54 protein-coding genes and 1 pseudogene (2 of these 55 cut by a window edge) are annotated in these 56,932 nt (G+C 63.4%); 37 read left to right on the top strand and 18 right to left on the bottom strand.

The annotated features are described in order from the left end of the window. A protein-coding gene (locus ACVWZA_RS13615; protein WP_457311774.1) for a TonB-dependent receptor crosses the window boundary here: on the bottom strand, window positions 1-750 show its start. 1,560 nt of this gene lie to the left of the window's left edge; the window shows 750 of its 2,310 coding nt (coding positions 1-750); its start codon is at window positions 748-750; its stop codon lies beyond the left edge, outside the window. A 163-nt stretch (window positions 751-913) separates the two neighbouring features. Between ACVWZA_RS13615 and ACVWZA_RS13610 the strand changes: the two genes are divergently transcribed. After that, complete coding sequence (locus ACVWZA_RS13610; RefSeq protein WP_457311773.1) at window positions 914-1,669, top strand: FadR/GntR family transcriptional regulator; 756 nt, start codon at window positions 914-916, stop codon at window positions 1,667-1,669. A 42-nt stretch (window positions 1,670-1,711) separates the two neighbouring features. Next, window positions 1,712-3,670, top strand: a complete 1,959-nt coding sequence (uidA, locus tag ACVWZA_RS13605; RefSeq protein ID WP_457311772.1) for a beta-glucuronidase — start codon at window positions 1,712-1,714, stop codon at window positions 3,668-3,670. 50 nt (window positions 3,671-3,720) lie between these two features. On the opposite strand, the gene ACVWZA_RS13600 is transcribed toward uidA, so the two are convergent. Further along, on the bottom strand, window positions 3,721-5,097 hold the full coding sequence (locus ACVWZA_RS13600; RefSeq protein ID WP_457311771.1) for a methyl-accepting chemotaxis protein: 1,377 nt from the start codon (window positions 5,095-5,097) through the stop codon (window positions 3,721-3,723). Between the two features lie 188 nt (window positions 5,098-5,285). After that, complete coding sequence (locus tag ACVWZA_RS13595) at window positions 5,286-6,188, bottom strand: cyclase family protein (protein WP_457311770.1); 903 nt, start codon at window positions 6,186-6,188, stop codon at window positions 5,286-5,288. A 369-nt stretch (window positions 6,189-6,557) separates the two neighbouring features. On the opposite strand from ACVWZA_RS13595, the gene ACVWZA_RS13590 reads away from it, so the two are divergent. Together ACVWZA_RS13590 and ACVWZA_RS13585 are read left to right on the top strand one after the other, a co-directional pair. Then, the gene (locus ACVWZA_RS13590) at window positions 6,558-8,441 is read left to right on the top strand and encodes a DUF5681 domain-containing protein (protein WP_457311769.1); all 1,884 of its coding nucleotides are present in this window, start codon (window positions 6,558-6,560) and stop codon (window positions 8,439-8,441) included. 78 nt (window positions 8,442-8,519) lie between these two features. Continuing rightward, entirely contained in the window at window positions 8,520-11,909 is a 3,390-nt protein-coding gene (locus tag ACVWZA_RS13585) for a class I SAM-dependent DNA methyltransferase (protein ID WP_457311768.1), read from the top strand. A gap of 471 nt (window positions 11,910-12,380) precedes the next feature. On the opposite strand, the gene ACVWZA_RS13580 is transcribed toward ACVWZA_RS13585, so the two are convergent. Next, window positions 12,381-12,569, bottom strand: coding sequence for a hypothetical protein (locus ACVWZA_RS13580; protein ID WP_457311767.1), 189 nt, complete (start codon window positions 12,567-12,569; stop codon window positions 12,381-12,383). Window positions 12,570-12,708: 139 nt separating this feature from the next. On the opposite strand from ACVWZA_RS13580, the gene ACVWZA_RS13575 reads away from it, so the two are divergent. From ACVWZA_RS13575 to ACVWZA_RS13490, 18 genes are all read left to right on the top strand, one after another. Next, window positions 12,709-12,981: a hypothetical protein gene (locus tag ACVWZA_RS13575; RefSeq protein WP_457311766.1), complete on the top strand. Its 273-nt coding sequence runs from the start codon at window positions 12,709-12,711 to the stop codon at window positions 12,979-12,981. Window positions 12,982-13,526: 545 nt separating this feature from the next. After that, on the top strand, window positions 13,527-13,766 hold the full coding sequence (locus ACVWZA_RS13570) for a hypothetical protein (protein ID WP_457311765.1): 240 nt from the start codon (window positions 13,527-13,529) through the stop codon (window positions 13,764-13,766). Between the two features lie 259 nt (window positions 13,767-14,025). Then, complete coding sequence (locus ACVWZA_RS13565; protein ID WP_457311764.1) at window positions 14,026-15,417, top strand: exopolysaccharide biosynthesis polyprenyl glycosylphosphotransferase; 1,392 nt, start codon at window positions 14,026-14,028, stop codon at window positions 15,415-15,417. Window positions 15,418-15,603: 186 nt separating this feature from the next. Then, window positions 15,604-15,762 carry a hypothetical protein gene (locus ACVWZA_RS13560; protein ID WP_457311763.1) on the top strand — a complete coding sequence of 53 codons (159 nt, stop codon included), beginning with the start codon at window positions 15,604-15,606 and terminating at the stop codon, window positions 15,760-15,762. Window positions 15,763-16,082: 320 nt separating this feature from the next. Continuing rightward, window positions 16,083-17,207 (top strand): hypothetical protein, encoded by a 1,125-nt coding sequence (locus ACVWZA_RS13555; protein ID WP_457311762.1) that lies wholly within the window; start codon window positions 16,083-16,085, stop codon window positions 17,205-17,207. Window positions 17,208-17,209: 2 nt separating this feature from the next. After that, window positions 17,210-18,034 (top strand): polysaccharide biosynthesis/export family protein, encoded by an 825-nt coding sequence (locus ACVWZA_RS13550; protein WP_457311761.1) that lies wholly within the window; start codon window positions 17,210-17,212, stop codon window positions 18,032-18,034. A 2-nt stretch (window positions 18,035-18,036) separates the two neighbouring features. After that, window positions 18,037-19,449 (top strand): ATP-binding protein, encoded by a 1,413-nt coding sequence (locus tag ACVWZA_RS13545; RefSeq protein WP_457311760.1) that lies wholly within the window; start codon window positions 18,037-18,039, stop codon window positions 19,447-19,449. Next, complete coding sequence (locus tag ACVWZA_RS13540; protein ID WP_457311759.1) at window positions 19,446-20,807, top strand: GNVR domain-containing protein; 1,362 nt, start codon at window positions 19,446-19,448, stop codon at window positions 20,805-20,807. Before ACVWZA_RS13545 ends, ACVWZA_RS13540 begins: the two co-directional genes overlap by 4 nt. Next, window positions 20,804-21,706: a capsular biosynthesis protein gene (locus tag ACVWZA_RS13535; RefSeq protein ID WP_457311758.1), complete on the top strand. Its 903-nt coding sequence runs from the start codon at window positions 20,804-20,806 to the stop codon at window positions 21,704-21,706. The genes ACVWZA_RS13540 and ACVWZA_RS13535 overlap by 4 nt, the downstream gene beginning before the upstream one ends. Further along, window positions 21,703-22,548 (top strand): WecB/TagA/CpsF family glycosyltransferase, encoded by an 846-nt coding sequence (locus tag ACVWZA_RS13530; protein ID WP_457311757.1) that lies wholly within the window; start codon window positions 21,703-21,705, stop codon window positions 22,546-22,548. The genes ACVWZA_RS13535 and ACVWZA_RS13530 overlap by 4 nt, the downstream gene beginning before the upstream one ends. After that, window positions 22,541-23,818, top strand: a complete 1,278-nt coding sequence (locus tag ACVWZA_RS13525) for a polysaccharide biosynthesis protein (protein WP_457311756.1) — start codon at window positions 22,541-22,543, stop codon at window positions 23,816-23,818. The genes ACVWZA_RS13530 and ACVWZA_RS13525 overlap by 8 nt, the downstream gene beginning before the upstream one ends. A 9-nt stretch (window positions 23,819-23,827) precedes the next feature. Beyond that, window positions 23,828-25,246, top strand: a complete 1,419-nt coding sequence (locus ACVWZA_RS13520; RefSeq protein ID WP_457311874.1) for an O-antigen ligase family protein — start codon at window positions 23,828-23,830, stop codon at window positions 25,244-25,246. Continuing rightward, window positions 25,239-26,168, top strand: coding sequence for a glycosyltransferase (locus tag ACVWZA_RS13515; protein WP_457311755.1), 930 nt, complete (start codon window positions 25,239-25,241; stop codon window positions 26,166-26,168). The genes ACVWZA_RS13520 and ACVWZA_RS13515 overlap by 8 nt, the downstream gene beginning before the upstream one ends. Next, window positions 26,165-27,121 (top strand): glycosyltransferase family 2 protein, encoded by a 957-nt coding sequence (locus ACVWZA_RS13510; RefSeq protein ID WP_457311754.1) that lies wholly within the window; start codon window positions 26,165-26,167, stop codon window positions 27,119-27,121. Before ACVWZA_RS13515 ends, ACVWZA_RS13510 begins: the two co-directional genes overlap by 4 nt. Beyond that, on the top strand, window positions 27,118-28,083 hold the full coding sequence (locus tag ACVWZA_RS13505) for a glycosyltransferase family 2 protein (RefSeq protein WP_457311753.1): 966 nt from the start codon (window positions 27,118-27,120) through the stop codon (window positions 28,081-28,083). The genes ACVWZA_RS13510 and ACVWZA_RS13505 overlap by 4 nt, the downstream gene beginning before the upstream one ends. A gap of 50 nt (window positions 28,084-28,133) precedes the next feature. After that, window positions 28,134-29,225: an endo-1,4-beta-xylanase gene (locus tag ACVWZA_RS13500; RefSeq protein ID WP_457311752.1), complete on the top strand. Its 1,092-nt coding sequence runs from the start codon at window positions 28,134-28,136 to the stop codon at window positions 29,223-29,225. Continuing rightward, entirely contained in the window at window positions 29,222-30,307 is a 1,086-nt protein-coding gene (locus ACVWZA_RS13495; RefSeq protein ID WP_457311751.1) for an acyltransferase family protein, read from the top strand. Before ACVWZA_RS13500 ends, ACVWZA_RS13495 begins: the two co-directional genes overlap by 4 nt. After that, window positions 30,304-31,248, top strand: coding sequence for a glycosyltransferase family 2 protein (locus ACVWZA_RS13490; protein WP_457311750.1), 945 nt, complete (start codon window positions 30,304-30,306; stop codon window positions 31,246-31,248). The genes ACVWZA_RS13495 and ACVWZA_RS13490 overlap by 4 nt, the downstream gene beginning before the upstream one ends. Here the strand turns inward: ACVWZA_RS13490 and ACVWZA_RS13485 are convergent. The 3 genes and pseudogenes from ACVWZA_RS13485 to galU all read right to left on the bottom strand — a co-directional run. Then, window positions 31,233-32,636: a glycoside hydrolase family 16 protein gene (locus tag ACVWZA_RS13485; RefSeq protein WP_457311749.1), complete on the bottom strand. Its 1,404-nt coding sequence runs from the start codon at window positions 32,634-32,636 to the stop codon at window positions 31,233-31,235. The genes ACVWZA_RS13490 and ACVWZA_RS13485 overlap by 16 nt on opposite strands. A 132-nt stretch (window positions 32,637-32,768) precedes the next feature. After that, entirely contained in the window at window positions 32,769-34,112 is a 1,344-nt protein-coding gene (locus ACVWZA_RS13480) for a UDP-glucose dehydrogenase family protein (RefSeq protein WP_457311748.1), read from the bottom strand. Window positions 34,113-34,227: 115 nt separating this feature from the next. Beyond that, window positions 34,228-35,085 (bottom strand): annotated as a pseudogene (gene galU, locus ACVWZA_RS13475) (UTP--glucose-1-phosphate uridylyltransferase GalU); the annotation flags it as partial. A 662-nt stretch (window positions 35,086-35,747) separates the two neighbouring features. Here galU and ACVWZA_RS13470 point away from each other — a divergent pair. The 3 genes from ACVWZA_RS13470 to ACVWZA_RS13460 all read left to right on the top strand — a co-directional run bounded on the left by ACVWZA_RS13470 (window position 35,748) and on the right by ACVWZA_RS13460 (window position 37,565). Next, a complete protein-coding gene (locus ACVWZA_RS13470; protein WP_457311747.1) occupies window positions 35,748-36,569 on the top strand; it encodes a hypothetical protein in 822 nt (273 codons plus the stop codon). A 61-nt stretch (window positions 36,570-36,630) separates the two neighbouring features. After that, entirely contained in the window at window positions 36,631-37,110 is a 480-nt protein-coding gene (locus ACVWZA_RS13465; RefSeq protein ID WP_457311746.1) for a hypothetical protein, read from the top strand. Between the two features lie 62 nt (window positions 37,111-37,172). Beyond that, window positions 37,173-37,565, top strand: coding sequence for a hypothetical protein (locus ACVWZA_RS13460; RefSeq protein ID WP_457311745.1), 393 nt, complete (start codon window positions 37,173-37,175; stop codon window positions 37,563-37,565). A 252-nt stretch (window positions 37,566-37,817) separates the two neighbouring features. Here the strand turns inward: ACVWZA_RS13460 and ACVWZA_RS13455 are convergent, their stop codons facing one another. From ACVWZA_RS13455 to ACVWZA_RS13440, 4 genes are all read right to left on the bottom strand, one after another. After that, complete coding sequence (locus tag ACVWZA_RS13455) at window positions 37,818-39,167, bottom strand: phage tail tip lysozyme (RefSeq protein ID WP_457311744.1); 1,350 nt, start codon at window positions 39,165-39,167, stop codon at window positions 37,818-37,820. 71 nt (window positions 39,168-39,238) lie between these two features. Then, window positions 39,239-40,090: a hypothetical protein gene (locus tag ACVWZA_RS13450; RefSeq protein WP_457311743.1), complete on the bottom strand. Its 852-nt coding sequence runs from the start codon at window positions 40,088-40,090 to the stop codon at window positions 39,239-39,241. Window positions 40,091-40,165: 75 nt separating this feature from the next. Then, window positions 40,166-40,675, bottom strand: a complete 510-nt coding sequence (locus ACVWZA_RS13445; protein WP_457311742.1) for a hypothetical protein — start codon at window positions 40,673-40,675, stop codon at window positions 40,166-40,168. Between the two features lie 67 nt (window positions 40,676-40,742). Then, entirely contained in the window at window positions 40,743-40,964 is a 222-nt protein-coding gene (locus ACVWZA_RS13440; protein WP_457311741.1) for a hypothetical protein, read from the bottom strand. A 246-nt stretch (window positions 40,965-41,210) separates the two neighbouring features. Here ACVWZA_RS13440 and ACVWZA_RS13435 point away from each other — a divergent pair, with 246 nt between their 5' ends. Both ACVWZA_RS13435 and ACVWZA_RS13430 read left to right on the top strand, forming a co-directional pair. Continuing rightward, a complete protein-coding gene (locus ACVWZA_RS13435) occupies window positions 41,211-41,825 on the top strand; it encodes a hypothetical protein (RefSeq protein WP_457311740.1) in 615 nt (204 codons plus the stop codon). 103 nt (window positions 41,826-41,928) lie between these two features. After that, window positions 41,929-42,654: a DUF6683 family protein gene (locus tag ACVWZA_RS13430; RefSeq protein WP_457311738.1), complete on the top strand. Its 726-nt coding sequence runs from the start codon at window positions 41,929-41,931 to the stop codon at window positions 42,652-42,654. 4 nt (window positions 42,655-42,658) lie between these two features. Here the strand turns inward: ACVWZA_RS13430 and ACVWZA_RS13425 are convergent, their stop codons facing one another. From ACVWZA_RS13425 to ACVWZA_RS13395, 7 genes are all read right to left on the bottom strand, one after another. After that, window positions 42,659-42,997: a LuxR C-terminal-related transcriptional regulator gene (locus ACVWZA_RS13425; RefSeq protein WP_457311737.1), complete on the bottom strand. Its 339-nt coding sequence runs from the start codon at window positions 42,995-42,997 to the stop codon at window positions 42,659-42,661. 14 nt (window positions 42,998-43,011) lie between these two features. Further along, window positions 43,012-43,791 (bottom strand): type III secretion system export apparatus subunit SctT, encoded by a 780-nt coding sequence (gene sctT / locus ACVWZA_RS13420; RefSeq protein WP_457311736.1) that lies wholly within the window; start codon window positions 43,789-43,791, stop codon window positions 43,012-43,014. Continuing rightward, window positions 43,788-44,057: a type III secretion system export apparatus subunit SctS gene (gene sctS / locus ACVWZA_RS13415; protein ID WP_183110642.1), complete on the bottom strand. Its 270-nt coding sequence runs from the start codon at window positions 44,055-44,057 to the stop codon at window positions 43,788-43,790. The genes sctT and sctS overlap by 4 nt, the downstream gene beginning before the upstream one ends. 168 nt (window positions 44,058-44,225) lie before the next feature. Continuing rightward, window positions 44,226-44,921: a type III secretion system export apparatus subunit SctR gene (gene sctR, locus ACVWZA_RS13410; RefSeq protein WP_457311735.1), complete on the bottom strand. Its 696-nt coding sequence runs from the start codon at window positions 44,919-44,921 to the stop codon at window positions 44,226-44,228. A 5-nt stretch (window positions 44,922-44,926) separates the two neighbouring features. Further along, window positions 44,927-45,928: a FliM/FliN family flagellar motor switch protein gene (locus ACVWZA_RS13405; RefSeq protein WP_457311734.1), complete on the bottom strand. Its 1,002-nt coding sequence runs from the start codon at window positions 45,926-45,928 to the stop codon at window positions 44,927-44,929. Next, the gene (locus tag ACVWZA_RS13400; RefSeq protein WP_457311733.1) at window positions 45,925-46,263 is read right to left on the bottom strand and encodes a FliO/MopB family protein; all 339 of its coding nucleotides are present in this window, start codon (window positions 46,261-46,263) and stop codon (window positions 45,925-45,927) included. The genes ACVWZA_RS13405 and ACVWZA_RS13400 overlap by 4 nt, the downstream gene beginning before the upstream one ends. Then, window positions 46,260-47,411 carry an EscU/YscU/HrcU family type III secretion system export apparatus switch protein gene (locus ACVWZA_RS13395; RefSeq protein WP_457311732.1) on the bottom strand — a complete coding sequence of 384 codons (1,152 nt, stop codon included), beginning with the start codon at window positions 47,409-47,411 and terminating at the stop codon, window positions 46,260-46,262. Before ACVWZA_RS13395 ends, ACVWZA_RS13400 begins: the two co-directional genes overlap by 4 nt. A 456-nt stretch (window positions 47,412-47,867) precedes the next feature. Between ACVWZA_RS13395 and ACVWZA_RS13390 the strand changes: the two genes are divergently transcribed. The 10 genes in view from ACVWZA_RS13390 to ACVWZA_RS13345 are tightly spaced (at most 53 nt apart) and all read left to right on the top strand, a layout consistent with a single transcriptional unit that may run on beyond the window. Further along, a complete protein-coding gene (locus ACVWZA_RS13390; protein WP_457311731.1) occupies window positions 47,868-48,557 on the top strand; it encodes a lytic transglycosylase domain-containing protein in 690 nt (229 codons plus the stop codon). A gap of 6 nt (window positions 48,558-48,563) precedes the next feature. After that, a complete protein-coding gene (locus ACVWZA_RS13385; RefSeq protein WP_457311730.1) occupies window positions 48,564-50,552 on the top strand; it encodes an FHIPEP family type III secretion protein in 1,989 nt (662 codons plus the stop codon). Window positions 50,553-50,560: 8 nt separating this feature from the next. Further along, a complete protein-coding gene (sctC, locus tag ACVWZA_RS13380) occupies window positions 50,561-52,459 on the top strand; it encodes a type III secretion system outer membrane ring subunit SctC (RefSeq protein WP_457311729.1) in 1,899 nt (632 codons plus the stop codon). Beyond that, a complete protein-coding gene (locus ACVWZA_RS13375; RefSeq protein WP_457311728.1) occupies window positions 52,456-53,634 on the top strand; it encodes a SctD/MshK family protein in 1,179 nt (392 codons plus the stop codon). The genes sctC and ACVWZA_RS13375 overlap by 4 nt, the downstream gene beginning before the upstream one ends. A gap of 40 nt (window positions 53,635-53,674) precedes the next feature. Next, window positions 53,675-53,989, top strand: a complete 315-nt coding sequence (locus ACVWZA_RS13370) for a hypothetical protein (protein WP_457311726.1) — start codon at window positions 53,675-53,677, stop codon at window positions 53,987-53,989. A 12-nt stretch (window positions 53,990-54,001) separates the two neighbouring features. Continuing rightward, the gene (locus ACVWZA_RS13365; protein ID WP_457311725.1) at window positions 54,002-54,403 is read left to right on the top strand and encodes a hypothetical protein; all 402 of its coding nucleotides are present in this window, start codon (window positions 54,002-54,004) and stop codon (window positions 54,401-54,403) included. A gap of 53 nt (window positions 54,404-54,456) precedes the next feature. After that, complete coding sequence (gene sctJ / locus ACVWZA_RS13360; protein ID WP_457311724.1) at window positions 54,457-55,224, top strand: type III secretion system inner membrane ring lipoprotein SctJ; 768 nt, start codon at window positions 54,457-54,459, stop codon at window positions 55,222-55,224. Then, complete coding sequence (locus ACVWZA_RS13355; protein WP_457311723.1) at window positions 55,221-55,748, top strand: hypothetical protein; 528 nt, start codon at window positions 55,221-55,223, stop codon at window positions 55,746-55,748. The genes sctJ and ACVWZA_RS13355 overlap by 4 nt, the downstream gene beginning before the upstream one ends. Beyond that, the gene (locus ACVWZA_RS13350) at window positions 55,745-56,359 is read left to right on the top strand and encodes a FliH/SctL family protein (RefSeq protein WP_457311722.1); all 615 of its coding nucleotides are present in this window, start codon (window positions 55,745-55,747) and stop codon (window positions 56,357-56,359) included. The genes ACVWZA_RS13355 and ACVWZA_RS13350 overlap by 4 nt, the downstream gene beginning before the upstream one ends. Beyond that, a protein-coding gene (locus ACVWZA_RS13345) for a FliI/YscN family ATPase (RefSeq protein WP_457311721.1) crosses the window boundary here: on the top strand, window positions 56,349-56,932 show its 5' portion. Its footprint extends 745 nt past the window's final position; only the first 584 of its 1,329 coding nucleotides appear in the window; the start codon lies at window positions 56,349-56,351; the stop codon falls past the right edge of the window. Before ACVWZA_RS13350 ends, ACVWZA_RS13345 begins: the two co-directional genes overlap by 11 nt.

Here is a 56,932-nt window from a genome sequence, read left to right as displayed (position 1 = left end):
GCGGGTCGAGAAGATGCGCCGCCCGTTGACCTTGTCGCCGTTGAACAGGTTGCGGACATTGCCGTCGAACTTGTCGTAATTGGCGGTGCTGCGGAAGCCGAGTGTATTGCCGATCGGTCCCGAGACGACGACATTGCCGCCATATTCGGAATCGGTCGTGCCGAACGCGCCGACTTTCACGGTCAGCTTGTCGCTTGGGCCAGGGGTCACGATGTTGATCAGGCCGGCCGATGCCGACTTGCCATACAATGTGCTTTGCGGTCCGCGCAGCACTTCGATCCGCGAAATGTCCGATAGATCGGCGAAAGCGCGAGCCTGGAACGAGATCGGCACATCATCGACCTGCACCGCCACGCTCGGCTCGACCCCGATGCTGAAGGCGAAGGTGCCGATACCGCGTATCGATACCGACGCGTTGACCGGATTTTCGGCGGGGCGCACGACCAGCGACGGCGCGACACGGTTGAGATCGGAGAATTCGCGGACGCTTGCGGCCTGAAGCTGCTCCACGCCGACGACTTGCACCGCGAGCGGCACATCCTGCACATTCTGCGAGCGCTTCTGGGCGGTGACGATGATATCGCCTTCGCTAACGGCCGGTGCAGCGATTTCGGTCGTGGCGTCGGCCTGAACCTGCGCATCAGCGGGCGAAGCGCTGGCGTCCTGGGCTTGCGCAGCCGAGGCGGCGATCAGGCCGATGGTTCCCGCGAGCAAGCGAGCAACGGTCGCGCGGCGTGTCGATATCCTCATGAATCTTCCCTCCAGAACGGCCGCGTCACGGCGACTTCTGCAGCCTCGGTACAGATTGGTCAGGCCAGAATCAATAGGTGGCCTGACAGAAATCGTAACAATCGACGGTTGCGCGGATTAAGCCTTTGTGCAAACTGGCCTTACCAGATGTAAAGGGCTCGCGATGGAAGACAAACCCGAAGGCGGACGCCTGTATGAGCGGGTGGCGAAGGATTTATCCCGGCGCATCGCGGCGGGCGAATTCGAAATCGGCGAGCGACTGCCATCCGAACGCAATCTGGCCAATAATTTCGGCGTGTCGCGCCCGACCATCCGCGAGGCGATCATCGCGCTCGAACTCGACGGCCTGGTCGAGGTGCGCATGGGGTCGGGCGTCTATGTGGTCGCGCTGCAACCGGCCGGTGGTCAGGCGGCGGAGACCGATATCGGTCCGTTCGAACTGCTCGAGGCGCGCCGCGCGGTGGAGGGCGAGAGCTGCGCGCTGGCGGCAACGCGAATCACCGAAGAGGAGCTGACCGAACTGGCCGGGCTGGTCGCCGAGATGCAGGCGGCTAACGTCCATGACGTATCGCTGTCCGAGGATGCCGATCGGCGTTTCCACATGCTGATCGCGCGCGCGACGCAAAACAGCGCGATGGTCGCCGCGGTACAGATGTTATGGGATGCCCGGTCGCGATCGCCGCAATACAAGCTGATGAGCGACAAGGCGCATGCCGCCGGCGTCACGCCACGGATCGACGAACATGCCGCAGTGCTGAACGCGCTGCGCTCACGCCAGCCCGATGCGGCGCGCGCGGCGATGCAGGAGCATCTCACCCGCGTGCTCGAATCGCTGCTCGAGGCGACCGAGGTCCATGAACTGGAGCAGGCGCGCGCGCGGGTCGCGGCGCAACGCAGGCGATATGTCGCAGTGGCCTGACCAGATCATCGATACGACAAGAACAAAAAGGCGGGAGCGGAAATGACTGAGGATCGACGGGCGCCGACGAGGCGCGAAGCGCTGGGCATGGTCGGTGCGGCGACAATGGCAGGCGCTGCGGCGCTGCCGTTCGACGCGCGCGCGCAAAGCATGACCGAGCCAAAGCCCCTGCCCGCGACCGGCGCGCCGAGCCTGCTCTACCCGCATGAAAGCCGCACCCGCGCGACGCGCGACCTGTCGGGGCTGTGGCGCTTCCGGCTCGATCCGAAAGACCAGGGCGAGGCGGCGGGCTGGGCAAACGGGCTGAGCGAGACCCGGTCGATCCCGGTGCCGTGCAGCTGGAACGACCTGTTCGACGACGCCCGCCATTATACCGGCACCGCCTGGTATGAGACCGAGTTCAGGCTCGATCCGGCTTGGGCGGGCAAGCGGCTGGTGCTGCGTTTCGGCTCGGCGGTCTATCGCGCCAAGGTATGGCTCAATGGACGCTTGCTTGGCGAACATATCGGCGGGCATTTGCCCTTCGCCTTCGATGTAAGTGGTATCGCGCAGGCCGACAGGCCCAACCGACTGGTCGTGCTGGTCGAGAACAAGCTGACGATCGACCGTGTGCCGGGCGTTCCCGATCCGGCGAAATACCGGATGCACACGATCCATTATCCGCAGACGACCTATGACTTCTTCCCCTATTCCGGCCTGCACCGCCCGGTACTGCTCGCCGCGCTGCCGGCGACGCATGTCCATGACGTCATCGTCACCACGACCCGCTCCGGCGCGACCGGCTTGGTCGAGGTCGCCTTTGCGGTCAGCGACGGGTGGAGCGGCCCGGCGCGGCTGACGATCGGCGGCGGCAAGGCCGCGGTGACGGTCGAGGCGGCGGTGCGCGGCGGTCGCGCGACCGCGACGATCCGCGTGCCCGGCGCCCGGCTCTGGGGCCCGGACGATCCGTTCCTCTACCGCCTGTCGATCGCGCTCGGCGATGCGGAGGCGCCGCTCGACGAATATATCATGAAGGTCGGCATCCGCACGGTCGAGGTACGCGGCAGCGAATTGCTGCTCAACGGCAAGCCGGTGTTCCTGAAGGGCTTCGGCAAGCATGAGGATTTCATCCTGCATGGCCGTGGCCTGGATCTTGCCGTGCTGGTGCGCGATTTCGAACTGCTCAAATGGATCGGCGCCAACAGCTTCCGCACCTCGCATTATCCCTATGCCGAGGAAGCGCTGATGCTGGCCGATGAATATGGTTTCCTGGTGATCAGCGAATCGCCCGCGGTCAGCCTGATCCTTTCCGATTCGGGTGAGGTCATCGAGACGCGGCGCAAGCATCTGACCGGCGTGCTGACCGACCTGATCGCGCGCGATCGCAACCATCCGTCGGTGATCATGTGGTCGATCGCCAACGAGCCGCTGACCAAGCCCTTCCACACGCTGGACGACGCGCCGGCGGATTCTGCGGCGAAGGGCACGCCGTTCTTCGCCAGCCTGTTCGACCATGTCCGATCGCTCGACCGCAGCAGGCCTGTCGCGCTGGTCAGCGTCCAGGGGGGGCCGAGCGACTGGGTGGGCCTGGGCGATGTGATCTGCACCAACAGCTATAATGGCTGGTACGCGGTGTCGGGCGACCTGCCGCAAGCCGAAGTGGCGCTGGCCAAGGAGATCGAAGGCTTGCGTGCGCGGCACGGCGACAAGCCGATCTTCCTGACCGAATTCGGCGCCGACGCCGCGGCCGGGGCGCATGCGGAGCCGGCCGAGATGTGGAGCGAGGAATATCAGGCCGAACTGATCGCCCTGTATCTGCGCGTCGCCGACCGCTTCCCGTTCGTGATCGGCACCCATCCCTGGGCGTTCGCGGACTTCAAGACATCCGAGAGTATCATGCGGGTGAGCGGCATGAACTATAAGGGCGTGTTCACCCGCGATCGCCGCCCGAAAGAAGCCGCGCATTTGCTGCGCAAGGCCTGGGCGGGCAAAGCGATCGCGGTTCCCGACAAGAGCAAATAAGGGTCGGCACGCACCATCAGGGGGTGGCCGTCATGGCGCACCGACGCGATTCAGCGGCGTAACAGAACCTTGTCGGCAAAGGCCTCGGCATGTTCCTCAAGGCTGGCAAGCTGAATCGTTACGACGCCGAAACCGTTGCCCAGCGCATCGATCTCGCAGGCGACGACCTCGGTTCGCTCGTGGATCGCCGAGATCAGGTCCGATATATTTTCCGCGATGTTCGCTGTCTCATCGACCGACGCGGTGATGGCGGTCACCGTGTTCGCCTGATCGTCCATCACCAGGCTGATCCGGCTGGCCGAGGCGAGAACCTCCCCGACGGTTGCCTCTACGCCAGCGCTTGCCACCATCACGTCGCGCGCGGCGGTCTGGATCGCCGATATCTTCAACGCGATCTCGTCGGTCGCATGCGCGGTCTGGCTGGCAAGGCTCTTCACCTCCTGCGCGACGATCGCAAAGCCACGGCCCGCATCACCGGCGCGGGCGGCCTCGATCGTGGCGTTGAGCGCGAGCAAATTGGTCTGCCCGGCGACATCGCGGATCAGGCCGACGATCGAACCGATCGATTTGACCTGATCGCCAAGCAATTGCGACACGCGAACCGCGGCGCTCGCCTGACCCGCGGCGCGGGTCGAAATGTCGGCGGCGCTGATCACTTCGCGGCGCGTTTCGGAGATCGCCTGGATCAGGCCCGTGGCGGTCGACGCCGCGTCATGCATCACGACCGCCGATTGCTGCGCCGCGCTGGCGACTTCGGACGTCTGGACGAACATGCCACGCGCCGAGCTGGACGTGCGCGCCGCCTGTTCGCTCAGCGCCTCCCCCTTGCGTGAGGCGATGGCGACCGCATCGGCGATCCCGGTGCGGAATTCATCCGACAGCCGGTCGCGCTCAGCGCGCGCGCCGAATTCGATATATTCGGCATAAAGGGTCGCGTAGATATCGCATTCCAGCGAGCGCATCCGCGTGAAAACGTCGTTGATCTCGTGGCGCTCTTCCTTCGAACATTCGTGGAGCCGGCCGAGGATTTCGAGCATGACCGACGCGCCGGCCCCGGTCATGGACAGGATGACGGTCAACGGAATGTCCTTGACGATGGCGGCGGCAACGGTGCGCTCCGCGGATTCGACCCAGGCAACACGGTCGGGATGCCGGAAGCGATTGCGGAGATAATCGACGCCGCGCCGGATCACTTCGTCCGTCGCATGGCCGATAAAGGATTCACGACCTTCGCACAGGCGGGTCCATTGTTCCCAGTGCCGGGTGGCGATGCGCGGCGCCTCCGGCTCGATAATGTCCCACAAACGCGCCGCGACCTTGAGATCGGCGGCGTCGAAGTCGAAAAATTTGAGCCTGGCGGCCACATCGACGGCGCTGCTGATCTCGCCGGGGTTGGGAAGCTGGCGCGTGAAGGCGGTGGCAGACATTTGGTCGAAGCCTTTAGATTCACAAGATTCACGTCTTAGCGGCGGATGGTTAACAGATTGGCAAGGCCGGTCGGCCAGCCGTCCCGCAAACGGCTGACCGGGGCGAAACCGGGTGCTGAGTCGACCGGCGCGGAACGTTACCCATGATCCGACCGGCAAGATCGAAGGAGCCGCGCGCATGGCCCCGCCTATCCCATAAGCTGCGCATGGGCGCGCACCGGGAACGTGCCCATCTCGCTGATCTTCGGGGGCACGGCCCAGAAACGAAAACCGTCATTGGGCAGCGCGTCGAGGTTGGTCATATGTTCGACGATGGGAATGCCGGCGGCGAGCAGGATCGAGTGGACCGGTCGATCCCCGCCCGAAACATCGTCGATATTGAACGAATCGATACCGACGAGCAGCGCGCCCTGGTCCCGGAGATAGGTGGCGGCGGCGGCGGTCAGAAAGGGATGGTCCTCGAAATATTGATCCGTCCGCCAATGCCTGGCCCAGCCGGTGTGAACCAGGACGGCGCGGCCCGCGACGGCCGTTGCGGCAAATGCGGTCCAGTCGATCGCGCGTGCCGCCCCGCCCTCTACCCGCACGACGATGGCGGGCACCGCGCTGACGCGGTCGAGGTCGAGCGCGGACAGGTCATACCCATCGGCGTAGCGATGATAGGGGGTGTCGAGATAAGTGCCGGTGTTGCCGACCAGTTCGATCTTGCCGATCTGAAATTCGGTACCCTCGGCATAAAGCGTACGGGAGCGTTCGCGCGACAGGTGATCGCACATGATCGGCGCGGGAAGCCCCTTGTACGTCACCATGCCATCCTCGATCGTATGGCTGAGGTCGATGCGACGCCCCGCAACCCCTTCGGAAGGCGCGATCGCCGCGGCGTTGCGTTTGTGACGTTCCGCGATAATGCGTTTGTTCAGGATGCGGACCTCCCCGACCATGAGCAAGCGGAGATCGCCGATGATATAGGCGGCCAGCGCTTCGTCGGCGATGTCGTCGCCGTCGATGTCGAGACGGAAATCCTGCCCCTGAATCCCGCCGCCATTGGAAAAGTCGACCTCGAAGTCGAAACACACACGCTTGTCGTTCACGATCATAATGTCCTTAACCTGCCCTGCACCCTAGCGGCTTCCCCGATTTTCGCCCTGCCGACATCGAGGTCAGGCCCGGAGCGAATTCCGGAGATGCGCGGGTCGGATGTGGGGAACGATCGGCATCGCGGCAAGCGGCCCTGGTTCGCGCAGTTGGGGCACGTTTTTGCGAGGACGTGTTTTTCGGGCACCCTTGCGGGAAGCTGCGGGAAAAACTGCGGGAAAAGCGGGGCGTCGCAACGGGAAGTCTGCCGCCATTCTGCGGGAATATCGGACGGTGGCGGGACGGAAATCATAAGCTCGTCGATTCACATGGTTGGCCGAATGCGCTTTCACCGCGCACGCATGAAGCGTCGCGGAAGGGCAGACATGACGGCATCAGACAGCGAGTTGAATCACACCGGACTTGAACAGGCGACCGGAGCAGAGGCGGCGGCGGCTGAGGTCGCGGCACCGGACGACTATGCGGTGGGTCGCGGCAAGCCGCCCAAGGCGCATCAGTTTCAAAAGGGCAATCGCGCCAATCCGGGCGGCAAGAAACGCAAGGTGAAGGGGTCCGAGGAGGTGGTTCCGCAGCTGCCCAATGATTCCCTGCACGGGATGTTGATGGCGGAGACGCAACGCATGGTGCGGGTGAAGGCGGGCGGGCGCTATGTCGAGATCCCGGCGATGCAGGTGGCGTTCCGCGCGGTGGCGATGCGCGCGGCACAGGGCAACCGGCTGGCCATGGCGACGCTGGCGCGGCTGGTGATGCAGTCGGAGGCGGCGGAGGCGCGCGCGGCGGGAGCTGGCGCGGCATCAGCACCCGCGTCATCACGCCACGCGGCATGGGACACGCCCCATGTTCCGGCGAGCGCAGTGCCCGGATACGCGGCGGCGGTCGAGTATAAGGAGGTGTGGACCAGGGTGCTGACCAAGGCGGCGCTGTTGACGGCCGAGCTGGCCACACCGGTGCCGCACCCGGACGAGGTGATGATCGGGCACGTGCGGGGCACGGCAGACTGGCCGGGGGCGCAAGCCGACGACACGCTGTCGCTGGACCAGCTGGCCGCGACCCATGCCGATTTACAGGCGGAGCTGCCGGCGCGGCGGCCGGGGATCGAGGCGATGGCGGACGGGTATGACAAGGCGATCGCGTGGTGCGAATGGTTCGCGCTGGTCGATATGCGCGACCTGATCGCGGCGCATTTGCCGGCGCGTTACGCCTGGCAGATCCACGCCGATACGCGCAGTGCAGCGGAGCGGTCGCGCGACGACGCGCTGCGGTCGATGGCGCGGCACGACCAGTTTCTCCATGGGGTGAGGGCCGACCGGAAGGCGGCCGACGACGCGCGCCAGGCGGCAATGCGCGGGCCGAGCGAGGCGCGCTGGCATGGTGACGGCGGCGATGAGGGCGACGAAGATGACGGGAGCGAGGGGGCGGACAAAGAGGACGGTGATGAGGCGGGGCGCCGGGCCTTGCCCAAGGTCGAGATCACCGGAAATCCGGCGCGGGCGGTGGCGGAGGCAAGCGCATATTGCGACGCGTGGACCGAAGTGATCGAGCTGACCGAGGGCATGAAGATCAGGATCGAGCCGCCGATGCCGCCGCCCGGCGATGTGGTTATCGATGCGGATTTGCGCACGGTGGTTTACCGCGAGCCACCGGAGCCGGGGCGGCGCGCGACGTTGAAGAATTTGCGCGCCACGCTGACCGGAATGAAGGCGAAGGCGGCGGAATATAATGCCGATATAATCTGTGCCCCATTACCGCGCTTCGCGGAGATGGCGGAGGGCAAGCGCGACGATATGCTGACGATGTGCGCGGTGGTCGAATGGCATCTGGGCAAGTTTGCGGATGAGGGCCATGAGCCGGCCGCCGCGCCGCCGCCGCCAAGCGCAGCGAGCCGGGCGCGGACCGTGGCGGTGGCGAGCGCATATCGCGCGGCATGGCTGGAAATGCTGGAACAAGCCGAGATTCTGGAGGTGCAGCCGGGCAAGCCAATGCCGCCGCCCGAAGACGTGATGATCGACACCGAAGCGGTCATGGTGACGTATCGAACGCCGCCGGCGCCCGGCCAGCGCGCGACACTGACCAGCCTGCGCGCGACGCTCGCCAGGATGAAGGACCTGGCCGATGGGCATGACGGCGCCATGGCGAGCGCGCCATACCCGCAACGCATGTTCATTTACCAGCGCCGGCGGGATGAGGCGTTTCGGTATTGCGACATTATCGAGCGGCATTTGGCTGGGGTTGAGCGGAAAGACAGGTAGATCCCATCTGGATACTTCTCTCGGGAATCTCGGACCTTCGCATTGCGCCCCAGCGGATTGTGAGACAGTAATCCGCCGATGGAAGCTTCGACCGAGATCGAAAAGTTTATCGCGCGTTGGCGCGCTAACGAGGGAGGAGCAGAACGGGCGAATTACGTCCTGTTCATCACCGAGCTCTGTACGTTGCTGGATCTTCCTCAGGCCAACCCTGCGGACGCCACGCACGAACGCAACGATTATGTTTTCGAACGTGCCGTCACATTCAAGGATGAGGCCGGCAAGACCGGCCATGGTCGCATCGATCTCTACAAGCGCGGCGCCTTTGTCCTTGAGGCGAAACAGAGCCGGGAACGCGGCGGCAGAAAAGAGGTGGCGCTCCCCGCTCAACAGGTTGCGCTACCCGGCTTTTCCGAGACGCAGGTGCGCGGCAAACGCAGTGCTCAGCGCGGCTGGGACGTCCTGATGCGCAACGCGCGCGAGCAGGCCGAACAATATGCGCGTGCGTTGCCGACCGAGCATGGCTGGCCACCGTTCATCATCGTTGCCGATGTCGGCCATGCGTTCGAAATCTTTGCCGACTTTTCGGGCCAAGGAAAAAACTACCGTCAGTTCCCCGATCGCTCCGGATATCGCATCTATCTGGATGATTTGCGGGATGAAAACATCCGCGCTCGCCTGCGCGCGATGTGGCTCGATCCGCACAGCCTCGACCCCGCCAAGCACGCCGCCGCCGTAACACGCGATATCGCCAAGCGTCTCGCCAGCGTCAGCAAACTGTTGGAGGAGCGCGGTTACCAGCCGGAGCCCGTCGCCCATTTCCTGATGCGTTGCTTGTTCACCATGTTTGCGGAGGATACGGGCCTGCTCGAATGCGGCAGCTTTACCGAAGTGCTGGCCGATGCGCGCACCAATCCGGACAGCTTCGCGCCGATGCTGGAGGATTTGTGGCGTAGCATGGACACTGGCGGCTTCTCGCCTATCCTGCGCAAGCAGGTCCGCAAATTCAACGGCGGGCTGTTCGCCGAACGCACCGCCATTCCGCTAAAAAAGGAAGAAATCGGCGAATTGTACGAAGCCGCCAAGCATGTGTGGACCGAAGTCGAACCCGCGATTTTCGGCACCTTGCTCGAACAGGCACTCGACAAGGAAGAGCGCAAGCGCCTCGGCGCGCATTACACGCCGCGCGCCTATGTCGAACGACTGGTCATCGCGACGATCATCGAACCGCTGCAACGCGAATGGGAGACCGAAGTTCTCGGCACCGTCGAGCGCGAACGCGCCGCCGACCCCAAGGCCGCGATCAAGGCGGTGCATGATTTCCACGAAAAGCTGGCCAATACGAAAGTGCTCGACCCCGCCTGCGGGACGGGCAATTTCCTGTACGTATCGCTCGAACTGATGAAGCGGCTGGAAGGAGATGTGCTGGAAGTGCTCGCCGATCTTGGCGGCCAGGAAGCGCTGGCGCTGGAAACCTCGACGGTTCATCCGCGCAATTTTCTGGGTCTTGAACTCAATCTGCGTGCCGCAGCGATTGCCGAACTCGTGCTATGGCTTGGCTATCTGCAATGGCAGATGCGGAATGGCGGCAGCATCGCCGATCCGGTCCTCGAACGGCTAAGCAATATCACCTCGATGGATGCCGTGCTGAAGCATGATCCCGCGCGGATACGCGATGATGGCACGCTCGACGAGTTTCCCAATCCGCGCCGTCCCGATTGGCCGCAAGCGGATTATATCGTCGGCAATCCGCCTTTCATCGGCGGCAAGGATATCCGCTCGCGGTTGGGTGACGGATATGCAACAGCGCTGTGGAAGGCGAACCCGAAGATCAACAAATCCGCCGATTTCGTCATGTACTGGTGGGATCGCGCCGCCGAACGGCTGACCGAGAAGGGTACGCGGCTCAAACGCTTCGGCTTAGTCACTACCAATTCGATTACTCAGGAGTTCAGTCGCCGGGTGATCTCGGCGAGGTTGGAAGCGCGCATCTCAATCAGCTTGACCATGGCTATTCCTGATCATCCTTGGACGAAGGCGACCAAGGATGCTGCTGCGGTGCGGATCGCGATGACGGTGGCTGAAGCGGGTAAGCGCGAAGGCGTGCTGCACGAGGTGACGCACGAAAGCGGGCTGGACACTGACGCTCCCGTTGTCGTCACCAGGGACTTGCAAGGCCGGATTCATCCTAGTTTGACTCTCGGCGCTGACATAAGCCGCGCGACGCCCCTTCGAGCGAATGAATGGATATGCTCTCCCGGTGTCAAGCTCCACGGGGCGGGATTTATCGTGTCTCCAATTGAGGCGGAGCATCTAGGGCTGGGACGTCGCGACGGCCTTGAACAGTACATTCTTCCATATCGCAATGGCCGCGATCTAACTGCGCGTCCGCGAGGCGTGTTGGTGATAGATCTCGACGGCTTGGATGAACGATCGGTCCGAACCCGATTTCCTGAAGTTTACCAACTATTGCTCCAGCGCGTAAAACCGGAGCGCGACAAAAATAATGAAGATTACAGGCGCGCAAACTGGTGGCTGTTCGGTCGTCGCAACACGATTCTTCGCGGCTTTCTTGCAGCTATACCACGCTACATTTCCACAGCAGAGACCGCCAAATTCCGCATATTCCAGTTTCTCGATCGCAGCATCAGACCTGACAATATGCTCGTAAACTTTGGGCTAACTGGCGGCCCTGAGCTCGGAATCCTATCATCAAGGATCCATGTAACCTGGGCGATGAGATCCGGTGGATGGATGGGGATCGGTAACGACTCTCGGTATTCTAAAACGAAGACTTTCGACCCGTTCCCCTTCCCCGACGCCACCCCCGAGCAGCGCACGATTATCGGCGACCTTGCCGAGGAGCTCGACGCCACCCGCAAGGAGGTGCTCGCCGAACACGCCGACCTGACGCTGACAGGCCTCTATAATCTGCGCGATAAGCTATTGAAGGGGCAGCCCTTCTGCGATGCCGAACAAGACCAGCGCCGACGTGGTCGCATCGACATCATCGCCGAACTGCATGACCGGATCGATGCTGCCGTCGCCGAAGCCTATGGCTGGCCGCGCAAACTGTCGGACGAGGAGATTATCACTAAGCTTGTAGCACTCAACGCCGAACGCCATGCCGAGGAAAAGGCCGGCAAGATCCGCTGGCTGCGTCCCGAATATCAGTTGCCAAAAGCGGGCGTCACGGTCCTCGCGCAAAAGCCGGAGGCCGAGCAGATCGAAGCGATCCTGCCCGAAGCCGCAGCGAAAAAGCCGGCCTTTCCGCGCGACGCGATCGGCCAGACAGCGGCTGTGCTGGCGGAATTGCGCGGCGGCGCATCGCTGAGCAGCGCCGACGTCGCGCGGCGTTATGCGCAGGGTCTAAAGGTCGAGCCGCGCATCGCGGCCACACTGGCGGCGCTTGTCCGACTGGGCCATGTTGCTGGGGAAGGCGATCGGTTTACGCTGCGTCGAGCGGCGTAATAGCCGCCGATGGCGATATATTCCTTCCTTACATTCATCCGCACTTTGACGATCTCAACGGCAATCGCGTGCTGATGGTTCGTTGCGACAAGCGGCCGAAGGCGAGCTTTGCGAAAGATGGTAACGCGCAGCGCTTTTTCGTGCGCGGCGGAAATGCGACCACCGAGCTTCAGGGACCATCGGTGACCGACTATGTTAAACAGCGTTTTGGATAGGAGACCGCGCCCCTAAAATCCAGGTCGCGCCAAATACCGCAAGCGGACACAGACGGCGATATTTTCAACCAGCCGTCCTCAGGCGTTCCGCTTAGGCCGGGCCGCCTTCCTGGATTCTTGTTCATACCCTGAAAGTCGATCGCAACCTGCTTAAGCGGCAGATTTTGCAAAGCCACGTGGAACCGGCGCCAATCGTGACACGGACCGGAGAAACCGGTTTTCGTCGAAAATGCACGACCAGCAGGGTATCCCCACCTCAGTCGCGTTGTGCTTTCGCGGCCAAATTGACCAGTGCGCGGCCGGCAGTCTCCTCCGCACTTATCGCCATGGTTTCCCAGGTCAGCGCCGAGCGTTCGTGCATCTCGCGTCGGTTGAGCAGGTTGGTCTTTTCCGCAGCGTCGCGCTGGGCGGCCGCGTTTGCGCGATAGGTATCGATCATTGTCATGCCGCCCCCTTAGCAGCAGGGGCCGTATCCGAACAATCGATTCGGTTGACGAAGAAGCGTTCTAATCGACTTGACCACGCCGCGCCCGCGCTCGATAGGCTCAGGTAGCGCGAACCGTGCCCATGTAAAGGAATTGCCGATGGCTGCGGACAAGATGGATATCGACATGTCGACCGTGCTCGATAATGTCGACGAGGCTATGGTCGAATTCACCGCCGAGGTGGATGGCGACGATTTCGAGTTCGGTGTGCAATATGCCGTTCTCGAGGCGCTGAGCGGCGACGCGCCGGAAGATGACGCGGCCGATATGTTCAACCGGTTCAGCGACGCGATCGCCGAAGCCGGCCTCGTCGCGCTGGCGCGCAACAGCGATCCGGCGATGATCGTGATCAGCGAGAACGACCTGGAATAGGCACCGGCCGGGCGCGCAAGCGCTTGATCGGCCTGGCGATTCCGAAGCGAGGCCGCCCTGCGCCGCTGGCCATGGGTGAACTTGCGTGACGGGCCAAATACCAGTCCGTGCAATGGGTCGGTCGATGCCGCCCGGTCCGCACGTTGATCAACGCGGTGATCCACTGCGGGCGGATCATCGATTCCGCAAACTTCATCGCCACGGCATGGGCAACAAGCGTTGCGGCACGCAACAACGCGAAAAAACTCCGCCATTTCGGCACGGCGTCAGGCCGGACCGCAATCCATGCCTTAACAAGGGGGGTCAGGCGCTAAATATCAGCAGTGGCGACGCTGTTAACGACGAAACAGCTGCAGAATCGACAGAGACCCGGTTTGCCGGACAATGCTTGCGCGGACACCATGAACAACCTGACCGAGAGCCACCATCCGGATCATGTGTCATGCGGGCACAACCTTATCATTTGTTGCTCTTTTCCTACCATGGTCCGATAAGGACGGACAAAGGGGGTAGCTGAATCAGCTATAACCCCGAGAGGAAAGAGGATGAGGCAACCTATTTCGGGGCCGCCGGACGGCGATTCGAGCGCTGTGAAGCGATTGCCGAACCCGATATCCATCGGCGTATCCGAAGCCAGGGATGATCGGGTTGGCGTACGCCCGCGATGGCGTTTTCGTGAAGAGCGCATCGAGCAGTTCATTCAGGCGTTTTCCCGCGTAATCGGTCCGGTTGTTTTTTTCGCCGCTCTCGGCGGTGTTATCTGGCTCATCGTCAGGGCTTACTAGCTTAACCGGATTCGGCGGCAGCCATGTTGTTTCGCGGTGCGATGGATGAAGTCGGCAGCCGTCGCGCATAAGCATCGCTCAGCGAGTCTCTCTGCGGGCACGGATCGTCCCATAAGCTCGTAATCTTACGAGGTGAAGGGTTGCCCTACACCGGCCATTATGTTTCTGCTGCATTGCAGCAAGACCTTGGAGGCGGCGCCCGGTTTCTTCGAACCATGTGGGCGCAGCAGATGCCGGGCATGTGGCTAAGGGGTAGCGCGTGTCGAAGATTGATCTAGCGATCCACGGATATCCCAGCAGCCACCCGTCTGCTGCGACGGTCTATCGCAATGCCCGCATCTGGCTGTGCCTGGGACTTGTCGTTGCCGATTGCGTTGCAATCGCGGCAGGGGTCGCGGTGGCCGTTAGCGTCGCGCCGCCGGGAACTGTTTTCCCGGACATCTGGATTTCGCTGACAGCGGCGCTGCTGGCGTATGTCATCGTCGCCTTTAACAACCAGGCCTATCATCCGAAATGCCTGACGGGAAGTATAGCGACCAGCCGTAGCGCGCTCGCCGCGATCGCCGGCACGTTGCTAATCTTCTTCCTGGTGGTGTTTTCGCTCAAGGCCACCGGTCAACTGTCCCGGCTGGCACTGTCGGCGGGGATCGTGTCGGGGAGCGCGTTGTTGCTTGCGCAGCGGGTGCTGATCGCCCGAACCGCCCGTCGCAAGTTCGGCGACAATCTCATGGCGGAGCTGATGATCCTCGATGGCGGAACGCCGCCTGCCGACTGCGCCGGCATCGATCTGATCGACGCGCAGAAGGCCGCGATCACCGCCAATCTCGACGATCCCTACATGCTCCACCGTTTGGGCACGATATTGCGCGACTATGATCGAGTGATCATTTCCTGTCCGCCGGAGCGCAAGACGGCCTGGGCACAGATGCTGAAGGGCGCCAATATCCTCGGTGAAATCATCGTTCCGGAAATGGAACCGCTCGCGCCGCTGGCCGTCCAGAGCTATCGCGGCTCGGCGACGCTGGTCGTGGCGCGAGGCCCCCTGAATCTTGCCAATCGCGCCAAGAAGCGTTTGCTCGACATCGCCATCACCGTGCCCGTGCTGATAGTGTTGCTGCCGGTGATGATCGCGCTGGCGATCGCCATCCGCCTCGATTCACCCGGGCCGATTTTCTTCCGCCAGGATCGAATGGGGCGCGGCAACCGCATCTTCAGTATATTGAAATTCCGCAGCATGCGCGTGGATCAGAGCGATCTGGCGGGTAACCGGTCGGCCAGCCGCGACGATGATCGAATAACGCGAATCGGCCGGTTCATCCGCAAGACCAGCATCGACGAGCTGCCCCAGTTGATCAACGTTTTGCTCGGCGAGATGAGCCTGGTGGGGCCTCGCCCCCATGCGTTGGGATCGACGGCGGGCGATGAACTGTTCTGGCGCGTCGATCCACAATATTGGCATCGCCACGCCCTGAAGCCGGGTATCACCGGCCTGGCGCAGATCCGCGGCTTCCGGGGTGCAACCGAACACCGTATCGACATTCTAAACAGGCTCGAGGCCGATCTCGAATATCTCCACGGATGGAGCCTTTTGCGAGACATCGCCATTCTGGTCGTCACTGCTCAAGTCGTGGTCCACAAGAACGCCTATTGAGGCCAAGGCGAACAGGACAGCCCCTTGCGAAGGTCCATCTTCGGCGAATTGCCAAATTTGCGACGAGCCGTTCCTATCCGATAACTCCCCGTAAACCACCTGTAGTGCAGGAGAACCGCGACAATCGGGTGAGCTGGAAGGTTGCAGGTGGTGGACAGAAACGGCGTATTGAGCAAAGGGGCCGGAGTGTCTGCCGGGCCGCCCGGCGCGGTGGACGGACCGAGTGTACCAAGGCTTTTAATCGTCGATGGGGTGGCCGAGCGCGGCATTCAGCTCGTCTCTCGCTGGGCCGGCATATTGGTCTTTGCGGCGGCATTGCTGGGAATCGGCGTTTTGACCTTCTGAAACCCAGACTTTGGGCGGCCAGATCCTGCCGTTTATATGACCTATTTCTTCCTTTCGCCATTTCAAGCGCCGGCGTCGTTCCCGAGGGGATGCAGCGAGCCGTGCCATTGATGCGACCAATCGCCTGAGCGGCTGTGTGTTTATGATAGCAAACGGTCGAGCATGCCTTTATTGCTGCAATGCAATAGAGGTAAAATCGTTTGCGCAGCTCTGCATTTTCCAAGTTTGGGTGTAATTCTTTTGCACTTGCGAAAGACGTTAGGCCTCGCACTCACGCCGCCATGGCAGTTGCCATAGGTAGTGTGATTGCCTGCGCCGGGGTGGCATCTCCGGCACATGCGGATGACGATGAAAACCGCGTCAAAACGCTCGGACTGCAGGTCGTGCCGTCGCTCGAAACGAGTTACGAAGACAATATCTATCGCGTCGACAGGCGAGTGGAAGACCCGATCGGGGACGTAATCGTCTCGCCGTCGGTGGAATTCCAGTTCGGCAAGGCAATCGGGCGCCACGACCTCAATCTGCGCGCGCTGCTTGGCTACGACCAGTTTATTTCACAGTCCCAGCGCAGCAAGCCCCGCCTCGAAGCAGGCGCGACGGGCGTTTTCCGATTTGGGACGACCTGCTCGATCAAACCAGCCGTGTCATATCGCCAGCAGCGCGCGGATTATGGCGACATCAATCGCGCCACCGAGAATCTACAGCATTTTTCCACGATATCGGCCGATCTCATCTGCGACCGCGCGGCCGGCCTCTATCCCTTGGCGCGATATCGCCGCGACACGACCCGCAATGCCGATACCTTCGAATATGCCGACCAGACGAGCGACACATATCGTGTCGGACTGGGATATCGGCGCCCCAGCATCGGCGCGGCGAGCCTCTATTATGAGCACGTGACGAGCGAGCGCGATGCCTTGGGTATCAGCAACAGAAGCAATGCGGCGGGGGTGACTTTCCAGCGCTCGGTGTCACCGCTGACCTCGATCGACGTCGATCTGCGCTGGCTTGACGTGTCGAGCACTTCGGCAAAGATCGGGCGTTATCGCGGGCCGGGTTGGGCGGTCAGCGCATCGACGTCGATCATCCCGCGGATCAAGATCACCGGCTTCACCGAACGGGCGATCGTAAACGACAGTCTGATCGCCAGCGGATTTGCGATCCGTTCGAGTTATCGGCTGACCGGGGAGATCGGCCTGAGCGAACTGACCGCGATCAGCGTATTCGGCGACCTTGAGCGCCGCCGCTTTCGACAGGACGCCGCTTTGCGGCCGTTCAGCTACACAGCGGACCGCACGAACGAGTTCGGTGCCGCGCTGCGGCGAAAGTTGAGCGAGCGGACCGAACTGCAATTCACCGCCAGCCGATACGATCGGCGCACCAACAGCAGTGTCTCCAATTATCGCGGTATCCGGCTGATGCTGGGCGCGAGCACGAGGTTTTGAGCATGTCGCGAGTTTCTCTGACGGTGAAAAAGGCCATCTGGCAGGTTGTTTTACCGATCGCGGCGATGCCTGGCATCGCGCTCGCGCAGGCGAGCGGGCCAGTTGCGCCGACGGTGCCCGCCAGCCAAGTCAATGGCGGCTACCTTCTCGGCCCGGACGACGAAATCAAGATTTCGGTCTACAATCAAGCTGACCTGTCTGTGACTACCAGGGTCAAAACCGACGGCACGGTCATCCTCGCGTTTCTCGGCGCTGTCCCGGCACGGGGGAAGACGACGGCGCAGCTCGCCGCCGACCTTTCCGCCGCTTATGCAAAGGGCGGCTACCTCATCAATCCATCGATCAATGTCGAGGTGAGCCAGTTCGTCAGCCGGTTCGTAACGGTGCTCGGCAACGTACCGCAAGCCGGCAATTACCCACTCGACCGGCCCTATTCCTTGGCATCGATGCTGGCCAAGGCCGGGGGCGCGACCGCCAATGGTGCGAATGCGGTAATCCTCACACCAGCCGACGGCAGCGGTGCGGTACGCATTTCATTGGTGGAAATGGGCCCAGGTGCCAACCGCCAGCTGATGCCGGGGGACATTCTGTTCGTGCCCCCCGCCGAGAAAGTCTATGTTTACGGCCAGGTCCAGCAGGCCGGTGCCTTCACCTATGTTCCGGGGCAGACATTCCGTCAGGTGCTGGCGCTGGCAGGCGGACCGACGCTCGCCGGGTCGACGCGGAGGATCAAAGTGCGGCGGGGCGGCAAGGAACTCGCGGACGTCATGCTGGACGATCCGATCCAGCCCGAAGACGTGCTTATCATCCGCGAAAAGCTGTTTTGATCATGCCCGGCTATTCCTCCGCTCACCGGACATCCGAAGAACATTTTGGCGCTCGGAGAGCCGGGCCGCTTTCGGCGCTGATCCGTTTCGTGTTTACCTCGATGGCCGGTGGACGGGGAGCACAGCGCCGTATTCCCGGACTTATCGACGATACTACCCTGCCCGTCCGGGCCGGCAATGGCGAGGATGCCGCTGCGCCACTAGCGATGGGCGCAGCGTCGCAAGCCCAGCGCGTGCTGCGGCGCGGCGCGATTTTTTCCGCCTTCAACGCCGCGCTGCCGGTTACCGACCGGCACGGCCTGGCCGGCCGCAATACCGAACTAGATCGGTTGATCGAGGCGGTTGTGAGGCAGCACAAGCACGCGATCATCTTCGGCGCGCGCGGCTCGGGCAAAACGTCGCTCGTCAGGGTGTTCGGCGATCTCGCCGACGAAGCGGGCTGTATCGCACTCTATGCCTCGGCCAGCAGCGACGCCTCGTTCGAGGATCTCTTTCGGCCCTTTCTCGCCGAACTGCCGATGGGCAATAGCGGCCGGGCACATGCCGACCGCCTCGGCGCGTCCGGATTCGACGTACCCCAATTCGCCAACCTGCTCGTCGCGGAGATCCGCCCCCGTACTTTGCTGATCATCGACGAGTTCGATCGGATCGGGTCGGACAAGGTAAAGCAGGATGTCGCCGCCCTGCTCAAGCTGCTGACGGACATTCTGTCGCCGGTCCAGATCGTCCTGGTCGGTATCGCCAGCGATGTCGAAGGATTGATTGCGGCTCATCCATCGCTACGCCGCCACCTGATGGCGCAGCAGGTAAAGCCGATCGCCGGCGTGGAACTTGCCGCGCTGTTGCACGCCTGCGCCGACCAGGTGGGACTCTCGATCAGCGACGCCGCGATGGACTCGATCGTCACGGCGGCAATGGGCTCGCCATATCACGCACGGCTGTTCGGCATGCACGCCGCCCTCGCAGCAGACGCTGCCGGCCAAGACGAGGTCACCGAACCGGATGCGGCCGCCGGACTTGCCAACAGCATGAGCGAATGGGCCGACGTTGCCGGCAATACTTATGAGGTTTTCTCAAATGCGCTCGACATGGATGACGATGGACGCCGCATGGTCGCGCTTGCCGGCATAGTCGCAGCGCAATTATCGGTCGTCTCGGTCGATCGCCTGGCTGCGATCGGGGCTGATCTGTTCGGCTCCGAGGACATGGCACGCCAGGCGGCCGCAGACGCGCTTGCAAGACTTAAGACCACACTTGGCGAAATGCCCGGCGGTCGGGATTATCAGTTCGAAGACTCGCTCGCACCGCAGTTCCTGGTGCTGATGGCGAAAAACGCGGCGACCCGACCATCGGCCGGCGCCTCGAACCGCAGTGCCGAGATGAGATCACTGCTTCAGGGAGTGGCTGGGATATGACCATCAATGCCGGCGATATGATCGCAGCGCTGAAATCGCGCTGGTTGCTGCTTGCAGGCATATGCGGCGTCGTTTTCCTGCTGGTTGCGGTCTGCGCCATGATCCAGCCAAGGACCTATCTGGCGACGTCTTCGCTCCTGCTCGATCTCTCGCAAACCGATCCGACCGACAATAATCAGCAGCAGCAAGCCCGGATCGACACCGACAGCGTTATCGCGACCCAGACCGACGTCATCCGCAGCGCCAAGGTCACCAATGCCATCGCGCGCGAAGTTGGCTTCGTCGCTGCGACGCCGGCCGATCTGCCGCCCGACGCCCGGTTGCAACAGGCCGCGGCGCGCGTCCGGTCCGGACTGACCGTCACCACGGGGCGTCAGAGTAACGTTCTCCAACTGCAGTTTCTTGATCCAGATCCGGCCACTGCGGCGCGCGTCGCCAACCTCGCGGCGGCAATCTACATGCGCGAGCAGGTCGAACTGCGCGCGTCGCCAGCTCGCGGCTCGGCGAAATGGTTCGATTCTCGGACAGCCGATGTACGGCAGCGCTATGAGATAGCGCAGAAACGACTGTCCGATTTTCAACGCGCCAACGGCATCATCGGCGTCGACCGAATGGATCTCGAAGGCGAGAAGATCAAGAATCTGTCGGTGCAGCTCGTCCAGGCCCAGGCCGACGCGGCGACTGCGCAGTCGAAATCCGGTTCAGCCCAGGTGTCTGAAGTTGCCAGTTCTGTGGTCGTGCAGAGCCTTGAAGAAGAAGTGGCCAAGGCCTCCGCCCATGTGTCGGAGCTAGCCAAGACACTTGGCCCCAATCACCCGCAAATGACGGCAGCACTGGCATTGCAGCGCGAACTGGAGAAGAAACTGGCCTCTGCTCGGAATACTCAGGCGCAGTCGATGACAGCAAACAGCATCGCTGCATCAAGGCGCGAAGCCGACCTGAAATCGCGCATGACGCAGCAGGAAGGCCGGATGATCCGTATGTCGAGCGTACAGGATCAATTGATGGTCCTGCAGCGCGATGTCGACGCCACACGGCAGACCTACGACACGGTGCGCCAGCGTTTCAACGAAGCCGCGCTAAAGAGCCAGATATCGCAACCCAATGCCGGCCTGCTCGACGAAGCATCGGTACCGTTGTTTCCGGCACGCCCCAACATTCCGCTCTGGCTCGTAGCAGGCCTGGCGCTGGGGCTGGTGATGGGCATCGCGGTCGTCGTCATCGCAGAAATCCTGAAGCCGCGTGTTCGCTCGGCGATCGGCCTCGAGCGAGCAACCGAGGTCGATGTAATCGCGGACCTGTCACCAATCCATCGATCGCGCACGTCATGGTTCGCAAATCGGCAGGAGGCAGCATGAGATTACGCTCCACCGCGGGCATTGGCCCCGGACAGGCTGGCAGGACCACGTCGGTTCCGCGATCGCGCGGGCTCGACGGCCGAGCGTCAGAAGAATTCGCTCGCGACCGCCTCTCCGAAGAGGATCGCGACGCGATCGCCGAGTATCAGCGCCAAACCGGATTATCATTCGGTGACGCCGCGATCGCACTTGGAAAACTCGACGGTGACACGCTTGATCCGCTCCTTGCGGAACAGACAGGCCTTCCTTTGCTCGCGCCAAAGGATACGCGTATCGATCCGCTGGTGGTTGCCGCGTTCGATCCCGCCGACCCCTATGCCGCCAAGGCCCGCGCAGTCCGCGCCAGGCTGATTGCGACCTGTAGCGGCCGCGCCGATACGAGCCGGCTGCGGCTCGCAGTGCTTTCGGCCGACGCCGGCGATGAGGGCGCCATTCTTGCCGCAAATCTGGCCGTTATTTTCGCTCAGATGGACGGCCAGATGCTGATCGTCGATGTGGATATCGAACGGCCGTCGCTCAATCGCCTGTTCCGAATGCCCAACCAAGTGGGACTGGCCGAGCAACTGGCTGGCCGCGCGGGCCTGCTGCCGATCGCACGTACCGCGATCGACCAGCTATGGCTAATGACGACGGGACAGGCGAGCGGCAGCGCGATCAGCCTGGTCGAGCGCGGACCGCTGGTCGATACGGCCAATGGCTGGCCGCTGCCCGACGCGGCAATGCTATTCTATCTGGCCGAGCGCTCCGGTGAGCATACGCCGTTCGGCAGCGTGCTCGCGGGATTCGATGCGGTCGTGATCGTCGCCCGGCGCGGCACGACGGCCGTGGCCAATATGCGCCGCATCATCGATGATCTCGACCGCAACAAGGTACCGATCGCCGGAACCGTGCTCGCATGACGACCGATGGCCTGGCGAGACGCGCGGACGCCCTGAACGAAGGTGCCGAGCGTGGTGAGCCGGCGACGGCACCCGGTCGGGCCGACACGCCATTAGAAATCGTGCGCATCGGCGGTGTGCCCGTCTCTACGCTGTCGCTCGATGCCCTTATCGAGCGCATGCTGGTCGATGCACCAGCCCGCCGTATTTCGGACCGGCAAGCTTGGCTGGTGTTCGATTGCAATGGTCACGGGTTGTCGCTGAACGCATCCGACCCGGATTTTCGATCCGATCTTGCCAAGGCTGATCTGGTCCATGCGGATGGCCAGGTGATCGTGGCCGCGTCGCGATGGTTGGGTGCGGCGTCGATTGCCGACCGGTCGAGTACGACCGATATGTTCATCGACAGCTTGCCGCGTGCTGCCGCAGCGGGCGTTCGCTATTATTTGCTCGGCGGTACGGAAGAGGTGAACGTCCAGTGCGCGACCCTCATCACCGGCACAACGCCGGGCCTCGAACTGGCGGGTCGCCGCAACGGATTCTGGCGGCCCGAGGAAGAGGAGCAGGTGATTGCCGAGATCAACGCGTCGGCCCCGGACGTGCTATGGGTCGGCACGGGCAAACCGCGCGAGCAGGCTTTTTGCGTGCGCAATCGGGATCGGTTAAAAGTCGGCTGGATCGTCACCTGTGGTGGCCTGTTCAACTATGTGACCGGCGATTATCCGCGCGCGCCGCGCTGGATGCAGCAGGGCGGCCTCGAATGGCTGCACCGCATGGCGACGAATCCACGGCACCTCGCCTGGCGATACCTCACGACCAATCCCCATGCGCTGTGGCTGATCTGGAAGCATCGCCGTGATTGAGGGACAGGCCACCATCGCGGCGCCCGGCCGGTGGCCTGGTCTCGGCCGGTTCGGCCTGGCGAGCGTTTCCTCTGCAGGCGTATCGATCAGCCATTTGCTCATCCAGCTCGTATCGATCCACCATCTCGACGCAATCGGCATCGGTACGCTCGCCTTTCTGCTCGTCGTGATCCAGTTCGGCTACAGCCTGTCCAATGCGCTGGTCTCGACGCCATATACCATAGCGTTCAATCAGACTGAGGATGAGAGTCCGGCGGCACTGGACTTCTTCTTTCCGATCAATCTCCTGCTATCGGTCGCGCAGGGGGTGATCTGTGCGACGATTGCCTGGGTGATGGCCGGCCCGCTGGCGGCGGCGGCATTCGGCATCGCCGGGGTGCTGCAGCTCCTGCGCTGGTTCGGACGCTCGAATGCCTATGCCCATCACAAACCGATGGGTGCGGCACGTTCGGACGTGATCTATGCCGTAACGGTCCTGGCTGGCCTGGCCGCCGGTCTGATGCTGGGGGTGACTCTGCCGGGGGTCGGCCTGGTCGTCGCCATCGCCGCCCTGGCCGGGCTGCTGCCGTTTGGCACGGCGTTCGTACGGCGCCACACCCCAGGCGGTCTCGGTCGTGCCTTTGCCGCCTATCGGCCGGTCTGGCGCGACCAGTCGGCCTGGACACTGATCGGCGTGATAACGACCGAGGCGACGTCCAATGCGCACAGCTATATCGTTACGCTGATGGCGGGGCCCCGCGCTTTCGCACCAATCGCTGTCGGCATGCTGTTCTTCCGACCGGTCAATGTCTGCATCACCGCGCTGACTCAGCTCGAGCGACCGCGCATGACCCGAGCCGTCGCCCGCGGCGATCAACATGCCGCGATCCAGGCCGAGCGGATGTTCATGGCGGCACTCGTGACGATATGGCTCATAACGGCTGCGGCGGTCGCCCTGGTGCTATGGCACTTTCCAGGTTTTATCATCAGCCCCACGCTTGATCAGCGCACAGTGGCAGTGGCGGTGAGTTTCTGCGCCCTCCTGTCGCTCGTTCAATGTATCCAGGCACCGATGAGCGTACTGGCGCAGGCACGCCGCCTGTTCCGCCCACTGGCAGCGGCCAGCGCCTATAGCTGCGTGGTAGGCGTGGCCGGCGTGACGGCGATCACCCTCACCTTCGCACCGGTATTCTCGATGGCTGGTGTCGTCGTGGCGCAACTGGTGATGATGTTCGGCATCTACCGGCTGGACAAGCGCGCCCAGCGGCAAACCGCAATCGGGAAAGATTAAGCCGTGGGGATCGCGCACTGGCATCGGCGGATCGAAAGCTTCGGCGACGAAGCGAAGTCGACGCCTGACGATGCGCGGCTTCTGATTCCGATCGCCCAGGCATTCTACTTTCTCTTCCTGATGATGATTTTCATCGGTCAGCAGCCGTTTTCCTCGCGCAATCAGGACGAACTGGTGGCGATGGCGGCAAACACCGACGGGTCGGATTTCTACAAACAGGCATTCTTTATCGGGTTCGCGCTGATCCTAACGTCGCTGCAGTTGGTGCGGCGCTATCCGTCGCAATATCGGTTCACCTATTGGCCGCTGCTGGTGATGCTCGCGTGGTTCCTGATTACCTGTAGCTGGGGCGTCGACCCGTTCGTGTCGTTCAAGCGCACGATGCAGCAGCTTATCGTGATCTACATCACCTTTTCCTCAATGGTCCTGATAGGCCCCGACCGCCTCTATCGCGTGCTGCGCACGGCGCTCATCGCGTGCCTTTTGATCTGCTGGATCTCGCTGCCACTGACCTCGGCGGCGGTGCATCCGCCGAGCGAGAGCGACCGGGCATTGGTCGGCGCCTGGCGCGGCTTTTTCTTCCACAAGAATATTGCCGGCGCAGTAATGGCGCTGACTTTCGTCGTAACGGCGCATGCCTATTTCGACACGCGCAAATGGCGGTTCGCGCTGTTCGCCCTACTGGCGTTCGTCTTCGTGATCGGCACCAAGAGCAAAACCTCGCTTGCCCTGTGCTTTGTCATCCTGCTGGTCAGTTCGATCTACCGGCTGATGAGCGACACCATCCCGAAACGTGCGATCCTGTTGCTACTGCTGGGCCTCGGCATGATTGGATTCCTCGCGCTCTATATCGCCTATCAGCCGGCGATCGAGCGACTGTTCGCCGATCCGACTTCATTTACCGGCCGCGTGTCGATCTGGGAGGTCGATTTCGCCTATCTCCGTGCGCACCCCTATCTTGGCTCGGGATTCGGCGGTTTCTGGCAGGTCGGCGACCTGTCGCCCGCGCGCCTATATATGAATCAGGCGTTCCAGATGCTGACCGCCCATTCTCACAATGGCTATCTGGAGATTCTCGTTACGACCGGTCCGCTGGGTCTCGGCATGCTACTCGTCTCGTTCGTCATTCTGCCTGCATGGTGGTTCATGACCGGTGCGACGGCGGCAAACCGTACCCTGATGGCGACGTCGTTCGCGATCTGGAGCTTCGTGCTTTACCAGAACATGCTGGAAACATCCTTCTTCGACAAGGATCGCCAGGTCTGGGTGATCTTCCTGGCAACGCTCGCAATCGCGCATGCGTCGTTCAAGGCCGCGGATCGACCGGTGTGGCGACGCCGCTTTGCGTCGGAAAAAATGCCGACGCCAAGCTCGAGCGTCTCCGGTCGCCGACCTGCCTTCGCTAACTCTGGAGCAGTGCATGGCTGAAATCGCGATCTGCATTGCCACGTGCAAGCGCCCGGCAGGGCTACGAAGAACGCTGGAGTCGCTTGCCATTCTGCGAACGGCACACGGCATCAGGATCATCGTCGCCGACAATGACGGCGAAAAGCAGCAGGGCCTTGCCACGGTGGAGGCAATGGCCTCCCAGGGATATCGTTGGCCTATCATTGCCATGGTCGTCAGAGAACGCGGTATTCCCCAAGTGCGCAACGCGTTGGTGGAACAAGCATTGACGTTGCCCGATCTCGACGCGGTGGTGATGCTCGATGATGACGAGGCCGCTTCACCGGACTGGCTCGACGCACTGATCGCTTGCCAGAGCGATACCGGCGCGGATGTAGTAGGCGGTGCTGTCTTGCGGGAGATGGACGGCGATGTCGCTGGCTGGGCCGCGCGTCACCCTTTGCTCCAGCCCAAGTCACGCGGAGCGTCAGGGCCGGTGGCGCTGATAGACAGTACCGCCAATGTGCTGATCCAGGCCGCAGCGCTCCGGACGATGGGGGATCGGCCGTTCGACGAGCGCATGGCTCTGACGGGCGGCTCCGACAAACAGCTCTTCACGCGCATGCAACGTGCCGGCTACAGCTTCGGCTGGTCCGAAGAGGCGGTGGTAACCGAGCTGATCCCGGCGAGCAGGGTCAGCGCGCAATGGTTGCTGATGCGCGGTTATCGCGTGGGCATGACCGATATGCGCATCGCGATCTACCATAGCAGCCGCGTTCGTGCCCTGGTGATGGAAGCGCCACGCATATTGGCCGGCCTTCTGATCGGCACGGCAGGTGCCGCGTTGTCGTTCGACCACGGCACGCGGGTCCAGCGACTGGGGAAACTCTACCGGGCCGCCGGCAAGATCGCGGCCGTCGCAGGGGTACGTTACGAGGAATATCGCAAGGTGCATGGCGCATGATCCCGAAAGACTCCGCATCGACGCCGATACCGACATTTTCGGTGGTGATCCCGCTCTACAACCGAGCGGCTATGATTACGCATACCATCGACTCGGTGCTCGCGCAGGATTTCAACGATTTCGAGATCATCGTGGTCGATGACGGCTCGAAAGATAATCCCGAACCAGTCATCGCCGCGATCGGGGATTCTCGCATCCGCTATGTCCATCAAGACAATGCTGGAGGCGGTGCCGCGCGCAACCGCGGGATCGAGGCGGCACGCGGTCGCTATATCGCCTTTCTCGATTCCGATGATCAGTTCCTGCCGGGCAAGCTCTCGATCATGGCGGCCGCGCTGCCTGACGATGGGGTGACGGTGCTCTATTCGCAGATGCGGGTGGATCGCGGCGTGAACCGCTACTGGATTCGACCGGAACGCGGCATTCGCGAAGATGAGGATGTCGGCGAATATCTCTTCTGCGCCAACCAGTTCATGCAGACATCGACGATGGTGGTGCCGACATTGCTGGCGCAGCGGGTCCGCTTCGATCCGGCGTTGAAGAAGGGGCAGGATCTTGATTTCAGCGTGCGCCTGCAGGTTGCGGGCGCGCGTTTCGAGATGATCGAACAGGCACTGACCATCTGGCTGGATTCGAGTGAAGTCGGTCGGACTTCCTACGTCAAAGGTTATGAGACGTCGCTCGACTGGCTCGAACGGTGCGGACATATGCTGACCGCCAGGGCGCGGCACGGCTATGGGGCGACGGTTCTCGCCTATCACATGGCGCCGGTCCATCCGCTCGGCACCATGCGCGAGCTGTTTCTCGGCTGGTCGCGCGGCGGCGTGCCGCCTCGCGTAGTGGCGCGCCAGGTCTTGCGTTCTTTCCTGCCAAAGGCGTTATACCGGTCGCTCGTCAACGGTTTCGTGCTACGGTTCGGCAGGGCCGAGCCGGTCGGCGGTGTGCGCAAATGACGGCGTCGTTGCCAGCAGGCGCCGGCATATCCGATACGGCGGACGCGCCGGTGTTTTCGGTCGTCATTCCCACCTATCAGCGCCGCGATGCGGTCGTGATGGCAGCGCGTTCGGCGCTCGGCCAGACGATCGCCGAAATCGAAGTGATTGTCGTCGATGACGGGTCCACGGACGGCACGGCCGAAGCGCTAGCGGCCCTGGCCGATCCGAGATTACGCACGATCGTGCAGCCCAATATGGGCGCTGCGGCAGCCCGCAATGTCGGCGTTGCGCATGCCCGCGGGCGCTTCATCGCGCTCCTCGATTCCGACGACCAGTTCCTGCCCGATCATCTTGCGGATCTGTTACCACTGGTCGTTCTGGGTGACGACGTCGTCGCCTATGGCCAGGTCGTGGTCGACCGAGGCTATGGCCGCCAGTTCATCAAGCCTTACCGCGCGATCGGTGTCGACGAACCGGTCGATCGTTATCTCATGTGCGATCGCGGCTTCATTCAGACCAGCAGCGTCGCGCTGAGCCGCGACCTTGCCGCACGCGTCCGCTACCGGGAGGATGTGCGGTTCGGCGACGATACCGATTTCGCGGTGCGCCTGTCACTCGCCGGCGCGCGTTTTCTGATGGCGCCACGCCCCGGCACGATCTGGGCCGATCGCCGCACCGATGACCGGTTGTCGCAGGTGCGCACCGGCATCGGCAGCCTTTCCTGGCTCAAGGACCTGAAGCCGCACATCTCCGCTCACGCCTTTTCTGCGTATATGGGCTGGCACGCCGCCAAGAGCGCCTGGCCGACAGACCGGCGTCGGGCAATGCGCTATTATCTCTCGGCTGTGCGCCACGGCGCGTTCCGTCCGCGCATGGCTGCGATCGTGCTGCTGCAAATCGTCATTCCCGACCGCTTCTATCGCGGTGCCGCCAATCGCTGGATCGCGCTTGCAAATCTGTTCGGGGGATATCGGGTTTGAACCGTCGTGGTTTCCTCGCCGGCGTCGCAGCAACGTGGCCGACGATTGCGATGGCTCAAAAAGGGTCAAGTGCGGGCCTTGCCCTGCGCGCCCGGCGAAGTGGCCGTTCCTTTGGTTGTGCGATCAAATCGAGCCAACTCACCAAGGACCCGGCGTTCATCGCTGCGGTGGTTCGTGAATCCAGCGTCGTGGTGCAGGATTATGAGTTGAAGCGCTACGTTACCCAGCCCGCCCCTGGTCGTTTCGATTTTACAGGCGCCGACAAGATCGTCGATTTCGCAATGCGGCACGGCATTGCGGCACGCGGGCATACGCTGGCCTGGTATGCCGCCAATCCGCCCTGGCTCGAAGGCGCGTTGCGCAACGCGCCACTGCGCGGACGGGTCGCGCTGCTCAACGATTACATCACGGTCGCGATGCGGCGCTATGTCGGGCGGATCGGCGAATGGGACGTGGTCAACGAAGCGATCGAACCCAGTCAAGGTCGCGCCGACGGCATGCGCGACAAGAGCGTCTGGCTGCAGACGATGGGCGAACGCTATATCGACGTCGCATTTCGCACCGCGCGCCGGGCCGACCCCAAGGCACGGCTGTTTCTGACCGATTTCGGTCTGGAACATAATTCGCGCCGCTGCGAACAACGTCGCAATGCCATATTGCGCCTGCTCGATCGCCTGACCACGCGTCAGGTGCCGATCGATGCGCTCGGCATCCAGGGTCATCTCAAACCCTATCGCGAGGGATTCGATCAGCGCGTGTTCGCGGATTTCCTCGAGCGCGTGCGCGGGTTCGGCCTGCGCATTGCGATCACCGAATTCGATATCGCCGATCGCGGCGGTCCGCCCGACATCGCCAAGCGCGACGCGGAGGTCGCCGCCGTCGGACGCGCCTTTCTCGACGTGGCGCTGGCCTGTCCGGCGGTCGATTCGGTACTAACCTGGGGCCTGTCCGATCGCTATTCCTGGCTGTCGACGTACCCCGATTATCGCTGGGCCGACGGGCAGCCGTCGCGCGGCCTGCCGCTCGACACGAACCTGCGCCGCAAACCCTTGTGGTCGGCGATGGCGGCGTCGTTCGATGGCGCCCCTGCGCGCCGCATGAGCGCCGATGCGACCTTATCGAACGGGAGCTTTTTTGCATGAGGATCTCGTCGCTCACCGGTCTGCGCGGCGTCGCCGCAGTCGCGGTGATGCTCTATCACATCTCGCATAACCCGACCTTTGCGACATTCGAATTGCCGCTCTTCTCTCGTGCCTATCTGTGCGTCGACTTGTTTTTCGTGCTCAGCGGCTTCGTCATATCGATCGGTTATTACGAGCGCGTCGTGGAGCATTTCAGCCGGGCGAGTTACGGCGATTTCCTGATCAACCGGGTGGCACGGGTCTGGCCGTTGCACCTGGTCGTCGCGCTGGTGTTCATGCTCCGTATCCTGCTCAACGTCTCGGGCGAGCAGCCCGTGCCGCTGACCACGGCGAATGTCGTCGCAAATGTGCTGATGGTCCAGACCTGGGGTTGGGGAACCCAGGCACTGGCCGGCAACAGCTGGTCGGTCAGTACCGAGCTGGTTGCCTATCTGTCCTTTCCACTCATCGCGATCATGGCCTTTTCCCGCTGGGTATGGGTGCAGGCGGCGATCGCCGTCGCGCTGCTGCTGCTCGTGGCGAATTCGGGGCTCGGGTCGCGCGGGCCGCTCGACGTCAACGATGCCGACACCATCCTGCCCGTGCTGCGCTGTATCGCCGGTTTCGCGCTCGGCGTGATCGCCTATCGTGTTGCCCGGCGCGACTGGTGCAGGCGGTGGATGGGCAGCGGTGGCAGCGTCGAGATCAGCTGCGCCGCGATCGCGCTCGCGCTGTTCATCCCGGGTGGCGATGTCACCGTGGTGCTGCTGTTCCCGTTGCTGGTGATCGCCTGTTCCTACGATGGCCGGACCGCGCGCCTGATCATGGCCAATCCGGTCAGCTTCCACCTCGGCGTGATCAGCTATTCGATCTATCTGTGGCATCCGCTGGTGCGCGACGTGTTCGCGCGGATCACCAGCATTGCGCATCGCCATGGCGTGAATCACTGGGATGCGTTGTTCGTCGTCGCGATGCTGCTGGCGACCTGGCTGATCAGCTGGGCAAGCTACCATCTGATCGAGGTTCGTGGACACCGGCTGATCAAATGGCTGCAGCACGCCGCCGTACGCCGCACACCCGCGCCCCGCGCGGCACGCCAATGACCACCACGATCATCGGGATACCGACCTTCCGTCGGCCAGAACGCCTGCGCCAGCTGCTGACGTCTCTGGCCCGGATGAAGGCAATCGACGACACGTCGATCCTGATTGCCGACAACGATCCCGCCGGGCGCGCCGGCGCGACGCTGGCGGAGGCGATGCGCGCCGGCGGCTATCCTCTGCCGATCCAAATCATCGCGGTTGCCGAACCCGGCGTGTGCGCGGTGCGCAATGCGATCCTCGACGCCGCGCTGGCGCATCCCGACATGCGTTGCCTGGCGATGATCGACGACGACGAATGGCCGGAGGCCGAATGGCTCGGCGAATTGCTCGCGGTGCAGCGCCGCACCGGCGCCGATGTGGTCGGCGGCCCGGTCTATCCCTATTTCGCCGATCGCCGGCCGGGCTGGTTCAGGGAGACGCTCATCTTCCGTCCGGAAAATCGCGCCGAGGGTGCGACCGGCATGCTCTGGGCAAGCAACAATTTGCTGGTCATGCGCCGTGCGCTCGATCGGCTCGACCGGCCATGGTTCGACCCGCGCTTCGGCAGCAGCGGCGGAGAGGATCTCGATTTCCTGACCCGCCTTCACCGGATCGGCTGTCGCTTCGCGTGGGCGCCAGCCGCGCGCGTAGCGGAATGGGTTCCGGCGGATCGCGCCAGGCTCGGCTGGGTGATGCGCCGGATGTGGCGGATCGGCATCACCGACACGATGGTTCAGCGCAAGCAGGCGGTCGGCGCGGGGTCGGGTGCCGCCCTGGCCGGTCGCGCGGTGGCGATCCTTGCGGCGCGCACCGTCGCGCTGCCTCTGATCCTGTGGCCCGGTGCACGACGCGTCGATGTTGCCGGGCAATGGGTCAAATCATGCGCGCGGATCTATGCGCTCGCCGGCGGCAGCAACGCCAGCTATGGCAGGCGCGCGGACCCGGTTCACGGCGAAACATAGGTGCGGAACCGGCTGACGACCATATCGCCGGTGCCGTCGGTATAGGCGCTGTCGGTTTTCACCGCGACATCCATGATCGGATACCAGCGGAACCCCTGGAACGGGTTGACGCTCTGATAGGTCTCCGTGCCATCGACAAACCAGGTAATGTAGTCGCGCTGGATATCGATCGCATAGCTATGGAACCCCTGGGTGAATCCGCTCAGGCCGTAAGCCTGTTCGGCCTGGATGTTGGTGCCGCGCTGGAACGAGCGCACGCCATTGCTGCCGCCATGGATCGTCGCCGAGATATGGCGGTCAAAATCCCAATAGCTCTGATAACCGAAACCCTCATAGACATCGATTTCTGGCGGCCAGCCCGACGTGGCGACCAGCCATAAGGCTGGCCATGACCCGCGCCGCGTGGGCATTTTCGCGATCCATTCATACTGGCCATAGCCAATCTGCGCGGCGACGAGATTGCGCGCGTTGAGCACGATCGAGCCGTATTTGTAGCTCACCCCGCCATAGCTGATCGGATTGGGGAGCACCTGGCTGTGCATCACCAGTCCCTGATCGGTATAACGCAGCGGTGCTTCGATGCCGGAATAGATCCAGCCATCGACATAGAGGCCGGTTTCGCCGTTAGCGGTCTGCGTGCGGCCGAACGGGAACGAGGTCGACCACATGTTGGTGCCGCCCTGATCCGACCATTTCGTGCTTCCCTTGACCATGTCGTACTGGAGGCTCCCGGTCGCGGCATAGTTCCGTGGCGCGCGGAAGGGGCCGATCTCCGGTGTGGTCGCAGCTTGGTCGCTGGCGGCGGTGATGGTCGCGGTCGCGGTACCCTGGCTGGCACCCCAAGGCGCCTCGCGCAGCTTGGTCGAGAATTGCTGGCCGTTCGCTGCTGACAGGATCGGCACCGCGACCGTGCGGCGCAGCGGATCGCCGGGACGGAAGATCACCACGGTGTCGACGGTGGTGTAGTTCTTGCCCGAGATCAGCCGCGTCGTGTCGGTGCCGTTGACCGTGATGACGCGGGCGATGACTGTGTTGGGAGTCTCGCGATCGAGCGTGACCGGTATATAGGCCATGCTTGCGCCCGGTTTAAAGGTAGCAACGCCGAGCGAAAGCGACGCCTTGTCGGGTAGCCTGGTGCCATTAGCGTAGTCGAAACCGGCAAGGGTCGCCGCAGACGGCATCAGGCGCGAGACCGGCGGGGCACCTGCCAACGCGGTGGCGTTGTCCTTCGGCATTGCGCCCGCCGCCGCCACGGTCGACATCGCGCCTGCCGCCACCACGGTCACTGGGGCGGGCGATTGGGCCGACGAGTCCGAATCGACGCGGCACGCGGCGAGCGAGCAAAGGATCATCGCGGCCGAAATCGGACGTGTATAGCCTGCAAACATGGAAACCCCCCGAATACCTGATGGGTTACATGTCGCATTGGAAGGTAAACAAACGAATTACGTCAGCCGGGTATTGCAGCAAGCCGAGTCAATTCAAAGTAAATCGTTGCAACTGTGCAACAATTACCAAATTCACTCCGCCGCGATACTCAGCGGCTCTTCCTTAAGCGCCCCGGGCCGACCGATGCTTACATAGCTGAAACCGGCACGCTCGGCGACCTCCGGGCGATAAATGTTGCGCAGATCGACCAAAGCATCGCCAGCCATCTCCGCCCGCAACCGATCGAGATCGAGCGCGCGGAACGCGTCCCATTCGGTAACGATCACCACTGCGGCAGCGTTCTCGGCCGTGGCATAAGGCGATGTGACGAATTCCACGTCGCGCAACATCACGCGGGCCGCCGCCATGCCTTCCGGATCGAACGCGCGGATCGCCGCACCGGCATCCTGCAGCGCCTGAATGATCGACAGCGATGGCGCGTCGCGCATGTCATCGGTATTCGGTTTGAAGGTCAGGCCGAGGATACCGATCGTCTTGCCGCGTACCGACCCGCCACAGGCCGTGATCACCTTGCGCGCCATCGCACGCTTGCGCGCTTCGTTGACCGCCACGGTCGTCTCGATCAGCCGGATCGGCGTGCCGGCATCTTCGGCGGTCTTGACCAGCGCGAGCGTATCCTTGGGAAAGCAGGAGCCGCCATAACCCGGTCCGGCATGGAGGAACTTGCCGCCGATGCGATTGTCCAGACCGATACCGCGGGCGACCTGCTGCACGTCGGCGCCGACCTGTTCGCACAGTTCGGCGACTTCGTTGATATAGGTGATCTTCATCGCGAGAAATGCGTTCGCGGCGTATTTGATCAGCTCGCTGGTGCGGCGCCCGGTGAACTGGATCGGCGCCTGATTGAGATAGAGCGGCCGATAGACCTCCTCCATCACCGGGCGGGCGCGTTCGTCCTCCAAGCCGATCACAATCCGGTCGGGACGTTTGAAGTCCTCGATCGCCGCGCCCTCGCGCAGGAACTCGGGGTTGGAGACGACGGCGAATTCGGCGTCGGGGTTTACCTCGCGGATGATGCGCTCGACTTCATCACCGGTGCCGACCGGCACGGTCGATTTGGTGACGATGACGGTAAAGCCGTCGAGTACGGCCGCGATCTCGCGCGCCGCGGCATAGACATAGGACAGATCGGCATGACCGTCGCCGCGCCGCGCCGGGGTGCCGACTGCGATGAACACGACATCGGCCTGAGCGACCGGCCCCTTGAGATCGGTGGTAAAGTCGAGCCGTCCGGCGGCGACATTGCGGGCGACGAGTTCATCGAGGCCCGGTTCGTAAATCGGGATTCCGCCTTGCCTGAGCCGGTCGATCTTCGCCTCATCCTTGTCGACGCACACGATCTGATGCCCGAAATCCGCGAAACACGCGCCCGACACCAGTCCGACATAGCCCGATCCGATCATGACGATCCGCATGACGATACTTCCTTATTGCTGAATTGATAGCGAGAGCGCCTCACGCGCGCAGCTGGACCGTGATCACCTCATCGACCAAATGAAGCTCTGGCTCGGCCGAGGAGAGATCGCCGAAGAGTTTCCGCGCGAACGCGCTGACCTGCGGCCCGATATCTGCGCGTTCGAGCGCGAAGGCGAGATTCGCCTGGACATATCCGGCCTTGTCGCCGCAATCATGGCGCTCGCCGTTAAACCGCCATGCATGGAAAGGTTGGCGACCGATCAGTTGCGCCATGGCGTCGGTGAGTTGAATTTCGCCGCCTGCGCCCTTTTCCTGGGTCTCCAATATCTGCATCACCTCGGGTTGGAGAATGTAGCGGCCCGGAATCATCATATTGGATGGAGCGGTGCCGCGTCGCGGCTTCTCGACCAGTCCCCGCACTTCGACCAGTGCGCCATTATCAATTCCCGGATCGACGATACCGTAGCGATCGGTTTCATCGTCCGGCACCTCATAGCCGCAGACGATGTTGCCACCGATCTTTTGATACGCATCGACCATCTGCTTCATGCAACCGGGAGATCCCGCCATCAATTCATCGGCGAGGAAGATCGCGAACGGTTCGTTCCCGACAATATCGCGAGCGCACCAGACAGCATGCCCAAGGCCCATCGGTTCCTGTTGTCGGACGTATGTGACGGCGCCAGGCCTCAGCCGGGTCTGATGGAGCAGATCCATCGACTTGCCGCGCTCGCGCATCGTTGCCTCGAGTTCATAGGCGATGTCAAAATGATCCTCGATCGCCGATTTGCCGCGGCCGGTCACAAAGATCATTTGCTCGATTCCGGCCTCCAGGGCCTCGTCCACGGCATACTGGATCAGCGGCCGGTCGACGACAGGCAGCATTTCCTTTGGCATAGCTTTGGTCGCGGGCAGGAAGCGGGTGCCGAGGCCCCCCACCGGGAAGACGGCTTTGCGCAATGGCTTGATCATGATGGCTCGCCCCTTTTGTTGCATCGCAACATACCGCGTCTGTTGCGATGCGGCAATTTCGATCCACCGTCTCACGACCACGCACCGCCGTGTTAATTTGGAGCGGAGACGGATCATCGATCGGCTGCCTGAAAACCATGGTGCTGCCGACCGCCGAAGAGAAGCGCGTCGGGGCTGCCATACCCGCCGACATGGTCGTTGATAACGCCGTACCAATTACGATGTCGCCCAGCTGGTTTGAACTTATCGCCTCGATTTGGCTTTTCGAATATTCACATTTTGTTCCAGGTTTTTGGTTCCGGCATCTGCTGGTGTATTATTCAGCGTGCAATGGAAGGATGCTAACGGGACTCGCGCTCACATCATAAATGATTGCAATAGAAGTATTTTTTCTCCGCAATCACAGATTGGAGCCCAAACAGGCCCCAAATTATTTAGGACTCGACCCCGCGCCTCGCGGCGATTCCGTCGAATTCGCGGCGACTCCGGTCCTGACCGGCTATTTGGCCGAGCGTGGCCTCACGCCCGAGCAATCGCTGGCTTGGATCCACGATCGCGCGCGCCGATAAGCTCGACGCGGTGAGTAAGGCGGCGGCCTACTCGAAACGATTATAGGCAGGCCTGCCGTCTGGAAGGCATTGTAATCGTTCGGAGGTGATCCCATGGAAGCTGCATCGATTTCGAACGGCTCGACCGTCAATCTCTCGCCGAACGCGGGTTTCGCCGGACAGGCCAACGCTTACACGCGCACCAACCTGGCGACCGATACGGGCGACGAGGGCGCGATGTTGCACGCGCGGCTGGATGCTGGCGCGACATTGTCGCCGGTCGAGCAGGGCACGCTGGCGCGGATCATGGATCGCGCCGGCGGACCGCCGGCGCATGGGCCGGCCGCCAATGACCCGGCCCCCGCCGACAAGGCGGCTAATGACGATGTGAAGACCGTCGACGACTTCAATGTCACCGGCGCCAACGCCCATGACCTGAAGGATCTGAAGGAAACGCTCGCCTATCTCCAGCAGACCGACGCCAAGGGCAATCCGGTTTCGGAAACCGCGACCGAGTTGCTCGACGATTTGCCCGATGGCGCGACGATCCATATCGTCCATGACGGCGGCGACCAATATGACCCGAGCACCGGCGTGATCGACTGGGATCCGCGATCTGGCCTGACCGTGACCGGTGGCGCGGGAACGCAGTCCGCCGCGCTTGGCCTGATCCATGAGATCGATCACGAGGTGAATGGCCTTGCCAACCCGCAGCCGACCGGCGACGGTTATGATAATACCGAAGAGCAGCGCGTGATCCAGGGATCGGAAACGACCATCGCGCACGATCTGCACGAACCGACCCGCACCGATCACAATGGCTCGCTGGAGGTGATGAAATCCTCCACCGACCATAGCGAGGTCGCCCCACCCGACCCGTCGATCATCGCGAAGATCGTGGATCGTGTGAAGGAAATCCTCGACGGCATTTTCTGATGCGAGCTCAACGACATTGGTCTTGCCCGAACGAGCGGCTATCATCCGCCCGATGAAACGGGTGACGATCTTCAGAGTCGCGGCAACCACCGCCGCGCTCGTTGCCGGCATCGGCGCGATCCAGTCGCTGGCGCCGGTTTCCCAGGCGGCGAAAGGAAGAGGCATGTCTCAACATAAGCTGGCCGCGTGCGATGTTAGCGCGGCGACGCTGAACCTGGTCGGCGAGTCGGTAATGACGCGCGCCGCGATCACCGCGGAGACGATCGGCAAGCATTCCACGGCTGTGGAGATCGGCAAGGGCGATCCGCGCCTGGCGAAGCTTAACCAGGTGTTGCGCGGCCTGAAGCTCGAGCCGGCGGCGCTGCCGCGTTTCGAGATGCGCATGTTGCTGCGGATCCAGTGCGCGGATGGCGCGGAGATGACCCTTGCCGGGTCACGCACCGGCCAGGACGGCCGGATCGACCTGAGCATCGATGGCGAGGCGGCGAGCACCCATGAGCCGCTGCGGCGCGAGATCGAGGCGCTTGCGGGTCATGGCTGACCCGAGGCGCCGACACCGGAACGCCATCGCGTAGATCATGCGATGATATCAGGAGAACCGGCATGCTCTGGGAGATCGCGACGATGATTGCCTCCACTGCGGCACAACCCGTTGCGGTCGTCGGCGCCGAACGGACGGCCTTGCTCGATGTCGCGCGCGCGCCGGTCAGCAAGGCGCTGGGCAAACCCGTCCTGTTCCAGGTCGACCGGCTGAACAGGATCGGGGACTGGGTATTCCTGCTGGCACAATTGGCCGATCGCGGCGGCGCGCCGGTCGATTATGCCGGGACGCCCAAGGCCGACGCCGCACGACACGGCATGGTGTCGCGGCGCTATGCGGCATTGATGCGGCGCGAGGGCGATCTATGGGTGGTGGTCGCCGACGCGATCGGCCCGACCGATGTCGCCTGGGCCGATTGGGCGACGCGTTATGACGCGCCGCCCGCCCTGTTTTGATTTAGAGCAAGATGGCGTCCGACTAACCCGCCATGGTCATTTCCGCTTTGGCGGAATCTTCGCAAAACGCCTGCACGAACCTGAGTTTCACCGTCACCCCGGACTTGTTCCAGGCTCCACTGTGCCTCGAAATCAACAGCTTATGATCTTGCGGCTCGGTGGACCCCGGAACAAGTCCGGGTGACGCGAGGTGTTAGGCACAGGCCCCGCAAAGCGGGGATGACGGAGACGAATAGCCTATATCATCCCATTCTAGTGGTTCGCGGCGATCTGTGCCGCGCGGTCTCCCCGACGGGCAGCCTCGCCATTGGTGTCGGCGGGGCGTTCATATTGCCGGGTGACGATCTGCGCCGCGCCGCGCGCGTCGGTCGCGCCACGCAGGGCATTGCCCGCGCCGCTTTCGCTGTGAGTCAGTTCATGTTGCACGAAGCGCAGCTGTTCCGCGAACGACGACCCGCGAATGTCATGACCGGCCCAGGCGGCGAAGTCGCGCTGGCGTGGGCCCTCCCATTGGGCGAGGCCATAGCCCGGTCCGCCGCCGATCTGGTCGATCCCGGGACTCATCCCGCTTTCGGCGTCGAGGTTCGCGACGATGCCGATCGCCTGTGCCTGGCTCCAGCCCTGGCTTTCGAAATAGCCGATCGCCTGATCGATCCGCGCGTTCTGGTCACCGCTGCCGCTTGGCGTTGCGCCGCCCGGTGCCTGAATGCCGCCGGCCGGTGCTGTCCCGTTATTGGTGCCACCGGGCGCACGCAGGATCACGCCGCCATGCTGGAGTGCCCAGCTGAGATTGTTGTGCGAAATTTCCTGGGTGCCGTCGGCGTTGATATTGTTCGACCCGATCATCTTGCCCGGCCCCGACACGATCTCCGTGTGCGACACGCCGCCGCCCTGGATGATGACCACGTCGCCGGGCTTCGCGTCCGATGCCAATACCGGGGTCCAGCCCCGCGCGCGCAGCGTGTCGTTCAGCTGCGCCACCGAATCGGTGTGAAGATTGCCGGGCAGCTGGCCCGCTTCGGTGAGCACCGCGGACACGAAGTTCGCACAGCACACGTCCGGTGGAACATTGGCGTTCATCGGCAGCGTGTCGCCGCGATTGCCCTTCAGAGCCGATGCGTCCTGACCGAGATATTTCTCCGCGATCTGCGCGACATTACCGGTCCCGCCCCCCGGCGAGCCGCCGGGCGTCGCGCCTCCCACGCCACCGGTATTGCCCGTGCTCATGCCAGCACCTGCGGCCGGGATTTCGAGTTGATCGTTGGGATGGATGAGATTGGGATTGGCGATATGGTTGGCGGCCGCGATCGCTTGCCAGCTTACGCCGAACCGCTCGCCGATGGCCGATAACGTATCGCCCGGTTCGACCCGGTAGCTCTCGCCACCCGCGCCACTCGCGCCCGATGGCAAGTTTATGTGCTGACCGGGTCGGATGAGATCCGGATGAACGATCTGCGGATTGGCACGGACCAGCGCGGAAAGCGATACGCCGTTTTCGCGCGCGATCTGCGACAGGTTTTCACCCGTCTTGACGAAATGGCCCTGGTCGCCGGAGGCACCGGGGGCAGTGCGATTGCTCTGGACTGGGTTCACGGCTGGCATCGGATTCGCTCCATCACGTGTTGATGGAAGACATTAGGCGCTCCGCCGCGCGCGGTCGCTAATCGGAACGCTTAGAGAGGGCCGCGCCGCGCGACGCGATAACTCATCTCGGCGCCGAAAACGCGAGTCGCGGCACGCATGTTGACGCCCGACAAGCCGTCTCGGCTCACCGTGTCGAGCGTGCTGAATGCCGCAGCGCCGTGGCGTTTGCTCGCGAATAGCGGCGTGGCCAGCTTCGGCACGACCTCCTGCGCACCCGGCCATGTCGCAAGGCAGGCAAGTCCGACGACCAGCGATCGCAGGTCGGCCGGCGCGATGTCGGCGCGATTGAGGGACGAAATCTTGCGATATTGTTCGGGATAGCCCTGCTCGAAATCGGCAATGGTCGCGGCCTGTTCATCGGCATCGATGCCGGCGGGCGATCGGCAGACCGACGTATCGACCGGCGCGTTACGAGCGACGGCGAGCGAACGATCCCCGCGCCGTCCGGCCAGCATATGCATCGCGCCGTCGGCATAGGCGAAACGTACCAGCGGTTCGCCGGCCCCGTCACCGGCCATCGTCACCTGCAATTGCCCGCCGATGATTGTCCCGCGCGCATTCGTACTGCACGTCCCGAACGGCTCGGTCGGCCGGGGATTGCCATCTCCGCGGGTGACGATGACCACGTAGCGCGTAGGGCAATCCCCCCCACCTTGACCACGCACAAGATAGAAGCGTTCGCCGCCCGCCGGATAGGTGCCGATGATGGCAAGTCGATCGATCAGCTCAGCGCCGAACGGCCGCGATACGATTGTCTTGCCGATCTTCACGGCCTGTTCGCTGCCGGATGTGACTATTGCGGCGTCGCGGGTCTGTGCCGAGGCGAACCCAGGCAAGAATGCTGCTGCGACAAGGAAAGCTGATGCGAGCGGCTTGGGCATGATCATTTCCTTGGGCCGTGACGCGATTAGAATCGCATATCTTCGCATTCGGTTCCGTCGGGGCGTTCCGTCAGGCTATCCGTTCAGCGCGGAAAGATGTGCGGTTGCGGCCTGGAGGCGATTGATCACGCCCTCTACCCCGGAACCGAGGTCGGTGCCGGCCGCGACGTCGAGCGCCGAACGGACGCCCGCAATCTGGCGATCGCCCGATGCGCCGGCGAGGCCGGCGAGCTGAACGACCGATGCGCGCGTGAAATCCTCCAGCGCTCGGTGCAGCTCGCCTTCCTGCGTGGGTGTCGCGCCGGTTGCGCCGGCGATATCGCGCGCCATGCCGCGCACGTCATAGACATCGCCACCGCGGCGAAGCTCGCCTTTGTCGGGCGTGAAGCTGCTGGCGCGGCCCGTCGCATCGGACCATGCGCCGGTGCCGGCCGATGTCATGCGCGCGCTCGCATCCACCCAGGCGAGAACCCGGTGGCCGATCTCGCCGACCGCGCCGGTGGCAAGCGACCTTGCGTCGCTGCCCGTGGCTGCTGCGGTCCCGGCAAGCGGCGAAGATCCGGAAAGGCGATCGATACTCGTCATGATTGCGTCCTACTCCACGAAGCGACGAGATGGGCCTTTGGACCTGAATTCGCCATCATCGATACGATTAGTCTTCGGGCCGGGCAGGATCAAAGCGATCGAGCGGCCCCGGCTGATCGAGCAACCGGTCGAGACCGCTGCGGTGCCGCGCGATCCCCTGCGACAAGGTCTCGGTCATGCTGTTCTGCGCGGCGCACGCGTCGTCGGTGCGCTTTTCGGACGGGCTGGCGATCTGCACGTCGGCGAGCTTGCCCAGACGGGGTGTATTCGCGCCAATCGAAATGGTCATGCGCCTTCTCCTTATGCTGCGCCCGTGCAGAGGTACGCGCGCGGGATGCGCTGGGCCATAATCGCATCGACTATTCGCCGGCCCCGCAGGTGCGGCTAATCGCTTCGACTAGGTCATCTAGTCGAAACGCGGAGCGCATCGCGGCCGCCGATGTGGTGAAACGATGGGGACGGACGGGCCGACAGGCCTTCCGCCAGATTTTAGCGGGGTCGCTTCCGGCCCGATGCACATGGCGAGGAGACTATCATGAGCTTCATCAACCCCCTGAACATCGCACGCCTGGCCACTCAGGTCGCGCCGATGGCGCTTGGCCCTGGCGGCATGGCTTTTGTGGCGGCACGTCAGCTGACCTCGGCGATCGGCCAGCAGGCGATCCAGCAGATCGGCCAGATGCTCGGCCTGCCCCAGTCATCGATCGACCTGGCGCAGGGCGCCTTTGCTGCTTCGCACGGCGACTTCGCTGGCGCCGCTAGCAATATGCAAGACGCAGCGGAGGGCTTTGGCGAGATGTTCAACGCTTCGCGGGCCGACCGGGACGATGCATCGCAGCAGTTGCAGGACGCGCTCGACAAGATGGTTTCGCGTATGGCCGATGGCGACGACGCGAAGTCCGCACGCAGCGGCAAAGGCAAATCTTCGGGCCAGAGCTGGCTGATGGCGCTGGCCGAAGCGCTTGGCCGCAAGCTCGACAAGATGGCCCGGGAGATGAGCTCGATGGCCGATCAGATCACCGACAAAACGCCGTCACTGACCGCAAAGTTCGGTGCCAAGAGCCAGGAATTCGGTATTCTGATGAACGCCGCGACCAACGCGATCAAGACGATCGGCGAGGCGGAAGCGAACTCGGCGCGCAAGGGCTAAGGCGCTTCGATCAGGACATTCATCCTGATTACAGGAGGGGGTCGGTATATCCGGCCCCCTTCATGCGTTGGTGCGATGGCGCACATGGTTACGGGAGATGATGATGCGAAACCGTATTTTCCTTGGCCTCACCGCAGCGGCGTACGCGCTGCTGCCGGTGAGCCTGCCCGCGCAGGGCGTATTCAACATGGGAATGCTGACCAATACGCTGACACAGGGCGGCAGCGATTCGTCCAGCGTGTCGAGCGTTCGCAACAGCGGCGGGTTCCGGCAGATGTTGCGCCCGACACCGCGCGGGCCGGCGCGGATCAACCCCGCTGCGCTCAATTTTCGCCCCGACAAAACGGTACGAAAGCGCAACATGGATCGCTTCGTTGCGAGCATCCGGAAAGTCGACCCGGCGGGCGCCAAGGGTCTGCAGGACGTGCTCGCCAAACATGACCTGATCGCGGAGATGAACGTGCAGCTGCCGCATAGCGGGTTGCGCGCGAACAGCGTTCCCGATGCGATGGCGCTTTATCTGGTGACCGCCTGGTACGGCGTACGCGGCAGCACCGACAGCAAGCCGGGCGATTTCCGCGCGGTGCGCGACCAGTTCGCGCGAGCGGTCAGCAGCACGCCCGGCTATGCCGGCACGAGCAACGCCGAAAAGCAGCAAATGGCCGAATCGATGCTGTTGCAGGCAATGATCGCCGACCAGGCGGTGCAAAATGCCAAGGGTAAACCGGCATTGTTGCGGCAATTGCGCAGCAACCTGAACGCCGGCGCGCGCGCGACGTTCGGGTTCGACCTGACCCAGTTGCGGCTGGGGCCGAGCGGGCTCGGCTGACGCATCAGTCGGCCGAGTAGAACAACATCCCCGCAAGCGCGGCGAGTTCGCGCATGCCGTCGAGTTCGAGCTTGCGGGCGACGTTGGACAGATGGACCCGGACGGTGTTTTCGGAGATCAGCAGCAAGGATGCGATATCGCTGTTCGATCGGCCCCAGCCGAGGAAGCGGACGCAGGTAAGTTCCATCGGCGTCAGTTTGAGCAGCGCCTCACGGTGGCGCTTGGGCACGCGCGCTGCCTCGACGATGTGTTCGCCGAGCGCGATCGGTGCGGCCGCACCCGGCGTCGCGTCGGCCTTGCGCAGCAGTTCGGCGATCGCCGCGAGGCGCTCGTCCTCGGTCATCGCCGCGGTCTCGCTCAAACCCCGCCAAGCCCACGCAACAATTCAATGAGCACCCCCGGCCGGCTGACGATATCGCGCATCACCGCATCGATGTAGGACCCGAGCAACAACAGGATGATCGCGGTCGCGGCGATCGATTTGATCGACAGCGACAAAGTGAAGACATTCAACTGCTGAGCGAAGCGGTTCATCAGGCCGAGTGCGAGATCGATCAGGAACAGGACGGTGAGCACGGGCGCTGCGAACAGCGTAGCGAGGACCATCAACCGTCCGAATTCGCCTTCAAACAATATCAGCCCGCGCGGATCGAGCGCCGGCGCGGGCGAGGCGATCGGCCACAGCGCATAGCTTTCCATGATGACCTGGACGAGCAACGACAGGCCGCCGGAAAAGATGAAGACGATATTGGCGAGCCGGCCGAGAAACGCACCATTGAGTGAGGTCTGATGGCCGGACAGCGGATCGACCACTTGCGCGAGGCTGGAGCCGACCTTGGTATCGATGATCTGTCCGGCTGCCTCGAGCGCCCAGAGCACCGAACCGAAAAAGAAGCCGATGAGCAGCCCGACGAACGCCTCCTTGGCGAAGATCGGCACCCAGTCGGTCGCGCCGAGTTGAGTCAGTTCGAGTGGCGGTTGTATCGCGAGGCTGACGATACCCAACGAGATGAAGATCGAATTGCGCACCAGCGCCGGTACCGTCTCGCTGGCGAAGATCGGTAGCATCAGGAAAGCGGTTGCGGTGCGCGCGGTGCCGACGCCGAGCAGCAGCATTTGATCGGCCCAGCCGCTCATCGCCGGATCAGCGCCGGGAATTCGGTGAAGATACGATCGCTAAAACGATAGAGCGACGAGGCGAGCAAGGCCGCGGTCACGAACAGGGTGATCACGATCGCGAAGAATTTGACCGTATATTGCAGCGTCTGTTCCTGGATCTGCGTCGCCGCCTGGACGATCGCGACGAGCAGGCCGGCGACCGACGCGACGATGATCGGCGGTGCCGACAGAATCAGCACAAGCCACAGCGCATCATTGGTGAGGCTGACGAAATCGCCGTTCATCGTTGCCGCCCCTCAGAGTCTGTTTGAAAATGCGCCGAGGCGCATTTCGGCGATGCCAGCCCGCTCCCCCACCCGGCCACCCACAACCTATCCTGAATGGGTGGCCGGGTGGGGGAGCGGGCTGGCACCGCCCTAAATTCGCTCTTTCGCGAATTTTCGATCAATCCCTCAAACATAGCTCAGCACAAGACCGTGGGCGAGCTTCACCCAGCCATCGACGAGCACGAACAACAACAGCTTGAACGGCAAGGAGATCGTCGTCGGCGAGAGCATCATCATGCCCATCGCGAGCAGGATGTTGGATATGACGAGATCGATGACGAGGAATGGCAGGAAGATCAGGAAGCCGATCTGAAACGCGAGGCTCAGCTCCTTCACCACGAACGCTGGGATGGCGACGATGAAGTCGCGATCGGTCATCTCCAATGCGCGCTTAGGATCGCCGACGCGCTGTGCCGTTTTCAGGAAGAAGACGCGTTCGCGCGGGTCGCTGTGCTTGATCAGGAACGCGCGCAACGGCTCCTTGCCCGCCTCGACCGCATTGAGCATCGTGTTGGTCGACGACAGCATACCGCCATTGGGCCCGCCCTCTGCGGCCTGCATCTGTTGTTGTTGCGGATTGGCGCGGATCGCCTCCTGCATCTGCTGGCCGACCGGGTACATCACGTAGAGCGTGAGAATGAGCGACAGGCCGTTGAGCACGATGTTCGGCGGCACCTGCTGAAGGCCGAGCGCATTGCGCAACAGGCTGAGCGTAACCACGATCTTGGTGAAGCTCGTCACCATCACCGCGAAGAAAGGGGCGATCGCCAGTGCGACCACGACGACGAGCGCCGAACCCGGCGTGAAGGTCGATAGATCCATGAGCGTCAGCCTTCCCGGTTCTGCAGGATCGTTGTCATCAGCACGCCGAAACCCCGACCGATCGCGACCAGTTCGCCGTCGCCGATCACGGTGTCGCCGGCGATCACGCGCACCGCGATCGTGCCGTTGTTCGGCGGCAGCGGCAGCACGCTTCCCTGGCTGAGGGTGGCGAGGTCAGTCGCGGTCAGGCTGGCGCCGACGATCTCGATGATGGTCTGAACGCGAATGTCGGCGATCCCGCCGTCATAGGAATGAGAGGGTGCGGGTTCCCCGCCAGCGGCGATGCCGGCATCGTTATGCTCGAGATTTTCCTGCAAGATCAGAACCCTTTCGGTTGGGTCGATACGGACGCGGGGACGGTCGTTGCGCCCCGGCAAGGTCAGGCGCGCAACATGCGGTCCGAGCCCGAGAAGAACGAGGTCGCCGACGCCCAGCGCGTCGAGGCGACGGACGGAGATCGAAGGTCCGACAAGCCGCGCGGTCCAGCGCAGCTTGAGGCCGGCGATCGCGGCGGGGAGGATCGTGGGGAGTTCAAGCGGCGCGAGTTTGAGACCAACCGGGATTGCAATGAGCAGGCGATTGCGCATCTCACCTGCCGGAGTGCTGGCATCGAGCCGGATCAGGACGGCGCCGCGATCGACCTCGCTCTCCAGCCCCGCAGGATGGAGTTCGTCCCCGAGCACCAGTTCCAGTGCGGCGATCAGCGGTTCGATCCGCGACAAGCTGGCGGCAGCGCCGACCGCATCGGGCTTGCCTTGTTTGCCCGACACGCGCGCCAGCGTGCCATCGATCAACAGCGGCGCGATCGCGATCACATGGCTGCGCGTGCTGAACTGGATCCATGCGGTGGCGGCACGACGATCGCGCTCGGACGCGAGTCGCGCGACGGTGTTAAGGCCGCGAATCTCGCGGCGATTCAGCGCACCGATCAGGTCAGTTTGGAGCCGCGCGCGTACCGGATCGACCGCGCGCAACGCATCGCCGAGCGGGCGTATGCGTTCACTCATGGCTCGTTCCCCGCTTCGAGCACAGCATCGTCGCTGCGCAGCAGTTTTGCGCCGGCACCCCAGTTACGGAGCAACCTGACCGATCCGGAGGCCACGCCGATCAGCATCAGCTCACCCTCGGCCTCGACCAGCAACAACCGTTCGCGCTGCCCGACCGCAAGCGCGCGGACAAAGCGCAGTTGATGTTCGGGCTCGCCGTCGCGCATGCCCATTCCGCGGTCCTGCCAGGTGCGCAACGTCTTGAGGCAGATCCAGGCCAGGCCAAGCACGATCGCGAGCGCGATGATCATGCCGACAAGCCCCGACAAGGCGGTACCGATCGTCGAATCCATCATGCGCTCTCCAATTCCACATCGCTCTCAAGGTCGTTGACCGCACGGTCGCCGCGCTCGCGCATCTTGCCGGCCCACAGGACGATCTGGGCAATGGCATCGAACATGTCGCGCGGGATGACCTCGTCGATGCCGCCATCCTCGTAGAGCTTGCGCGCCACGGGGACGTGGCGGATAATCGGCACGCCCGCTTCCTCGGCCGCCTGGCGCATGGCCTTGGCCAGCGGACCTTCGCCCCGCGCGGTCATCACCGGCACAGGGCAGCTCTCCGGATCATAGTCGAGTGCGATGGAGATGTGGGTCGGGTTGACCACGAGCACGCTGGCGCCGCGCGCCGCGCCAATCGCGTTCTGGTTCGCCCATTCCTCATGGAGCTGGCGACGGTTCGATTTGATCAGCGGGTCGCCCTCACTGTTCTTCGCCTCTTCGCGGATGTCGCGCATGCTCATGCGCAATTTCTTGATATAGCTGTGGCGTTGCCATGCCATGTCGGCGACCGCGATCAGCAGGAAGATCGCGAAGGTCCAGAGCAGCGTGGTACGGATCAGCCCGCCGGAAAAAGACAGCACCGCCGCCGCGGCCGAGCGGCCATCGCTTGCCCCGATCGGCAACAGCGTCGGACCGGTCTTTTCCAGGATCTCGGCGAGCGACCCGCGCAGCACGAGCCAGACGACGAAGACGATCAGGACCGCCTTGGCCACGGTCTTTGCAAGATCGACTAGGTTGTCGATGCTGAACATCCGCTTCAGGCCCTCGACCGGATTCATCTTGCTGAGTTCGGGCTTGAGCTTTTCGGTGGTGAAGACGCCACCCGCCTGCAGGAATTCGGACAGGACGCCGGCGATCGCGGCTGGAATCAGCGCAATGGCGGTAATCGTCATGAGCGCAAAAGTCGCACTGGCGCCAAGCGCGCCTGCGGCCGAGACGAATGAGCCCCCTTTGGCAACCGCCGCAAAACCTTCGTCGAACAGGGCCAGGATTTGGGTCGCGGCGAATCCCGCGCCGAAGATGAGGACGATCAGCCAGACCAGAAGCGTCACGGTCGCGGTGACGTCCTTCGACTTCGCCACATCGCCCTTCTTGCGCGCATCGGCCAGCCGTTTTGGCGTCGGCCGTTCGGTCTTGTCGCCGCCATCATTTTTTTGCGCCACGTAGTACTCCCGTTGCACCGGCACACGCCAATAAAGGCACATGCTCGACGCCACGTCGGCAAACAGCGCTCACCGTTCGATCGCAGGACCCATTTGCGTACCAAACTCCCTTAAGGTTCTCAGAAGACCCTTTGCAAGTCAACGCCACCAGCCAAGGCTATTGTCTTCAAAGTGTCACCAATTTGGATGTTGTACTGTTTTATTTCGACGATCATCGGCAGTTTACCGACTTCAGTTCGAACCCGAAACGAAATCTATTGTACGATGAAATGATTGTTAACCGGGACAGGTCGTACGAAACTCGCGATGAGTTGAAGGATTTAGGGGTGCTAACTGTAACAAGAAAGGCATAGCTTTGAAAAGTCGGGAATAGTTCACCCGTTTCGCAGGACCCCCTCGCGACATCGAACGCCCAATCAACGTGCCTGATCAGGGACAGAGAGAAGGAGCGGGAAGATGATAGAGAATATTATTCGCGGGCTGCGGCGATCTTTTGTCGGGGCTGGAGTCGCGGCAACAGCAATCGCCACACCCGCATTTGCCGACTGCGATGGCGTGGTGATCGGCGCCCGCTTCACCGAAGCTGTGCAGATCTGCAAACATGCCTCCGGCCCCAGAGACGGCGCGGCCGGCTATCGGGCAGCCACGGTCGCCGATATGCCTGCTACTGTATCGGTGACTATGCCGGGCTACCGCGCACGCCTCGCCAAGGCAGCGCGTGCGGTCCAGGTTTCCGGGCGTCCGCATACCGATTCGCTGGTGGTGGCGGTGGCGCAGCGTTATCGCATCGATCCGCATCTGCTCGCGTCGATCGTTCACACCGAATCGGCCGGACGGGCGGGCGCCATCTCCAACAAGGGCGCGCTGGGCCTGATGCAGGTAATGCCGGGTACCGCCCGCGGGCTTGGCGTGCGCCATCCGCGCGCAATGCTCAACGACCCGGTCCTCGCGCTCAGCACGGGGGCGGCCTATCTGAAGCAATTGCAAGGCAGGCTTGGCAACAATGTGCCGCTGGTGGTCGCCGCTTATAATGCCGGCCCCGGCGCGGTCGCCAAGGCGCGCGGAATTCCCCATTATCGCGAGACACGCGGTTATGTCGCGGCCGTCATGGGCCGTTATGCCGCCGCGCGCGGCGCTGCACGGTAAGCCGCGATGAGCGTCGAGCGCTACCTCGCCAGCAGCAACGTCGTGCCGAAACTGGGAATTTCGTCACGGATCGCCGACCTTGTTCTGGTCGGCGGGATGGTCGCGATCATCGCATTGATGATCCTGCCGATGCCGACGCTGCTTATCGACGCGCTGGTCGGTATCAACATCACGTTCGGAATGTTGCTGCTGCTGACGACGCTCTATATTCGCGGGCCACTCGATTTCTCGTCCTTCCCGTCGATCCTGCTGGTGTCGACGCTGTTCCGGCTCGCGCTGTCGATCGCGACGACGCGGATGATCCTGACTCAGGGCCATGCCGGGCATATCATCCAGACCTTCGGCACGATGGTCGCTGGCGGCAGCATCGTCGTGGGCCTTGTCGTCTTCCTGATCATCACGATCGTCCAATTCATCGTGATCGCCAAGGGCGCCGAACGCGTGGCTGAAGTGGCAGCGCGGTTCAGCCTGGATTCGATGCCGGGCAAGCAGCTGTCGATCGACAGCGACCTGCGTTCCGGCCTGATCGACAAGGACGATGCGCGCCATCGCCGCCGGACGCTTGAGTTGGAAAGCAAGCTGCATGGCAGCCTCGACGGTGCGATGAAGTTCGTAAAGGGCGACGCGATAGCGTCGATCGTGATTGTAATCGTCAACCTGATCGGCGGCCTTGCGATCGGTGTGATGCAGCAGGGCATGACGCTGGGCGATGCGACCGCGAAATACTCGATCCTGACGATCGGCGAGGGACTGGTTGCACAGATTCCGGCGCTGCTCGGCGCGATGGCGGCAGGCCTGATGGTCACTCGTTCGACCGACGAGGAAACCGACGCCAATCTCGGCCAGGCGATCCATCGCCAGCTGATCGCCAATCCGCGCGTGCTGATCTTCGTCGGCGCGATCTGCTTTCTGGCAGCGCTGGTGCCGGGTTTCCCGGTCGCGGTGTTCCTGGTTCTCGGCTTGGGCTCGCTCACCGCCGGGGCGGCGCTGCATCCCCGGCTTCAGCCGTATATGATCCGCCATTCGGGACCGCTGCGCCGCGTCATCGCGCGTGGCAAGGAAGCGCCACGCCCGCTCGCGCTGACCGCCGAACCAAGCGCGCCGCAGCCGGTCGTGCCGCTGCTGCTCGAGATCGCGGGGCCGCAGCTTTCACCCGATGACGAGCGCTTGATGGTGCAGACGCTCGCGGCGATGCTCGACCGGCTCCAGCATCGCAGTGGCGTGCCGCTGCCACGGATCGCGATCCATTATCCTGCGCTCGCGGCCGAACCGGGCTGGCAGTTGCTCGCCTTCGAAGTGCCGGTCGGCGGCGGCGACGGCGCGACCCCCGCCGCGATCGAAGCCGGTGTACTTGCGGTCTTGCGCCGCAACCTTGCGCGGTTCCTTGGCGTGCAGGAGGCGGTCACGCTGCTCAATCGCGTCGGCGACGAATATCCCGAGGTCGTCAAGGAAGCCGTTCGCGCGGTACCGGCGGCGCGCATCGCCGACGTGCTGCGGCGCCTTGCGGAGGAAGAAGTGCCGCTGCGCAATATGCGCGACGTGCTGGAGGGCTTGACCGAGGCGGCGGCGCAGGAGCGCGAGGCGCCCCAAATCGCCGACCTGACCCGAATTTCGCTCAAACGTTACCTGATCGATTCGACTGCCGGCACCGGCGTGCTCCGCGCGTTGATGGTGACGACCGAGCTGGAGACGATGGTGCGCGAATCGACGCGGATGGTCGACGGGATCGAGCGGCTCGCCGTTCAACCCGAAATCGCCGCCGATCTGGTGCGCGCGATCGTCGCGACCGCGAACGACACGCGGGCCCAGGCGATCGTCACGTCGTTCGAGGTGCGTCGGGCGATGCGTCGCCTGATCGAACCGGACATTTTCGACCTGAAGGTGCTCGCATTCAACGAACTTTCGGCGACCACGCAGATCGAGGTAGTCGGCCAGATCGGCCTGCCCGCGCGCGCGGTTACCCAGGAAACCAAACCGGCCCTTGCGGCGGAATGAAGGGAGAAATGATGCAGGTCATGATCGACGAACGCCAAACTTACGGGATTGACCTCCTGGGCAAGCGCGCCGCTGTGCATGCGGCGATGTTCGCACTGGCTGTGGGATCGGCCATGCCGGCCTGTGCGCAGGACGCGGCGACGCGCCAGAGCGAAGCCCAACAGGTTTCGATCGTCGCTCGCGACCAGCCGGTCGGTGCCTTTCTGCGCGATCTTTTCGGTCGCGCGGGCCGCCCCGTCGTGCCCAGTAACGGCCTCACCGGTACCGTCAGCGGTACGTTCAACGGGCCGATCGAAAAGGTTTTCCGCGACATTTCCAAGGCGTTCAATCTCGTCGGCTATTATGACGGTGCCGCGCTGTACATCTATTCGGCGAATGAGCTGACGGTGCAGACGCTGCCGGTCGGCCCTGCCGTCGCGCAGCGCGTCCTCGGCCAGGTTCGCGCGCAAAGACTGGGCGATTCCCGCAACATCGTTCGCGCGGCTGGCGACGGCAATCTCGTCGCGAGCGGCACGCCACGCTTCATCGAACAGGTGACCGCCCTGTCGCAGGGCGGTACCGCCGCCCCCGCGCCAGGCTTTGCCGGCGGACAGGGCCAGGTCCCGCGCGCCTATAGCGGGTCGATGCCGCTCGAATTTCGAGTCTTCTATCTGCGCTACGCCAGCGCGGAAGACACGCTGATCTCTGCGGGTGGCCGTGAAGTGCGCATTCCGGGTCTTGCGACGATGCTGCAGAACCTGGTGCTCGACCAGCGCCCCGGCGGCAGCGCCCTCGGCGGTACGACGCAATTTGGCGCGCGGCTGGTTCGGCAAAGCCAGCCCCGCCTGAAAGGTACGGGGCTCGATTCGGTTTCGCCTAATATTCAGCAGACGCCGTTGCTCGGCATGCCCGCACCGGGGCAGTATCCCGGACAGTCGGACGTTCTGGGCTATGGCGGCGGCGAAGGCGGCGCACCGCTGACCTCGGATGTCGTGCGGATCGAGCCTAATCCCTATCTCAACGCGGTTGTGGTCCGCGATGTGCCCGAGCGCATGGCCTCCTATGATTCACTGATCCGCGCGCTGGACGTCGAACCGCAGCTGGTCGAGGTCGAGGCGACGATCATCGACATCAATACCGACAAGGCACGGGACCTCGGCATCAACTGGCGTTTCTCCTCTGGTGGGTTCGGTGCGCTGTTCGGCAACGGCACCACGAGCGACACGCGGCTATTGCCAACACCGGGGTCGCGGCGCGGCAATGTCGATAATATCACGCCGCAAGGGATCGGCGGCACGATCTCGACAATCATCGGCAGCCAGCGCGAGTTTCTCGGTCGGATCACCGCGCTTGAGTCGAAGGGCGTGGCGCGGGTCGTGTCGCGCCCGCAGTTGATGACCCTGTCCAACGTGGAAGCGGTGTTCGACCGCACCCGCACCTTCTACGTCCGCGTCGCCGGGCGTGAGGAAGTCGATCTGTTCAACGTCACTGCCGGTACCGTGATGCGTGTCAATCCGCACGTGTTCCGCGATCACGACCAGACCCGCATCCGCGTGATGGTCAATATCGAGGACGGCAGCATCAGCCCGACATCGATGGTCGAGGGAATTCCGATCGTCGACCGCGCAAGCGTTGCGACTCAGGCAATGGTGCTCGATGGCGAAAGCCTGCTGCTCGGGGGGATGACGATCGATGAAGATACCGACACGGAATACAAGATTCCGCTGCTCGGCGACATTCCGCTGCTCGGCAATTTGTTCAAATCCAAGTCGAAGCGGCGTGGCCATACCGAGCGGCTGTTCCTGATCACGCCGCGCGTCGCCACGCTGACATCGCGGGTCGGCACGACCACCGTCCTGACCAGCACGCCGGCGACGCCGTTGACCCCGATGGCCACGCTGCCGTTACCGAGGGAAGGAACGAAATGACCGATCCCAGCCCTGTCGGATCGGGTTCCGATCCATCAAGCCCCCTCCCATCAAGCCCCCCCCCATCAAGCCCTGTCCTGCGCATCCTCAATGGTCGCCTGGCCGGCACCGAACGTGCGCTGGCATCGGGCAGCACGATCTCGATCGGCTATCAGTTCTGGCAGGATGTCGTGATCCGCGATGCCGCGACCAAGGGAATCGCGATCGACCTGGCGCTGGATGAGGGCGGCGGCGCACAGATCACCATATTGTCCGGAAGTGCGACGATGCTCGGCTCGACGATCGAGGCCGGCGGAACTGCTATCGTTCCGGCCTATGTCCCATTTTCGCTCGGCGGCGTCGCGATCGCCTGGGGCGATCCCGAAAATGCGCGCTGGGGTGAGGCCGGCGGCCTTGCCCAGGCCGTGCCGCATCCGCCGCCAGCACCGCCAACCGTTTCCGATCAGGCGATGACGATAATCGGCCGGGCCGGCGACGGCGTCGGCGCAATGCTGTCGCCGCGACGGCTGCTCGTCCTGGGCGGTGTCGGCGCGCTGCTGATCGCCGCGACTAGTGCTGCGCCCGCGCTTGAGGCGCTGGGATTGCGCGGCTCGTCCGCGCAACGGGTCGATCACGCGCTGGAGCTCGCGGGGCTGCCGCAATTGAACGCGGTCGATCATGGCCCGGCGGGGGTCAGCGTCACTGGCGTGGTCGCGAACGAGGGCCAGCGCGTCAAGGCGCAAGACGTGCTGAAGGCTAGCGCGGTCAGCGGCGTCATCAACGTCCAGACCATGGGTGAACTCGCCAATGCCAGCGTCGATGTCGCGCGGATTCGTGGCTTGCAGGCGATCGCCCGGCCGATCGGGCTGGCGGCGATCGAGCTGCGCACGATCCCGCTCGACCCCGAGGGGCGGGCCAAGCTGACCCAGGCGGTGCGCACCGACGTGCCCGGGCTCAAACGCCTCGTCCTGCGTGACGACATGCCGTCGCCCGAGGATGTGGCGCTGAAGACGGTGTCCGATGCCACCAAGAAGATCTCGACCGTCGTCGCCGGCGATCCCGCGTACATCCAGACGGTCGATGGCGCGCGTTACTTCGGCGGCGCGATCATGCCCAGCGGCCACCGCCTGGTCAGCATCACCGGCGATACGGTGATGCTGGAGAAGAATGGCCGGCAGACGAACCTCAGATTTTGACACGACGACCTACCCACCAAGCGAAGAAGGAGTGAAGACAATGACGAATTCGACGATCACCAGCAGTCTCGGCATGATGGCCACCACCCCGATGACCGGCAATCGCATGGGCAAGAGCAGTGGAGCAGAAACCTGGTTCGAAGCGCTGTCCGAAGCCTGGGGCCAGACGCTCGACAAGCAGGCGGCGAAGATCGAGCAGATGTCTGACGCTATCGGCGAGCAGGGTTCCGACAATCCGTCGCAGATCACCAAGCTGACTGCGGAATCGATGCGCATGAGCTTCATGGCGAACAGTTCGTCGAGCTCGATCGACAGCGTCGGCAAGGCGCTCGAGACCATGGCGCGCAAAGGCTAAGGAGAACAAATCATGTCGATCGAAGCCATTGCGGCGGCTGCCGCGGGCGCGGCGCCGACCCCGCCGACCGAGACACTCCAGGCCGGGCCGAACGCCTCGGCCGCCGATATCAACGGGTTCCAGGACTCGCTGACATCGGCGAGCCAAGGGGCCGGATCGCCCTTCGTGACGGCGCCTTCACTCGACCCGTCGGTAAAGGCGATGTTCGACCAGCTGGAGAAGGTCAACGGCGAGGCGAAATCGGTATCGGAATATGCCAAGGCGGCGGAAGCCAGCGGGATGGAGATGTCACCGGGCGAGGTCGTGAACCTCACCATGCGGTGCCATGAGTTCATGTTCCACTGCCAGTTGACCTCGAACATCGCCAACCGGACGTCGGACGGCATCCAGCAGCTGTTCCGCCAGCAATCGTAACCGCGCGGGGTGGCGGGCGAAGGAGAGAGACGATGGATGCATGGACCAGACGCATGGGGAGTAAGCGCCTGCGGCCCGCGCTGATGATCGGGCTTGCCCTTCTGCTCGTCGCGTGCGGGCGGGCGGAGCTCTATGGCAAGCTGACCGAGGGACAGGCCAATGAAATGATCGCGGTGCTGCAAAGCGCCGGGATCAGCGCGGACAAGGCCGACAATGGCGAGAAGGGCTGGACCTTGTCGACCGGCCAGGGCGATTTTGCGCGCGCAGTGGAGATCCTGCACGCGCAAGGCCTGCCGCGCGAGGAGTTCGCCACCCTGGGCACGGTGTTCAAGAAAGAGGGTTTCGTCTCGTCACCGACCGAGGAGCGAGCGCGGCTGATCTATGGGCTAAGCCAGGAATTGTCGCACACGATCTCGGAAATCGACGGAGTGGTTCAGGCGCGCGTCCACCTGGCCTTGCCGCAGGATCAGCCACTTGCCGATGCACCCAAGCCATCCGGCGCGTCGGTGTTCATCAAATATCGTCCCGGCACCGACATTCAGGGGCAGGTCGGCAAGATCAAGGCGCTCGTCGTCAATTCGATCGAGGGTCTGAAATACGAGAATGTCTCGGTCGAGACCTTCCCGGCCCAGCCGTTGCCGGTCGCGCAAGCCCAATCCGCCGGCGCGTCGACATATTCCGGCCTTGCTACGATCGCGCCTGCCCTTATGCTGTTGTTGCTCGGCAGCCTTGGTTATCCCGCGTTCAGGCGCTGGTTGCAGCGTCGCGCCGCCGCCAACGCCCGGACCGAGATATTGTCGAACACGGAGGTCAAGCGATGAGCGCCGCGGCGGCGCGGGCCGCACTTGCCTCGATCGGCGCCGACCTGACCGCTTTGTCCGGCGCCCCGGATGACCGGCGCGGCAATGCCCTGTTGATGCGGGTGGGTGGCGTTGCGCTGGGGCAGGCGACGATCGGCGACCTCGCCACCGTGCCGGTCTGGCTGCGCGGAACGCGCGAGGCGCACCGCCGTCTTGCGCTGCGCCTTGCACTGCTGTCGATCGCGCCGGTGCTGGCCAGCTCGATCGATGGTCGGTGGCTCGGCGCAATCGCAACGCTGGCGGGCGAAGAAATGCTCGATTGGGCGATCCAGTCGGCCGATATGACAGAAAGGGCCGACGATGTTCCGCATGCGCCGGAGCGGATCGAAGCGCGCGGGTTCGCCTTGCTGCGGAGTCAGCTGAGCCCCGCATTGCACGGCTATCTCGGTTGGGCGCCGCTGGACGACGTAACGTACCGTCCTGCACACGATCCCGCGTTAGTTGCCTCCTGGCTGGACGCGGCACTGGCGGCGGAGGCAGCATGAGCTACGTCATCCTTCACGCCGATGCGTTTAATACCGCAGCGACCGACGATCCGGTCGTGTCGGCCGGGGACATCGACCGGTTTCGGGACGTGACGGCGCTGCTGTCGGGAGCGGTCGCGCTGCGCAGCGCGACCGAGGAAGCGGTCGCCGCGGCCCGGGCAGAGGGATTCGACGCCGGCCGGGCGGAAGGTCTTCGCGCCGGCGATGATGACGTTCGCGCCGAGTGGCTGCGCCTTGCGATGCGCGACGGCGAAATACGTCGCGAGCGGCAGGCCGAGATCGCGCAGCTCGCGCTGGCCGTGGTGCGACGGATCGCGGGCGATGTCGGCGCGGCCGAGCTGGTCGCCGGGCTCGCCGAACGCGCGACCGCGACGATCGCGCCCGACGACGGTGCGACCGTGCGGGTCGCGCCGGCTATGCTCGATATCGTCCGGGCCAGATTCGATGGACGCGCGGGAATTTTGGTCGAAGGCGACGCCGCGCTGGCCGACACCGATTGCATCATCGAAACCGCGCTGGGACAAATGCGCGCGGGTCTCGAGGTGCAGTTGCGCGCGATCGAGCATGCCTGGCGCGACCATTGCCCCGGAGAGGCGGCCGATGGCGACTGAAGCGCCCAGCCGCACGGTCGAAACCCTGCTCGACGGGTTGCACCGCACGACCACGGTCGAGCGCAGGGGCCGGATCGTCGAGATTCTCGGCACGACGCTGAAGGTCACGGGAATCACCGCGCGGATCGGTGAGTCGTGCGAAGTGATCGAACCGGCGACGGGACATATCGTGCCGGTCGAGGTCGTCGGAATCGCCGGAAATGCGACGATTCTGACTCCATTGGCCGATGTCCGCGGCCTGTCCGTCGATGCCGAAGTCATCGTGCGCCCGGGCGACGATCGGGTGCAGGTGGGCGCGGCGCTGCTCGGACGTGTGCTCGATGGCCGTGGGCGGCCGATCGACGGCAAGGGCGACCTGTCGGCCGACCTGCCGCGCCGTTCGCTGCACATGCCCGCGCCGCTGCCGATGGCGCGCGCGCTGATCGATACGCCCCTGGTCACCGGCATTCGCGCGATCGACACGCTGCTGACGATTGGCACGGGGCAGCGCGTCGGGGTCTTCGCGGCCGCTGGCGGCGGCAAGTCGACCTTGCTCGCCATGATGGCGCGCTTCGCTCGGGCCGATGTGATCGT

The organism is Sphingomonas sp. UYAg733, from assembly GCF_054057355.1.
Note: the sequence above shows the minus strand (reverse complement) of the source record. Positions and strands in the feature narration are given on the sequence as shown.

What these genes read in the sequence shown, in the direction of transcription:
- ACVWZA_RS13490 (WP_457311750.1), top strand. Translation starts at nt 30,304, where the DNA reads ATGACCACCACGATCATCGGGATACCGACCTTCCGTCGGCCAGAACGC.
- ACVWZA_RS13585 (WP_457311768.1), top strand. Translation starts at nt 8,520, where the DNA reads ATGGAAGCTTCGACCGAGATCGAAAAGTTTATCGCGCGTTGGCGCGCT.
- ACVWZA_RS13375 (WP_457311728.1), top strand. Translation starts at nt 52,456, where the DNA reads ATGACCGATCCCAGCCCTGTCGGATCGGGTTCCGATCCATCAAGCCCC.
- ACVWZA_RS13455 (WP_457311744.1), bottom strand. Translation starts at nt 39,167, where the DNA reads ATGCCAGCCGTGAACCCAGTCCAGAGCAATCGCACTGCCCCCGGTGCC.
- ACVWZA_RS13440 (WP_457311741.1), bottom strand. Translation starts at nt 40,964, where the DNA reads ATGACCATTTCGATTGGCGCGAATACACCCCGTCTGGGCAAGCTCGCC.
- ACVWZA_RS13405 (WP_457311734.1), bottom strand. Translation starts at nt 45,928, where the DNA reads ATGAGTGAACGCATACGCCCGCTCGGCGATGCGTTGCGCGCGGTCGAT.
- ACVWZA_RS13445 (WP_457311742.1), bottom strand. Translation starts at nt 40,675, where the DNA reads ATGACGAGTATCGATCGCCTTTCCGGATCTTCGCCGCTTGCCGGGACC.
- ACVWZA_RS13365 (WP_457311725.1), top strand. Translation starts at nt 54,002, where the DNA reads ATGTCGATCGAAGCCATTGCGGCGGCTGCCGCGGGCGCGGCGCCGACC.
- ACVWZA_RS13515 (WP_457311755.1), top strand. Translation starts at nt 25,239, where the DNA reads ATGGCTGAAATCGCGATCTGCATTGCCACGTGCAAGCGCCCGGCAGGG.
- ACVWZA_RS13570 (WP_457311765.1), top strand. Translation starts at nt 13,527, where the DNA reads ATGAGGCAACCTATTTCGGGGCCGCCGGACGGCGATTCGAGCGCTGTG.
- sctJ (WP_457311724.1), top strand. Translation starts at nt 54,457, where the DNA reads ATGGGGAGTAAGCGCCTGCGGCCCGCGCTGATGATCGGGCTTGCCCTT.
- ACVWZA_RS13575 (WP_457311766.1), top strand. Translation starts at nt 12,709, where the DNA reads ATGGCTGCGGACAAGATGGATATCGACATGTCGACCGTGCTCGATAAT.
- ACVWZA_RS13370 (WP_457311726.1), top strand. Translation starts at nt 53,675, where the DNA reads ATGACGAATTCGACGATCACCAGCAGTCTCGGCATGATGGCCACCACC.
- ACVWZA_RS13535 (WP_457311758.1), top strand. Translation starts at nt 20,804, where the DNA reads ATGAGATTACGCTCCACCGCGGGCATTGGCCCCGGACAGGCTGGCAGG.
- ACVWZA_RS13500 (WP_457311752.1), top strand. Translation starts at nt 28,134, where the DNA reads ATGGCTCAAAAAGGGTCAAGTGCGGGCCTTGCCCTGCGCGCCCGGCGA.
- ACVWZA_RS13545 (WP_457311760.1), top strand. Translation starts at nt 18,037, where the DNA reads ATGCCCGGCTATTCCTCCGCTCACCGGACATCCGAAGAACATTTTGGC.
- ACVWZA_RS13480 (WP_457311748.1), bottom strand. Translation starts at nt 34,112, where the DNA reads ATGCGGATCGTCATGATCGGATCGGGCTATGTCGGACTGGTGTCGGGC.
- ACVWZA_RS13505 (WP_457311753.1), top strand. Translation starts at nt 27,118, where the DNA reads ATGACGGCGTCGTTGCCAGCAGGCGCCGGCATATCCGATACGGCGGAC.
- sctR (WP_457311735.1), bottom strand. Translation starts at nt 44,921, where the DNA reads ATGGATCTATCGACCTTCACGCCGGGTTCGGCGCTCGTCGTCGTGGTC.
- sctT (WP_457311736.1), bottom strand. Translation starts at nt 43,791, where the DNA reads ATGAGCGGCTGGGCCGATCAAATGCTGCTGCTCGGCGTCGGCACCGCG.
- ACVWZA_RS13610 (WP_457311773.1), top strand. Translation starts at nt 914, where the DNA reads ATGGAAGACAAACCCGAAGGCGGACGCCTGTATGAGCGGGTGGCGAAG.
- ACVWZA_RS13460 (WP_457311745.1), top strand. Translation starts at nt 37,173, where the DNA reads ATGCTCTGGGAGATCGCGACGATGATTGCCTCCACTGCGGCACAACCC.
- ACVWZA_RS13495 (WP_457311751.1), top strand. Translation starts at nt 29,222, where the DNA reads ATGAGGATCTCGTCGCTCACCGGTCTGCGCGGCGTCGCCGCAGTCGCG.
- ACVWZA_RS13510 (WP_457311754.1), top strand. Translation starts at nt 26,165, where the DNA reads ATGATCCCGAAAGACTCCGCATCGACGCCGATACCGACATTTTCGGTG.
- ACVWZA_RS13540 (WP_457311759.1), top strand. Translation starts at nt 19,446, where the DNA reads ATGACCATCAATGCCGGCGATATGATCGCAGCGCTGAAATCGCGCTGG.
- ACVWZA_RS13590 (WP_457311769.1), top strand. Translation starts at nt 6,558, where the DNA reads ATGACGGCATCAGACAGCGAGTTGAATCACACCGGACTTGAACAGGCG.
- sctC (WP_457311729.1), top strand. Translation starts at nt 50,561, where the DNA reads ATGATGCAGGTCATGATCGACGAACGCCAAACTTACGGGATTGACCTC.
- ACVWZA_RS13485 (WP_457311749.1), bottom strand. Translation starts at nt 32,636, where the DNA reads ATGTTTGCAGGCTATACACGTCCGATTTCGGCCGCGATGATCCTTTGC.
- ACVWZA_RS13390 (WP_457311731.1), top strand. Translation starts at nt 47,868, where the DNA reads ATGATAGAGAATATTATTCGCGGGCTGCGGCGATCTTTTGTCGGGGCT.
- ACVWZA_RS13385 (WP_457311730.1), top strand. Translation starts at nt 48,564, where the DNA reads ATGAGCGTCGAGCGCTACCTCGCCAGCAGCAACGTCGTGCCGAAACTG.
- ACVWZA_RS13400 (WP_457311733.1), bottom strand. Translation starts at nt 46,263, where the DNA reads ATGATGGATTCGACGATCGGTACCGCCTTGTCGGGGCTTGTCGGCATG.
- ACVWZA_RS13580 (WP_457311767.1), bottom strand. Translation starts at nt 12,569, where the DNA reads ATGACAATGATCGATACCTATCGCGCAAACGCGGCCGCCCAGCGCGAC.
- ACVWZA_RS13550 (WP_457311761.1), top strand. Translation starts at nt 17,210, where the DNA reads ATGTCGCGAGTTTCTCTGACGGTGAAAAAGGCCATCTGGCAGGTTGTT.
- ACVWZA_RS13350 (WP_457311722.1), top strand. Translation starts at nt 55,745, where the DNA reads ATGAGCTACGTCATCCTTCACGCCGATGCGTTTAATACCGCAGCGACC.
- sctS (WP_183110642.1), bottom strand. Translation starts at nt 44,057, where the DNA reads ATGAACGGCGATTTCGTCAGCCTCACCAATGATGCGCTGTGGCTTGTG.
- ACVWZA_RS13430 (WP_457311738.1), top strand. Translation starts at nt 41,929, where the DNA reads ATGCGAAACCGTATTTTCCTTGGCCTCACCGCAGCGGCGTACGCGCTG.
- ACVWZA_RS13470 (WP_457311747.1), top strand. Translation starts at nt 35,748, where the DNA reads ATGGAAGCTGCATCGATTTCGAACGGCTCGACCGTCAATCTCTCGCCG.
- ACVWZA_RS13355 (WP_457311723.1), top strand. Translation starts at nt 55,221, where the DNA reads ATGAGCGCCGCGGCGGCGCGGGCCGCACTTGCCTCGATCGGCGCCGAC.
- ACVWZA_RS13530 (WP_457311757.1), top strand. Translation starts at nt 21,703, where the DNA reads ATGACGACCGATGGCCTGGCGAGACGCGCGGACGCCCTGAACGAAGGT.
- ACVWZA_RS13600 (WP_457311771.1), bottom strand. Translation starts at nt 5,097, where the DNA reads ATGTCTGCCACCGCCTTCACGCGCCAGCTTCCCAACCCCGGCGAGATC.
- uidA (WP_457311772.1), top strand. Translation starts at nt 1,712, where the DNA reads ATGACTGAGGATCGACGGGCGCCGACGAGGCGCGAAGCGCTGGGCATG.
- ACVWZA_RS13450 (WP_457311743.1), bottom strand. Translation starts at nt 40,090, where the DNA reads ATGCCCAAGCCGCTCGCATCAGCTTTCCTTGTCGCAGCAGCATTCTTG.
- ACVWZA_RS13435 (WP_457311740.1), top strand. Translation starts at nt 41,211, where the DNA reads ATGAGCTTCATCAACCCCCTGAACATCGCACGCCTGGCCACTCAGGTC.
- ACVWZA_RS13425 (WP_457311737.1), bottom strand. Translation starts at nt 42,997, where the DNA reads ATGACCGAGGACGAGCGCCTCGCGGCGATCGCCGAACTGCTGCGCAAG.